General features: G+C 63.7%; 58 protein-coding genes and 2 pseudogenes (1 of these 60 running past the window's edge). 28 read left to right on the top strand and 32 right to left on the bottom strand.

From position 1 onward, the window contains the following. The 5 genes from KBZ13_RS13570 to KBZ13_RS15660 all read left to right on the top strand — a co-directional run. Window positions 1–59: the 3' end of a HEPN domain-containing protein gene (locus tag KBZ13_RS13570; RefSeq protein ID WP_255010093.1), read on the top strand. 286 nt of this gene lie to the left of the window's left edge; only the last 59 of its 345 coding nucleotides appear in the window; its start codon lies beyond the left edge, outside the window; the stop codon is at window positions 57–59. 474 nt (window positions 60–533) lie between these two features. Further along, a complete protein-coding gene (locus KBZ13_RS13565; RefSeq protein ID WP_255010003.1) occupies window positions 534–779 on the top strand; it encodes an HI0074 family nucleotidyltransferase substrate-binding subunit in 246 nt (81 codons plus the stop codon). Beyond that, complete coding sequence (locus KBZ13_RS13560) at window positions 776–1,087, top strand: nucleotidyltransferase domain-containing protein (protein ID WP_255010002.1); 312 nt, start codon at window positions 776–778, stop codon at window positions 1,085–1,087. The genes KBZ13_RS13565 and KBZ13_RS13560 overlap by 4 nt, the downstream gene beginning before the upstream one ends. 61 nt (window positions 1,088–1,148) lie before the next feature. Continuing rightward, on the top strand, window positions 1,149–2,030 hold the full coding sequence (locus KBZ13_RS13555; protein ID WP_255010000.1) for a class I SAM-dependent methyltransferase: 882 nt from the start codon (window positions 1,149–1,151) through the stop codon (window positions 2,028–2,030). A gap of 2 nt (window positions 2,031–2,032) precedes the next feature. Next, window positions 2,033–3,757, top strand: coding sequence for a glycosyltransferase family 2 protein (locus KBZ13_RS15660; protein WP_315859643.1), 1,725 nt, complete (start codon window positions 2,033–2,035; stop codon window positions 3,755–3,757). A 3-nt stretch (window positions 3,758–3,760) separates the two neighbouring features. Here the strand turns inward: KBZ13_RS15660 and KBZ13_RS13540 are convergent, their stop codons facing one another. Next, window positions 3,761–4,159 carry a hypothetical protein gene (locus tag KBZ13_RS13540; RefSeq protein WP_255009997.1) on the bottom strand — a complete coding sequence of 133 codons (399 nt, stop codon included), beginning with the start codon at window positions 4,157–4,159 and terminating at the stop codon, window positions 3,761–3,763. Window positions 4,160–4,426: 267 nt separating this feature from the next. Here KBZ13_RS13540 and KBZ13_RS13535 point away from each other — a divergent pair, with 267 nt between their 5' ends. From KBZ13_RS13535 to KBZ13_RS13520, 4 genes are all read left to right on the top strand, one after another. Continuing rightward, window positions 4,427–4,645, top strand: a complete 219-nt coding sequence (locus tag KBZ13_RS13535) for an AbrB/MazE/SpoVT family DNA-binding domain-containing protein (RefSeq protein WP_255009995.1) — start codon at window positions 4,427–4,429, stop codon at window positions 4,643–4,645. Next, the gene (locus KBZ13_RS13530) at window positions 4,642–4,992 is read left to right on the top strand and encodes a type II toxin-antitoxin system PemK/MazF family toxin (protein WP_255009993.1); all 351 of its coding nucleotides are present in this window, start codon (window positions 4,642–4,644) and stop codon (window positions 4,990–4,992) included. Before KBZ13_RS13535 ends, KBZ13_RS13530 begins: the two co-directional genes overlap by 4 nt. A gap of 302 nt (window positions 4,993–5,294) precedes the next feature. Next, entirely contained in the window at window positions 5,295–6,935 is a 1,641-nt protein-coding gene (locus KBZ13_RS13525) for a sulfotransferase family protein (RefSeq protein ID WP_255009991.1), read from the top strand. 38 nt (window positions 6,936–6,973) lie between these two features. Then, window positions 6,974–10,555: a glycoside hydrolase family 99-like domain-containing protein gene (locus KBZ13_RS13520; RefSeq protein ID WP_255009989.1), complete on the top strand. Its 3,582-nt coding sequence runs from the start codon at window positions 6,974–6,976 to the stop codon at window positions 10,553–10,555. Between the two features lie 253 nt (window positions 10,556–10,808). Here KBZ13_RS13520 and KBZ13_RS13515 read toward each other — a convergent pair whose 3' ends face one another. From KBZ13_RS13515 to KBZ13_RS15755, 9 genes are all read right to left on the bottom strand, one after another. Next, the gene (locus tag KBZ13_RS13515; RefSeq protein ID WP_255009987.1) at window positions 10,809–12,674 is read right to left on the bottom strand and encodes a methyltransferase domain-containing protein; all 1,866 of its coding nucleotides are present in this window, start codon (window positions 12,672–12,674) and stop codon (window positions 10,809–10,811) included. 608 nt (window positions 12,675–13,282) lie between these two features. Further along, entirely contained in the window at window positions 13,283–14,362 is a 1,080-nt protein-coding gene (locus KBZ13_RS13510) for a putative capsular polysaccharide synthesis family protein (RefSeq protein WP_255009984.1), read from the bottom strand. A 2-nt stretch (window positions 14,363–14,364) separates the two neighbouring features. Continuing rightward, window positions 14,365–15,201, bottom strand: coding sequence for a phytanoyl-CoA dioxygenase family protein (locus tag KBZ13_RS13505; protein ID WP_255009983.1), 837 nt, complete (start codon window positions 15,199–15,201; stop codon window positions 14,365–14,367). A gap of 27 nt (window positions 15,202–15,228) precedes the next feature. After that, window positions 15,229–16,080, bottom strand: a complete 852-nt coding sequence (locus tag KBZ13_RS13500) for a methyltransferase domain-containing protein (RefSeq protein WP_255009981.1) — start codon at window positions 16,078–16,080, stop codon at window positions 15,229–15,231. Window positions 16,081–16,162: 82 nt separating this feature from the next. Beyond that, complete coding sequence (locus tag KBZ13_RS13495; protein WP_255009979.1) at window positions 16,163–16,894, bottom strand: succinate dehydrogenase/fumarate reductase iron-sulfur subunit; 732 nt, start codon at window positions 16,892–16,894, stop codon at window positions 16,163–16,165. Further along, window positions 16,891–18,810, bottom strand: a complete 1,920-nt coding sequence (locus KBZ13_RS13490) for a fumarate reductase/succinate dehydrogenase flavoprotein subunit (protein ID WP_255009978.1) — start codon at window positions 18,808–18,810, stop codon at window positions 16,891–16,893. The genes KBZ13_RS13495 and KBZ13_RS13490 overlap by 4 nt, the downstream gene beginning before the upstream one ends. Next, entirely contained in the window at window positions 18,810–19,490 is a 681-nt protein-coding gene (locus tag KBZ13_RS13485; protein WP_255009976.1) for a succinate dehydrogenase, read from the bottom strand. The genes KBZ13_RS13490 and KBZ13_RS13485 overlap by 1 nt, the downstream gene beginning before the upstream one ends. A 162-nt stretch (window positions 19,491–19,652) precedes the next feature. Further along, complete coding sequence (locus tag KBZ13_RS13480; protein WP_315859642.1) at window positions 19,653–20,075, bottom strand: GDP-mannose 4,6-dehydratase; 423 nt, start codon at window positions 20,073–20,075, stop codon at window positions 19,653–19,655. A gap of 21 nt (window positions 20,076–20,096) precedes the next feature. Beyond that, window positions 20,097–20,228, bottom strand: a complete 132-nt coding sequence (locus tag KBZ13_RS15755) for a hypothetical protein (protein ID WP_315859641.1) — start codon at window positions 20,226–20,228, stop codon at window positions 20,097–20,099. Window positions 20,229–20,426: 198 nt separating this feature from the next. Between KBZ13_RS15755 and KBZ13_RS13475 the strand changes: the two genes are divergently transcribed. After that, window positions 20,427–20,783 (top strand): hypothetical protein, encoded by a 357-nt coding sequence (locus KBZ13_RS13475; RefSeq protein ID WP_255009974.1) that lies wholly within the window; start codon window positions 20,427–20,429, stop codon window positions 20,781–20,783. 215 nt (window positions 20,784–20,998) lie between these two features. On the opposite strand, the pseudogene KBZ13_RS13470 reads toward KBZ13_RS13475, so the two are convergent. From KBZ13_RS13470 to KBZ13_RS13460, 3 genes and pseudogenes are all read right to left on the bottom strand, one after another. Next, a pseudogene (locus KBZ13_RS13470) lies at window positions 20,999–21,139 on the bottom strand (sugar phosphate nucleotidyltransferase); the annotation flags it as partial. Between the two features lie 34 nt (window positions 21,140–21,173). Next, window positions 21,174–22,445: a type II toxin-antitoxin system HipA family toxin gene (locus KBZ13_RS13465; RefSeq protein ID WP_255009971.1), complete on the bottom strand. Its 1,272-nt coding sequence runs from the start codon at window positions 22,443–22,445 to the stop codon at window positions 21,174–21,176. A 41-nt stretch (window positions 22,446–22,486) separates the two neighbouring features. Beyond that, on the bottom strand, window positions 22,487–22,696 hold the full coding sequence (locus KBZ13_RS13460; RefSeq protein ID WP_409995663.1) for a helix-turn-helix domain-containing protein: 210 nt from the start codon (window positions 22,694–22,696) through the stop codon (window positions 22,487–22,489). A 199-nt stretch (window positions 22,697–22,895) separates the two neighbouring features. Here KBZ13_RS13460 and KBZ13_RS15830 point away from each other — a divergent pair, with 199 nt between their 5' ends. From KBZ13_RS15830 to rfbC, 7 genes are all read left to right on the top strand, one after another. Continuing rightward, the gene (locus KBZ13_RS15830; RefSeq protein WP_409995662.1) at window positions 22,896–23,006 is read left to right on the top strand and encodes a type II toxin-antitoxin system HicA family toxin; all 111 of its coding nucleotides are present in this window, start codon (window positions 22,896–22,898) and stop codon (window positions 23,004–23,006) included. 404 nt (window positions 23,007–23,410) lie between these two features. Next, on the top strand, window positions 23,411–25,231 hold the full coding sequence (locus KBZ13_RS13455; protein ID WP_255009967.1) for an SLC13 family permease: 1,821 nt from the start codon (window positions 23,411–23,413) through the stop codon (window positions 25,229–25,231). A 141-nt stretch (window positions 25,232–25,372) separates the two neighbouring features. After that, window positions 25,373–26,281 (top strand): glucose-1-phosphate thymidylyltransferase RfbA, encoded by a 909-nt coding sequence (gene rfbA / locus KBZ13_RS13450; protein WP_255009965.1) that lies wholly within the window; start codon window positions 25,373–25,375, stop codon window positions 26,279–26,281. Further along, complete coding sequence (rfbD, locus tag KBZ13_RS13445; protein ID WP_255009955.1) at window positions 26,278–27,207, top strand: dTDP-4-dehydrorhamnose reductase; 930 nt, start codon at window positions 26,278–26,280, stop codon at window positions 27,205–27,207. Before rfbA ends, rfbD begins: the two co-directional genes overlap by 4 nt. Then, window positions 27,204–27,521 carry a clan AA aspartic protease gene (locus KBZ13_RS13440; protein ID WP_255009952.1) on the top strand — a complete coding sequence of 106 codons (318 nt, stop codon included), beginning with the start codon at window positions 27,204–27,206 and terminating at the stop codon, window positions 27,519–27,521. Before rfbD ends, KBZ13_RS13440 begins: the two co-directional genes overlap by 4 nt. Beyond that, window positions 27,518–28,603 (top strand): dTDP-glucose 4,6-dehydratase, encoded by a 1,086-nt coding sequence (rfbB, locus tag KBZ13_RS13435; protein WP_255009950.1) that lies wholly within the window; start codon window positions 27,518–27,520, stop codon window positions 28,601–28,603. The genes KBZ13_RS13440 and rfbB overlap by 4 nt, the downstream gene beginning before the upstream one ends. Window positions 28,604–28,634: 31 nt before the next feature. After that, the gene (gene rfbC / locus KBZ13_RS13430) at window positions 28,635–29,198 is read left to right on the top strand and encodes a dTDP-4-dehydrorhamnose 3,5-epimerase (protein WP_255009948.1); all 564 of its coding nucleotides are present in this window, start codon (window positions 28,635–28,637) and stop codon (window positions 29,196–29,198) included. A 10-nt stretch (window positions 29,199–29,208) separates the two neighbouring features. Here the strand turns inward: rfbC and KBZ13_RS13425 are convergent, their stop codons facing one another. From KBZ13_RS13425 to KBZ13_RS13405, 5 genes are all read right to left on the bottom strand, one after another. Next, the gene (locus KBZ13_RS13425; protein ID WP_255009946.1) at window positions 29,209–31,752 is read right to left on the bottom strand and encodes a glycosyltransferase; all 2,544 of its coding nucleotides are present in this window, start codon (window positions 31,750–31,752) and stop codon (window positions 29,209–29,211) included. Between the two features lie 251 nt (window positions 31,753–32,003). Beyond that, window positions 32,004–33,662: an ATP-binding cassette domain-containing protein gene (locus KBZ13_RS13420; RefSeq protein WP_255009944.1), complete on the bottom strand. Its 1,659-nt coding sequence runs from the start codon at window positions 33,660–33,662 to the stop codon at window positions 32,004–32,006. Continuing rightward, the gene (locus KBZ13_RS13415) at window positions 33,662–34,525 is read right to left on the bottom strand and encodes a glycosyltransferase family 2 protein (RefSeq protein ID WP_255009942.1); all 864 of its coding nucleotides are present in this window, start codon (window positions 34,523–34,525) and stop codon (window positions 33,662–33,664) included. Before KBZ13_RS13415 ends, KBZ13_RS13420 begins: the two co-directional genes overlap by 1 nt. Then, window positions 34,525–35,295 carry a glycosyltransferase gene (locus KBZ13_RS13410; protein ID WP_255009941.1) on the bottom strand — a complete coding sequence of 257 codons (771 nt, stop codon included), beginning with the start codon at window positions 35,293–35,295 and terminating at the stop codon, window positions 34,525–34,527. The genes KBZ13_RS13415 and KBZ13_RS13410 overlap by 1 nt, the downstream gene beginning before the upstream one ends. A gap of 13 nt (window positions 35,296–35,308) precedes the next feature. Then, on the bottom strand, window positions 35,309–35,584 hold the full coding sequence (locus KBZ13_RS13405; protein ID WP_255010101.1) for a hypothetical protein: 276 nt from the start codon (window positions 35,582–35,584) through the stop codon (window positions 35,309–35,311). Here KBZ13_RS13405 and KBZ13_RS13400 point away from each other — a divergent pair. Next, window positions 35,468–36,523 (top strand): glycosyltransferase family 4 protein, encoded by a 1,056-nt coding sequence (locus tag KBZ13_RS13400; RefSeq protein WP_255010090.1) that lies wholly within the window; start codon window positions 35,468–35,470, stop codon window positions 36,521–36,523. The two genes, KBZ13_RS13405 and KBZ13_RS13400, sit on opposite strands and share 117 nt — an antisense overlap. Before the next feature lie 2 nt (window positions 36,524–36,525). On the opposite strand, the gene KBZ13_RS13395 is transcribed toward KBZ13_RS13400, so the two are convergent. Both KBZ13_RS13395 and KBZ13_RS13390 read right to left on the bottom strand, forming a co-directional pair. Then, window positions 36,526–37,446 (bottom strand): hypothetical protein, encoded by a 921-nt coding sequence (locus tag KBZ13_RS13395; protein ID WP_255009939.1) that lies wholly within the window; start codon window positions 37,444–37,446, stop codon window positions 36,526–36,528. After that, window positions 37,443–37,685 carry a hypothetical protein gene (locus KBZ13_RS13390; RefSeq protein ID WP_255010088.1) on the bottom strand — a complete coding sequence of 81 codons (243 nt, stop codon included), beginning with the start codon at window positions 37,683–37,685 and terminating at the stop codon, window positions 37,443–37,445. The genes KBZ13_RS13395 and KBZ13_RS13390 overlap by 4 nt, the downstream gene beginning before the upstream one ends. Before the next feature lie 55 nt (window positions 37,686–37,740). Here KBZ13_RS13390 and KBZ13_RS13385 point away from each other — a divergent pair, with 55 nt between their 5' ends. The 3 genes from KBZ13_RS13385 to KBZ13_RS13375 are packed head-to-tail and all read left to right on the top strand — an operon-like array spanning window position 37,741 to window position 39,633. Beyond that, entirely contained in the window at window positions 37,741–38,982 is a 1,242-nt protein-coding gene (locus KBZ13_RS13385) for a 1-deoxy-D-xylulose-5-phosphate reductoisomerase (protein WP_255009931.1), read from the top strand. Further along, window positions 38,982–39,368, top strand: coding sequence for a (2Fe-2S) ferredoxin domain-containing protein (locus tag KBZ13_RS13380; RefSeq protein WP_255009929.1), 387 nt, complete (start codon window positions 38,982–38,984; stop codon window positions 39,366–39,368). The genes KBZ13_RS13385 and KBZ13_RS13380 overlap by 1 nt, the downstream gene beginning before the upstream one ends. Window positions 39,369–39,399: 31 nt before the next feature. Then, the gene (locus KBZ13_RS13375) at window positions 39,400–39,633 is read left to right on the top strand and encodes a hypothetical protein (protein ID WP_255009927.1); all 234 of its coding nucleotides are present in this window, start codon (window positions 39,400–39,402) and stop codon (window positions 39,631–39,633) included. An 18-nt stretch (window positions 39,634–39,651) separates the two neighbouring features. On the opposite strand, the gene KBZ13_RS13370 is transcribed toward KBZ13_RS13375, so the two are convergent. The 5 genes from KBZ13_RS13370 to KBZ13_RS13350 all read right to left on the bottom strand — a co-directional run bounded on the left by KBZ13_RS13370 (window position 39,652) and on the right by KBZ13_RS13350 (window position 44,390). Further along, on the bottom strand, window positions 39,652–40,776 hold the full coding sequence (locus KBZ13_RS13370; protein ID WP_255009925.1) for a YheT family hydrolase: 1,125 nt from the start codon (window positions 40,774–40,776) through the stop codon (window positions 39,652–39,654). Beyond that, entirely contained in the window at window positions 40,742–42,142 is a 1,401-nt protein-coding gene (locus tag KBZ13_RS13365) for an NAD(P)(+) transhydrogenase (Re/Si-specific) subunit beta (protein ID WP_255009923.1), read from the bottom strand. The genes KBZ13_RS13370 and KBZ13_RS13365 overlap by 35 nt, the downstream gene beginning before the upstream one ends. Further along, window positions 42,139–42,438, bottom strand: coding sequence for an NAD(P) transhydrogenase subunit alpha (locus KBZ13_RS13360; protein ID WP_255009921.1), 300 nt, complete (start codon window positions 42,436–42,438; stop codon window positions 42,139–42,141). Before KBZ13_RS13360 ends, KBZ13_RS13365 begins: the two co-directional genes overlap by 4 nt. Then, window positions 42,435–43,604, bottom strand: coding sequence for an NAD(P) transhydrogenase subunit alpha (locus KBZ13_RS13355; RefSeq protein WP_255009919.1), 1,170 nt, complete (start codon window positions 43,602–43,604; stop codon window positions 42,435–42,437). Before KBZ13_RS13355 ends, KBZ13_RS13360 begins: the two co-directional genes overlap by 4 nt. A gap of 120 nt (window positions 43,605–43,724) precedes the next feature. After that, window positions 43,725–44,390, bottom strand: a complete 666-nt coding sequence (locus KBZ13_RS13350; protein WP_255009917.1) for an SDR family oxidoreductase — start codon at window positions 44,388–44,390, stop codon at window positions 43,725–43,727. A gap of 61 nt (window positions 44,391–44,451) precedes the next feature. On the opposite strand from KBZ13_RS13350, the gene KBZ13_RS13345 reads away from it, so the two are divergent. From KBZ13_RS13345 to trxB, 3 genes are all read left to right on the top strand, one after another. Then, window positions 44,452–45,921 carry a DEAD/DEAH box helicase gene (locus KBZ13_RS13345; protein ID WP_255009915.1) on the top strand — a complete coding sequence of 490 codons (1,470 nt, stop codon included), beginning with the start codon at window positions 44,452–44,454 and terminating at the stop codon, window positions 45,919–45,921. Between the two features lie 94 nt (window positions 45,922–46,015). After that, the gene (locus KBZ13_RS13340) at window positions 46,016–46,267 is read left to right on the top strand and encodes a hypothetical protein (protein WP_255009913.1); all 252 of its coding nucleotides are present in this window, start codon (window positions 46,016–46,018) and stop codon (window positions 46,265–46,267) included. Window positions 46,268–46,379: 112 nt separating this feature from the next. Next, entirely contained in the window at window positions 46,380–47,756 is a 1,377-nt protein-coding gene (trxB, locus tag KBZ13_RS13335) for a thioredoxin-disulfide reductase (RefSeq protein WP_255009911.1), read from the top strand. Between the two features lie 32 nt (window positions 47,757–47,788). Here trxB and infA read toward each other — a convergent pair whose 3' ends face one another. After that, window positions 47,789–48,058 carry a translation initiation factor IF-1 gene (gene infA / locus KBZ13_RS13330; RefSeq protein WP_254939401.1) on the bottom strand — a complete coding sequence of 90 codons (270 nt, stop codon included), beginning with the start codon at window positions 48,056–48,058 and terminating at the stop codon, window positions 47,789–47,791. Window positions 48,059–48,265: 207 nt separating this feature from the next. Here infA and KBZ13_RS13325 point away from each other — a divergent pair, with 207 nt between their 5' ends. Next, complete coding sequence (locus tag KBZ13_RS13325; protein ID WP_255009909.1) at window positions 48,266–48,937, top strand: pseudouridine synthase; 672 nt, start codon at window positions 48,266–48,268, stop codon at window positions 48,935–48,937. Here KBZ13_RS13325 and KBZ13_RS13320 read toward each other — a convergent pair. The 4 genes from KBZ13_RS13320 to KBZ13_RS13305 all read right to left on the bottom strand — a co-directional run bounded on the left by KBZ13_RS13320 (window position 48,934) and on the right by KBZ13_RS13305 (window position 51,699). After that, window positions 48,934–49,149: a hypothetical protein gene (locus KBZ13_RS13320; protein WP_255009907.1), complete on the bottom strand. Its 216-nt coding sequence runs from the start codon at window positions 49,147–49,149 to the stop codon at window positions 48,934–48,936. The two genes, KBZ13_RS13325 and KBZ13_RS13320, sit on opposite strands and share 4 nt — an antisense overlap. Window positions 49,150–49,213: 64 nt before the next feature. After that, the gene (locus KBZ13_RS13315; protein WP_255009905.1) at window positions 49,214–50,176 is read right to left on the bottom strand and encodes an NAD(P)H-binding protein; all 963 of its coding nucleotides are present in this window, start codon (window positions 50,174–50,176) and stop codon (window positions 49,214–49,216) included. 79 nt (window positions 50,177–50,255) lie between these two features. Continuing rightward, on the bottom strand, window positions 50,256–50,354 hold the full coding sequence (gene petM, locus KBZ13_RS13310; protein ID WP_255009903.1) for a cytochrome b6-f complex subunit PetM: 99 nt from the start codon (window positions 50,352–50,354) through the stop codon (window positions 50,256–50,258). Between the two features lie 28 nt (window positions 50,355–50,382). After that, on the bottom strand, window positions 50,383–51,699 hold the full coding sequence (locus KBZ13_RS13305; protein ID WP_255009901.1) for a N2,N2-dimethylguanosine tRNA methyltransferase: 1,317 nt from the start codon (window positions 51,697–51,699) through the stop codon (window positions 50,383–50,385). Between KBZ13_RS13305 and KBZ13_RS13300 the strand changes: the two genes are divergently transcribed. Together KBZ13_RS13300 and ilvN are read left to right on the top strand one after the other, a co-directional pair. Beyond that, entirely contained in the window at window positions 51,692–52,627 is a 936-nt protein-coding gene (locus tag KBZ13_RS13300) for an alpha/beta fold hydrolase (protein ID WP_255009899.1), read from the top strand. The genes KBZ13_RS13305 and KBZ13_RS13300 overlap by 8 nt on opposite strands. 24 nt (window positions 52,628–52,651) lie before the next feature. Next, on the top strand, window positions 52,652–53,182 hold the full coding sequence (gene ilvN / locus KBZ13_RS13295; RefSeq protein ID WP_255009898.1) for an acetolactate synthase small subunit: 531 nt from the start codon (window positions 52,652–52,654) through the stop codon (window positions 53,180–53,182). 30 nt (window positions 53,183–53,212) lie between these two features. Here ilvN and KBZ13_RS13290 read toward each other — a convergent pair whose 3' ends face one another. Continuing rightward, entirely contained in the window at window positions 53,213–53,917 is a 705-nt protein-coding gene (locus tag KBZ13_RS13290) for a peptidylprolyl isomerase (protein ID WP_255009891.1), read from the bottom strand. A gap of 1 nt (window position 53,918) precedes the next feature. Then, entirely contained in the window at window positions 53,919–54,497 is a 579-nt protein-coding gene (locus KBZ13_RS13285) for a photosystem I assembly protein Ycf4 (protein ID WP_255010086.1), read from the bottom strand. Between the two features lie 223 nt (window positions 54,498–54,720). Between KBZ13_RS13285 and KBZ13_RS13280 the strand changes: the two are divergent. Next, window positions 54,721–54,842 (top strand): annotated as a pseudogene (locus KBZ13_RS13280) (photosystem II D2 protein (photosystem q(a) protein)); the annotation flags it as partial.

Here is a 54,842-nt window from a genome sequence, read left to right as displayed (position 1 = left end):
GCCTCGAAGCTCTGCTGGCCCACTGCGAAGCCGCCGTGGCCCGCGCGGCGCGGCCCTGAGGCCATGGCGCAGGCTCAAGGCCAGGACCTCAAAACCCTGATGGGCCAGCAGGGCGGGCCGTTCCTCGATCCGAGTCCGCCAGCCACCAGAGCAGCGCATGGGTGTCGTGCAGCAGGGCACGGCTCAAGAAGGCTCAAGTAGCACCCCCTGACGCCGTTGGATGGCGGCCTGCTCAAGGGGCATCTCACCTGGATGGGCCGCATCCATCCATAGGGAGAAGTTGGTTTTGGACACGTGGACATTCACGGTGCGCTTAGGCCTCGTCAAGAATTCATCAAAATCAGTCCATCCCTGGACCAACGATAAGGAATAATCTGGCAACAGAGATCTCTAGGGCTTCCATCCAGGCCAATCCATGGTCGAACAAGATGTGCGCTGGCAGCAGCGCTACTCCAATTTCTGCCGGGCCCTAGAGCAGCTTGAATCGTTCTTCGAGCCGCCCGAGCTCAACGAACGGGAGCCTCAGGGATCTGTTGCGCAGCGAAGGCAATGCCGATCTACTTGGCTCCAGAGACACGCTGCGGGAAGCCTTCCGGCTTGGGCTGATCGGCGATGGGGAGGCCTGGATGTTGATGATTCAAGACCGCAACATCACGAGACATACCTACAACAGCAGCACCGCATTGGAGATCATCGGTCACATCCAAGGCTCCTACCTCCTTAGCTATCAGCAGCTGAGGGAGCGGCTCAAGCTCCGTCTTAAGGAAGCCCCCCCATGACCCTGATTCCTGGCTTGCCCGCAGCGGCGGAAGAGAAGCTGCTGGATGTGCTCCGCAACCAGCCAAGCGTGGATCAGGTGTGGCTGTATGGCTCAAGAGCGATGGAACGGCACCAACCTGGATCGGATGTGGATCTCTGCCTGGCCGGTGAATCGATCAGCCATGGCGATCTGCTCAGGGTGATGGACCGGGTAGAGGATTTGCTGCTGCCCTGGAGGGTGGATCTCGCTCTGCAGCGGGAGCTACCCGCCGATCTGCTGGCTCACATTGAACGGGTGGGGCGCTGCCTCTGGAGGCGGCAGGGTTGACTCCATGGACATCCCTCGCGCCTGAGCCCCGTTAAAGTGGACGGGCATAGCTCAGGAATTGATGGCACAGGCTCCTGAGCGCTCGACCCTGATGCCCAGCGAGGGGGTGCTGAGCCTGCATGAACTCCATCGCACCTACGCCAGCTTTGCGGAATTCCAGCCGAATCTGATGAGCCTCCTGCAGCAGGGGGGGCTGATCGAGGATTGCATCCAGGTGACCCAAGCCCTGGGGATCCTGGAGCCCTTGAGCGGTGAACACATCCCGCCGGAAGCGATCACAATCCAGGGCCCCAATTACCGGGAATCGCTGATCGCCAACGGGCTCCTGAGCCGCAACCGGGCTGTGCTGCGCGTACTGGAGCAGAGCTACGGTTCGCTGGAGGCTCTGGGCCAGTTGGATGTGTACCTGGTGGAGGCTCTCACCGGCTTTGCCCTCTGGATGAGACGCCACCTGGGGGATGAACATCTCACCTGCAGTGAGTTCCTCAACGACGCCGAAAACAACTTCGCTGACATCCACAACGAAGACCTCTGCGCCCTGAGTTATTCGGATGCCAGCTTCGATCTAATCCTTTGCAATGAACTGTTTGAGCATGTCAGGGATCTTGATCTGGCCTTCCGAGAGATGGCCCGGGTGTTGCGACCCGGCGGGCGGCTGATCGCCACCTGCCCCATGGCCTTTGGCCAGCAGGATTCGATTGTCAAGGCCCGCTTCAATGAGGCGAGCGGCCACGACGAACTGCTTACCGAGGCCGAGTTCCATGGAGATCCGATCCGACCCGAGGCTGGATCGCTGGTCTACCGCATCCCGGGCTGGGATTTAATCGATCAACTCCAAACGGCCGGATTCAGTGATGTCGTGATGCACCACCTGGCCAGCTGGAAACATGGAATTCTCGGTTCGGATCTGCCGGGGGTGCTGGTGATCGAAGCGCAGCGCTAGCGGTGGCCCGCGACCCGCTGGCCTGGCAACCGCTGCTGCGCCACTGGACCCACTGCATCGGAGAAGGCGGTGCAGCCGTGGCCGATCTGGGCCGCCTTGAGCACGTTGCCGATCTGGATCTGGCGGCCCTGCTGCCGGGTGGACCGGGCTGGGCCGATGCCCAGCGCTGCATGGCCCACGATCCGGAAGGGGCCTTCCGAGCGCTGTATTACGGCCTGGCCCTGCGGGGATTGGAGGCACTCCCTCCACCGGCAGATCTGGTGCCGGCAGACAGCGCAGAGCCCCCGGCCATCAGTGTGCTGATTCCTGTGCATAACCACTGGCCGATCACGCTGAATGGCCTCCGCAGCCTTGTGGTGGCGGCCAACACCACGCGCTTTGAGGTGATCGTGGCCGATGACGCCTCCAGCGATGCCACCACCCAGCTGGGGCGGCAACTGCCCTGGCTACGGATCTGGCGCAGCGAGCGGAACCAGGGCTTTCTCGACACCTGCAACGCAGCCGCCCAACAGGCCCGTGGCGAGGTGCTGCTGTTGCTGAACAACGACACGCTGGTGGGCGATCACGCCCTGGATCGGCTGATGGAGAGCTTCCAGCGCCATCCGGAAGCCGGGGTTGTGGGGGCTGCCTTCTGGGGAGCCGATGGCCTGCCTCAGGAGGTGGGGGGGATCGTGTGGGCGAGCGGCCAGGTGTGGAACCACGGCCGGGGCTTCGGGCCAGAGCAGTGGTTTGCCCTGGCCGATGAGCGTCAGACGGATTATGTGAGCGGCTGTGGGCTAGCGATCCGCCGCCGCCTCTGGAACGAGCTGGGCGGTTTCGATCAGCGCTACCGACCGGCCTACTGCGAAGACACCGACCTGTGCCTGCGGGCCTCGGAGGCCGGCCAGGCAGTGCTGGTGCAACCGCAGGCGAGGATCCTGCACCTGGAAGGGCTGAGCCATTCACGCCAAGCGGAACAAGGCCTCAAAAAGCACCAGACCCGCAACCTGGAGCAACTGAAGCAACGCTGGCAACAGCAACTGGATACGCAGCACCCCCCAGCGGGCCTGCCTTGGCTGCTGGCGGCAGATGTGGCATTGCGGGGGCGACCGCTGGCGTTGCTGCTGCAGCCCAATGCAGAGGCGATCGCCATCTGCCAACAACGGGGCTGGGCGCCGCTGGTGCTGGAGCCCCAGTGGCCGCTGGATTGGTTGGTGGCGCATCTGGTGGGGCCGCTGCTGAACGCGATCGCGCTGGTGGGGGAGCCGCCGGCGGGGGCGGCCCTCCCGCCGGGGTGGTTGCAGGTGGCGGAGGCCAGCCAGTTGCCGCAGCGACCGCTGGGCGAGATGCCCCGGTTGCCGGCGCTGCCGGGTTGGGATCGGGAGGATCTGCGGGTGTTGGCCAGCAGCAGCGGCCTGCATGCCGATGGCTGGCTGGAAACACCCTGCCGGCTGGTGCTGGAGCTGCTGGGGGAGGCGCGACAGGCTGAAGTCTTGCGCCTGCAGCTGTTTTTGCCAGAGGAGGGCTTGCTGGAGTCAGAAGCTGCCGTGCAGGTGCAGCTGGAGCCCGGAGGGGAGCCACAGCAGCTGGCTCTGCGGCCAGGCCTGAATGGTTGGGATCTGCAGCTAGGGATGGATCCGGCGCCCTGGCTGCTGCTCAGCATCGGTGGCCGGCCCCTGGTGAAGCCTGCGAACCCGCAAGATCAGCGAGAGCTGTTGGCGGTGCTGAATGATCTGTCGGTGAGCTGACGGTTATGACGCCAGTTCTGTGGCTATGTAGGCGAGGAATCGCCGGTAGAGGGAGTTGGGTTCGAGGAGGAAAAGAGCTCCTGCTCGAAGCGCGCGATTCTGGCGTTGCTCTCTTTCAGCAGCGCGTTCTCTTGCCTCAACCTCTCGGTTTCTTGCTCGATGTCGTAGACGGGTCGCCAGTTCAACGTCGCCAAACACCGCCGCCACAGCGGCAACGTGGAGACCCACTCCGATCTTGTCATTGATGGCGAGGGCGCCGAAATGGGGGAGATCGCCATAGGAGTCGTTGGTGAAAGACGGGATCAGGATCAGCAGGACAGCCGCGATCAGCGTCGCAAGGGCCTGGCGATCGAGGAGGGGCTGCTGCGCCGATAGTGATGCCGCAGATGCGCTTTCAATCAATTTAGCGACCCCAAGCCAAGCCCGATGAGCCGATAGCACGCCAGTACCATCAATCGCGCTTCCGTGTTTCCACGGGTGCTGGCGCGGGGGTGATGGGAGCCCACCCACTGGAGAGTCAGGATGCCTGGCCCTGGCTGGGCTACGGGAAGGGCCTGGGTTGCCGCAGGCGACTCCTTACCGTAAGGACGCCTTGCCCGTAGGATGCAAGGGGTTGCGACTGGTCAAGGTGTGGCAAAGATAGGGGGGGCAACCGGGCGATCTGTGGAGGTGGCCACGCTCACGGCCAAGGGCCAGGTGACCGTGCCCAAGGCCGTGAGAGAGGCCCTTGGGCTGCGGCAGGGTGATCAACTGAGCTGGATGCTGGAGGATGGCTCGGTGCGGGTGCGGGCGATCGCTCCGTTGGATCTGGCCTACCTGCGGGGGCTGGAGGACAATCTGCAGGAATGGTGCAGCGCGGCAGACGATGAGTGCTTTGGCGAGCTGTGATATCGATCGAACGCCATGGCGTGTTGCTGGTGCCCTTCCCGTTCACAGACCGCACATCTCAGAAACGACGGCCCGCAGTTGTCCTTTCGGATCCGAGCTTTCAACGCTCCACGGGCCATCTGTTGCTGGCCATGGTCACTTCGGCGAAACAATCACAGTGGCCTCTCGACTGGCCGATCAACGATCTTGAGGCGGCTGGCCTGCCCCAGCCCTGCCTAGTGCGGTTCAAGCTTTTCAGCCTGGATGAACGCTTCATCCTCAAGAGACTCGGCGCCTTGTCGACAGCCGACGGCAATGGTGTGACGACGCAGATGGGCGCCCTTCTGGGCTGGACAACGCAGCGCTGAGGCAGCGCTCTCCGATCCTGAGCTTGTGCCGCTGTGCACCGGCAGGGTGCGTCCGTGTCGCTGCTCCGCGGCCAGAACACATCATCAAAGCGGTGGATCACCGCTGCTGCTTCGCATGAGCCTTGCGGCTATGAGCTCCGGTGCCTCAAAGCGGCAAATCGCATCCCCAAGACAAATCACGGCTTAGTACGAAAATACTATTTAGGCAGCAAGCGTATTTCCGATGCGCCTGCAGGTTGGCCACCACAAGCTCAGCAGAGCCAATGCCTTTAGGCTGTTGCAACACAGCAGAGAAGCTGGCGATGACGCGGGACGCCTTCCAGCGCGGGAACTGGCAGGCGGTGATTGAAGCCCACCCACTGGAGAGTCCCGATGCTGGGGCCTGGCTGCGCTACGGGCAGGCCTTGCTGCACACAATGGAGCCGGGGCCGGAGCAGGGCAAACAGCAGCAGCAGGCTGCGTTGGCGTTTCTGCAGGCGCAGAAGCGGGGGGCCAGTGGCGGTGCCCTGGTCGCTGCCAAACGCCAGGTGGTGATGGTGAGCCTCAGGGAAGCCCTGGCGCTGGCTGGCCTGGCAGAAACCGCTGCGCGATTGGATCTGAGCCACTTTGCAGCCAATGGCGGGATGCCTCTGCCGGGGGCTGACGGGCCCCGCCGGCTGCTGTTAGTGCTTGGGATGCATCGCTCCGGCACGTCGGCGCTTGCGGGTCTGCTAGGGCAGGCGGGTTTTGTCGCCCCGGCCAACCCGGATCCTGGGGATGTCAACAACCCAACCGGGTTTTGGGAACCGCGCCATGTTCGCCGCTTTCATGATGGGTTGATCGCCTCCTGTGAGAGCAGCTGGGAGGATCCGCTGCTGCCGCTACTGTCCTGGCTGCCAGATCCGATCGAGCCTGCGATCGATAAGCTGGAGGAGGCGTTGGCTGAGGATTTCGCCGGCATCCCCGCCGATGGGGTGGCCGTGGTGAAGGATCCCCGCCAATGCAGGCTGATGCCGCTGTGGAGCGAGCTGTTGCAGCGCCGTGCCCTGGTGGTGCAGGTGCTGCTGGTGGTGCGGCGGCCGGAAGCCGTGGCGGCGTCTTTGTGGCGAAGGGATCAGTTGCCGCTGGATCGGGCCCTGTTGCTGTGGGTTAGCCACACCCTCGAGGCGGAACTGCACAGCCGTGAGCAGCCACGGCTGGTGGTGAGCTACGAGGCCCTGTTGAAGGATCCGGCGGCTGTGGTGAGCAGCTGCCAGCGATTGGCAGGATTGCCAGAGCAACCACTATTGGCTGGGCTGCAGGGCGCCTGGATCCGGCCAGAGCTCAACCACGCCAACAAGCCGCTGGATGTGGCTGCGGACGTGGGAACCCGGGGCCTGCTGCAGTTGGCTACTGCTGTGTATCGGGCGCTAAGCGATGGGTCGATGGATGCTATGGAAAGGCAGGAGCTGCTGGATCGGGCCAGGCTGGAGCTGCAGGAGCGGATGCAGGCGCTACTACGTCTGGGATCGCAGCGGGCGATGCTGCAATTGTTCTGGGAGCCGAGGGCCGGCGGTGGCTTCTGCGAAGAGCATTCCCAAAGGCGCGCGGTGGTGATGGAGCGCAGCAAAGCTGAGGTGGTGTTTGTGCTGCCGAACACAGCGGCCCAACCCAAGGCTCTGCGGCTGGATCTGGCCGAGCAGCCTGGCTTGATCAGCTTGCAACAGCTGGAGCTGCGCGACATAGCAGGGAAGAGCCTCTGGCAATGGGGTGTTGGAGCTGCTGATCTACCGGGGCATGGTGCTAATCCCCATACCCGGGTGCTAGCTGAGGGGCTGGTGCTTGCTGGGGATGGTGATCCAGGGCTGCTGCTGGCGATCCCAGCCGAGAGCCTGGAGCGATTGGGCTCAGGCAGTTCTTTGCGGGTTGTGGCTCGCTGGCAGGCGTTGCCAGTAGAAGTGGCGCGACAGGTGCTGGAGATGTAGGGGCACTCAGAATTTTCAAGCTAACCTTGCTTATACGTATGAAGTTGAACGTGGCATCAGCGAATCAGGCTGTTCTCTCTAACCCGGCAGATCTGAGCCTTTGGGTGGCAGAGGTGAAGCAGTTGATTGAGGGCTCTGATCTTCATGCTGCCCAGGCTCTGGTGAGTGCTTTCGGCTTATGCCATCCCACGGAAGTATGGCCCCATATTCTCAAGGCATGGCTTGCAGTCGAAACTGGCTCACCACGAACGGCCAAAGCTGAAACTGATATAGCGCTGGAATCTCACCACTATCCCCGCCTCAGTGCCGTCGAAAAACAGTTCATCCAAGCCTTGCGCCTACGCAGTGAGGAGGGAATAAGTGCAAAGGAATTTACGCCCGTAGACAAGCCCTCTACCGAACCGGCTTCCATCGCCGATGTGCCTTCCACGGCAGGGGATGTCTACGACAAGGGGATCCTGCCAAGACGGCCAATCACTGTGAAGAAGCTGGCATTTTATCTGCCACAGTTTCACCCGATTCCTGAAAACGATGAGTGGTGGGGAGAGGGCTTTACCGAATGGACCAACGTGTCGCGCGCCAAGCCCTTTTTCCCGGGGCACTGGCAACCGAGGCGTCCGGGACCGATGGGTTTTTACGACCTTCGGGTGCCAGCCACGATGAATAAGCAGTTTGAGTTAGCACGGCGATATGGCATTGATGGTTTTTGTTTCTACTATTACTGGTTCAACGGCAAGAAGCTGCTGGAGAAGCCCCTTGAGATGCTGATGGACGGGCAGACGGATCCTTTCCCGTTTTGCATCTGCTGGGTGAACGAAACCTGGACGAGAAGCTGGGATGGGATGTCTGGAGAGGTGCTGGTAGAGGCCAACCAGAGCTTGGAAGGAACCAAGGCATTTATTCGTGATCTTGAGCCAGCGCTTAAGAATGAGAACTACATTCGTGTGGACGGACGGCCTTTACTATTAATCTACTGTGCTCAAAAACTAGAGAGCCCAGAGGAAACTGTTCAAGACTGGCGTGAATTTGCACGAACATCCGGCATAGGAGAACTTCACGTCTGCGCCGTACAGAGTTTCGGATTTGATGATCCCACGCCCTGGGGGTTCGATGCCGCTGTTGAGTTCCCACCCCATTGTGTTCCCCATAAGCACCAAGGTTTGACCTACTGCCGAGAGCTCAGCGAAGAGGAGAGGCAACAGCTTGGTGTAGATCCTAGCTTCTCAGGTGAAATCCGTGATTATCAATTCTACTCACAATGTGGCTCAATCAGGCCGAAAGAACCATATCTACTTTACAAGGGCTGCATGCTCGCCTGGGATAATACCGCAAGGCGCATGGAAACTGCGCACATCTACGCCAATTTTTCAGTTAAGGCATACCAAGATTGGCTTATATCATGCATCGACTATTGTTCACGAGACGATCTGAACCCATACAGTGAAAGCTTCGTCTTTATTAATGCCTGGAATGAGTGGGCAGAAGGTTGCACACTTGAGCCAGATCAGCATTTTGGCTATGCTCTGCTCAATGCGACTCTTGAGGCTAGCCAACAAGCTAAATGGATTGAGCCGTTCACGTCTTATAAAAACGGACTCCCCATGGGAGGAATTGGCCAGCGCGGGCAGCACAATATTGTTGTATTTGGCCATGATGCACACATGCATGGCGCACAAATCAACCTTCTAAGCATGGTCAGAAATCTGACCAAGAAGATGGGAAATAAAGTCTATGTAGTCCTCTTGAATGGCGGTGAATTGGTCGATGCGTATAAGAAGCTAGCACCAACAACAGTGCTTAGCGAAGGCTTTTCAAAAGATCAAGCACAGCTGTCAGCTCTTCTTCAAGAACTCAGGGCTAGAGGCTATGGCCATGCAATTCTCAATACTATAGTTACGGGCTTACACACCAAGTTTCTTAAAGATAATGGGTTTAAAGTTTCGAATTTGATTCATGAGCTTCCAAGCCTGATTCGGTCCTATCAGCTAGAAGAGAACCTCTACGAAATTGCGTCGCATTCCGATGATATTGTTTTTTCTACTAATTATGTAAGGGATAAAATAAAAAAAGAATTCAAGCTTGCTCTATCATATTCAAGAGTATTGCCACAGGGAATTAATTTCAACGAGAGCTATCAAAACAAACATACGGTGCGGCGCGAGCTTCGAACAAAGCTTGGATTTGGAAATGACGATCTTGTTGTTATGGCCTGTGGATTTGCCGATTTCCGCAAAGGTATAGATGTGTTTATTCGTGTTGCGCAGAATATTATTTCTCAAATTGGTCAAGCAAGGTTTGTTTGGGTGGGCAGGCTCGACCCATCGATCGAATCTTATATTCGCTCGGATATCACAAATATGGGACTGGAAGAAAGAATCATTATCACCGGCAATCTTCCACTCCCATTTGAGCACTATCTATCCAGTGATATCTTTCTCCTTACGAGTCGAGAAGATCCGCTGCCAAGCGTCGTAATGGAAGCATTCGATGCAGGCCTACCTGTGATCGGATTTGAGGGGGCGGGTGGATTTGTAGAGCTACTCGATAATGAAGAAAGAGGATTGCTTGTGCCGTATATGAATGAGAGGTTGATGAGTGAAGCAATTCTGTATATCAAGAGGCGACTTGATGATGGATTAGCCTTTGAAGATAACCACAAATTTGCACGCTCTAATTTTGACTATGTTTTTTATCTTGAAAACCTTCTAAACTATTCGCACTCATTTAGCGCCAAGCCCTTATCTGTTACTGGGAATCCCATCACAGTATCGGCTATCATACCAAATTATAATTATAAAAGGTATTTAGGTGGCAGGCTTTCTTCTGTTCTTGCACAGACTAAGGCCGTTGATGAAATTATCTTCCTGGATGACTGCTCGCGAGACGGTAGCTTAGACTATGCAACAAGCATATTAATCGATGCTGATATTGCCGTTAAAATACTTGCGAATGAGGCCAATACAGGCTCAGTTGCTGCCCAGTGGAAGAAAGGTATCGATTCGGCCAGCTACCAGTATGTTTGGCTTGCCGAAGCAGATGATTATTGCGAACCAATCTTAGTTCAAGAGTTGGCAAGTGCGGCATCCTTGAATAGCGCCTTAAACCTTTCAATTATCTATTGCCAAAGCTATATGTCTGATGCGTTGGGGAGGGTTGGCTCCACGTATTTTGATTACTTTGCTGGCATTGCTGGCATAGATGGCCAAATATTTAAATCTGACTTTGTGCTTGGCGGTAATGATTTTATTTTAAATCTCTTGGGTGTTACAAATGTGATTCCAAACTCAAGTGCCTGCCTGCTCTCGAGAGAGAAGCTAATCGATATTGATTGGCCAGAGTTGCTTTCATATAGGTATTCAGCAGACTGGATAACATATATTCGGCTGGCACAACTTGGAACAATTGCGTTTCACTCAAGGCCTTTAAATTATCATAGGAGACACGATAAAAGTGTTATTAATCGCAATCTTTCTAGGCCCAAGTCTATTTATCAAGAAGCGCAGCAAATTCATAAATTAGTGTATTCGCTTAGCGGCGATCCGGACAAGCTTTCCGCTCTTGAATTGGCGTGTCGCCAATGGCTTCGTGCCTCATTCTCTTCTGAAATCAGTGCATCATGATAATCCTTCGATCAGAATAAATCTGTTTTAGACGACAACTGCACCTATTATAAAAGCAAAGGCAAAATTAAGAAGCCTCCCAAGATAGTCAATCAAGTCAATACCTGGACCTACGAGAAAGAGATCAATTCAGACAGCTTGTTATCATAGTCTATCGTTAGATAGTAATATCAAACGCTGAAGGTGCCGGAACGCTTAGCGAGAACAAGGGCATACTCTAGATAGCACCAAGATGGCTCATCTCTACTTAATACTAATGAGTCAACACTGCAATATGCTGATGCCCGGAAACCACTGAGTACTCTATTCCCAACAAATTGAAGTACTTCTGAAAAAGATTAACCCAAAAAGCATCGTTTACAAATGAGGCCCTGTAGTAGCTGCTATCCGGTATATATCCATCAAGCTCTTTGCAAGTATCACCATCGAAGAAGCCTGAATCTTGAATTACATTCAAAAACTCTTCTGGCCGTTTAGAGAGATATGAAGCCGTATTAGAAGTCCCATTAAATGAAAGCAAAGCAATTCCGCCGTTCCGAAGAATCCGCTTTAACTCATGCATCCAAGCGTCCGCAGCTGATTGCGTTAGATGCGACAAAACAGAACAAGAATAAATCAAGTCTATTGACTGACTCTCTAAGACAGTTGGCGGGAAAGGATCTACAAACGAATAGATACCGGCTAGTAAGTTATTGGAACACCATTCAATATTATCCTTATCGATATCAATACCCTGTAGAGTCAAGTTTTTATGCTGGGCCATATGCATTGCTACTCTACCACAACCAACACCCCAGTCAAGGATTGATGTTTTATCTGTTTCGATGTCCTTCCCGTATTTTTTTGCTATATATTTTAGTCGATCATAGCTAGTTCGTCCACTATTCAGGAACATACATGCGTTCGCGTTAGGGCCAGCTACCCTGCGAATTCTCGCTAAATCCGGCAAGCAGTCAAGCATAGCAGAATTTGTATGAATGGTTATGGGCATATAATCAATTATATCACCCGAGGAAGCATCCTCAACTTGCAATGTAAATGACAGATATGGATCCATTGGCATATTCTCAAAATTATATGTTGCACCAACTACATTATTTTCAGGCATAAACCAATGAGCTTGACCTAGGTTCTCGTCATGATAGTAGAATTGATCGACTGGTAAACGGCCATCACACTTTAGAATCAATTTAAAATCTTTTGATGACGAAGGAATGACTACGCCTACAGCAAGCTCAAATGCTTGGTTAGAACGTGGATAAAAGCTATATATCTCCCATTTACCTGGGCTCACTGAGCTTCGCAACAGCTCTATGATACCATTATCTATATACTTCTGCGTGAAATGACATATATCTATGCGCTGAAACTGTCTCGACTCCAAGCAAACACAATGAATTTCATTAGAACTAGGCATCTCCCATTTATTGAGCTGTGCAAGGCTAAAAAGACAAAATGGATTTTTAGGCCCATAATTCCCAAGACAGATCGACTTAAGATAAATTTTACAATCAAATGTTGGAGCTATTAAGTAATCACTAGACTCAGGAACAAGAGTGGGATGTATCATCATGGTAGGCTGCTTGATTTGAAAAAAGGTACGATTAAGGCTTTGACTATTCATAACGATATGAGGGTAATGACCATATGGTTTCTTGCCCGGAGCTCTCTGTAAGAAACGCTCACAAGTCTGAAAAATAACAATATCAGGTTTAAAGTCTTCGACTAGTTCAGGGTAAAATGCTGATTCCCAGCAAAAACGAACCTTCCGAAATATTCTACAGAAATATGGCGCAAGACCCCATCCATGCGGCCTATCAATGAACGAGTTTCCAAAAATGCATAGACTCTTGTCAACTAATGCTTCATTATTCACTACGTCATATGCAAGGCCTGTATGTGATCCAATAGGCTCCGATAAGATATCCAATGATATGCTGAGCTCATTTCTTATCTGGATTCGTTTTACCAATTCGAATGTGCTACTTAAATTAAAATGAGCGCCTAGATCACCACTATTAGCGACTTCAACGACCTGAGCATCAAACTCAAATTCGTTGCTAATATCTAGAAATTTCAATATTCTGTTAAAAATTACAGTATTACCAAACTCGGACAAGTGGCTGTCAAGTAGTCGATAAACTGAGCATCTTCTGTTCAACAGCCTCATGTCATCTATGGGACACACAATTAACTTATTAGCAGAATCAAGCAGTCTCTTAAGGACTGGTGTTATGTGAGTTGGCAGAGAACAAGGATATGCATATGGAATAATAGTTGCTTTATTAGGAACTACTAGAGATGCAAATAAGATGCCGTGAGATCTGCAAAACTTATTCCAGTTCTCAATTGCATAGACCCAATAATCAGCCTTAGTCGTAGCTAAAATAGGATCATCGTCGTAAGATTTAAAGTAATTATTCGAGCCACCATAGAGAAATAACTGATCTCCGCTTGAGATAGCGACGTCATTGGGTGAACGAACTCCTCTCTGCGGGAGAGACCCTACTACTCTAGATTGCAAAAGGAATGAATCTGAGGCTTCAAATTTCGATAACGAATTCATTGATCTTTTGCCTGAGTTTGCAATACTTATTTTAAAGTGATCAATAACTTTGGCAAGGCTTGATAAAAATGATCACTGATGAAGGAATCACGAGCTACTATCGACACGAGGAAACTAGAAAGCATAGTCACCTACACTGTATGGATATTATCCTATTGACTTTAGTCTAGATCTGCATACAGTCCCTTGAATTTTATAATATCTTCAGTGCTCCAGAAATGCCTGACATATTTACTATCAAATGCTTTATCTATGATTTTCTGTGATAACTTAACCATCCTTATCCTGCTCTGAAGCTCTTGTTCTCTAGATCCCTTAAGCCTCGTTTCATTAATCCTCGTACATTTAAGGTCAAGCCCCAAAAATTCTGACAGGTCGCCCCAAAGGCCATCAAGTTTATCAATTGTATATACAAGAACCTTGTGACGCGCCCCTGATACAATCGCAAATCCTCTTTCTTGATTGAATGGCTTTGAGTAAACATCAAGTCCACAGTAAAAATTGTGTTTAAACCAATCGGCTATTGTACCTAACTCTCTTTCCAAGCTCATCTCAAGACTGATGGGGTCATCTAGTAAATCCTCTAGATAACTTAGGCTCATTGACGATGCATGGCTTTTGATTGACTCTATCCATCCACTGAGAATACGACTAATTGGCTCGCGAACTCCTGTGATAAAAAAAATATCACTAGACGAATCCCTTATAATCTCTGGATATGAATAATAGCAGTCGGGATATGTAGTAATCATCTCATTTGCAAAATGAAGATGCATTACTTGCTTGGTATGACCCGCCATCCTCAATGACTCTTCAATAGACTTAGATCCAACCTTTCCCATTTGAAAAAGGTGTATGTATGACTCCATTATCTGCTTCGTGACTGAATTAGGAGCTCTCATCTGAAAAGCTCCATCATAAAGCCAATGTTTCCGTGCATGAGCATTATCCATAAGATCAAGCTCTGGGTAGGCTGAACGATAAAAACCTGAATCTAGGTATTGCAGAATTCGTGGATTGTAGACTCTTCCCTCTAATCTTCCTCGTCGGATATTATGAAGCAGCAGCTCTTGCCTGCTTAGGTGAAGCAAGTCTGGCTTGTCGCCACAATGGGTAGCTGTTCTGTAATATTCAAAATCAATTAAGCGTATGCGTTCAGGCAAGTAGTTGTCAACCTCTAGGTCCCTAAGCTCTCCATTGTCGATTAACAATGATATATCAGTGGGCATACCGTGTGGCATCTCTATGCATCTTTTCCAAAGTGAACACACTCAGTCTTCATCTTTCTTTCTGAGCTTCCAATGCTTATAAACTCCATTCGCCTTGGGGCAAAAGTCTTGTATGGGCTAAAGAAAAGATACGATCCATGTACGTCAACTTCCTCTGGGATCACATGCATGACAATCGACTTGCGGGTTGCATCTGAAGTATGCGGAAGCCCCCCATGCACGAACAGTGGATGCCATACCACCACGTCACATGCATCTACTTCAATTGGCTCACAAGCAAGTCCAATCTTGCTACAAGAATCGTAAACGTAGTTTTGATATTGATTCCAAGAAACATTATCGCTGTAAGGGATGTCAGGCAAATCTTTAAGTCTATCTACTCCGATTTCATATCTCTTTTTCAGCTCGTCGTAAAATATCTTGTGCGATGCGGGAATCCCCATTAAGGCGCCATTAGAGATGCGTGAATCTTCTAGCGCAAACCAGCATCCAAGGAACAAATTTTCTGGGAATGTGCAGAATACTGGCGCATCTCTGTGAAGCGGTTGCTTGGTCCCCTCCTCAAAGAATAAAGATGTATAAATAGCGCTTCTACGGCCCCCAAAAAACGTGTCGCATGTGTCAAGAAGACTCTTGGATAAGAATAGTGAGGAAATCTTCTCTGATTCGAGGTGTGAGTTGACAAGGCGGGAGTTTCTGCCGTTGGCTTTAGATGTAGCTAGTGCTTCTGCAGCCCGTTCAGCGCAGATATAGTCATATGCTGCTAAGGCATCTTTCCTTGCATCTTCGCTGATGCACTTTCGTAGAACGGTGAATCCTTTTTCGTGAAGCTCTTGGATGTGCTTGTTCATTTGAGATGAATAGGTTTTGGTTTTAGCCTAGGCTTTTCTAAGTATAAAGCATAGATTCCACGAGTGATATATATCATATGGATTGCAATCCGGGAAGTATCCCTTGGCAATGTCAAGGCCAAGAAACAACTCTATAGCAAAGCCTGAGGACTCACATGTTTCAAAAAAATCAATGCCTGGATCTGTAAAAACAAGTGATCCATCGGGTGAGAGGGGGTTGCCATGGTAAGCCTCTGGTAAGTGATGCCTGAGCGTTCCATCTATGATCTCGCATCTTGACACTGTCTGTTGTCTATCATATAGAGGCATAGTGAATATCATGTACCCATTCGATGCTAGAATCCTGTGCGCTTCCTTTAGGGCTGATTTTATATTTGGGATGTGCTCATAGACGTCTCTGTGTATTATAATCTGAATCGACGAGTCTTCGTGGCTTGTGTTGGTGATATCTTGATGTATGCACTCTGCGCGCAGTACTTCTATTATTTGAATTGATCCCGGCTTGGCATTCTGGTCTATAAACTCGGACATGTGGGCGCCTGGATAGAGCTTCCTAATTACATCTGCAAACTGCGTTATGCTTTCAAAACATGCAATCGATATATTGCTGCTTCGCATATTCTTTGATAGTGACTTTAAATTATCTAGCAAGTGTCGCTCTCTGCCTGACAGGCCGCATTGGGGGCATAATATGCAGTTTCTCAGATTCCAGTCTGTTGTTGGCTTTGCCTTGACTAAGGCTCTGCAACTAGTGCAGTAGAATTCAAATTCGCCGATGCTGATTATTTCTCTGTAGGCTGAGCACGCGGCCCTTGTTGCGGCAAGCATTCTTTGAGAATAGACTTCGAATTCTCTCCATGTGAGCAGGGTCTCGTTCATTTTGGGTGCCAAGGAGTGCATGTCTGTGAATTTAGGCTTTTGGATCATTGTATACGAAAGTACTCTCTAGAGTGTAAAACTTTTATTCTGCGTGCATCCAACTGATCCAGTCGGCCGAGATCTGCTGCGGGCACACCGCTTCGCACTCCAGGTGGCTGCTGCAACCTCCGAAGCCCTCGGCCGCTATCGCCACCTGCATGGCGGCGATGCGGCGCGCCCGTTCCGGCTGCCCCTGCGGCAACTGGCCCAAATGGACCAGCTTGGCAGCCACAAACAGGCTGGCCGAAGCGTTGCGGCAGCTGGCCACACAAGCACCGCAGCCGATGCAGGTGGCCGTTTCGAAGGCCGAGCGGGCCTGCTCCTGGCCCACCAGGATGGCATTGGCTTCCGGCGCCTGGCCCGTGTTCACCGAGCAGTAGCCACCGGCGATCAGCAGCCGGTCGAGGGCGGCGCGCTCCACCGCCAGGTCTTGGATCAATGGGAAAGCCCGGGCCCGCCAGGGCTCCAGGGTGAGGCTGGCGCCATCGGCGAACTCGCGCAGGTAAAGCTGGCAGACACTGGTGGCGGCCTGGGGGCCATGGGCCTGGCCATTCACAAGGAAACCACAGCTGCCGCAGATGCCCTCGCGGCAGTCGTGCTCAAACTGCACCGGTCGCTCGCCGGCAGCGACCAGTTGCTCGTTGAGCTGGTCGAGTGTCTCCAGCAGGGAGAGATCGGTGCTCACGGCCTCTAGCCGGTAGCTCTGGAAGGCACCGGCGACCTCGCTTGCCTCCTGGCGCCAAATGCGCAGTGTGAGTGAGATGGAGGTGGTCATCGGTAGCTACGGGCGCTGGGCTGCAGAACGGTGAAGGTGAGCGCTTCGCTGTGGCGGATCGGCTCGCTGTCATCGCCCCGGTGCTCCCAGGCGGCGATGTGGGCGAAGCGGGCGTCGTCGCGGCGGGCTTCGCCGTCGGCGCTCTGGTGCTCCTCGCGGAAGTGGGCGCCGCAGGATTCCTCCCGGGCCAGGGCGTCGCGCAGCATCAGCTGGGCGAGCCCGAAGAAATCCGCCACCCGCAGTGCCTTCTCCAGTTCCGGATTGGGGCCCTCCGCTGCCCCGGGCACCCGCACGTCGCCGTGGAAGCACTGCTCGATCGCGGCCAATTCCGCCAGTCCCTTCTGCAGCCCCTCGGCCGTGCGGCTCATGCCGCATCGCTCGATCATCAGCGCCCCCAGCTCCCGGTGAAGGCGGTCCACCGGAAGCTGGCCTTGAACCGCCAGCACGCTGTTAATACGGGCCTGGGCTCGAACCACCGCCTCGCGGCAGGAGGGGTGCTCGGCTCCGATTGCAGGGGTGGGATGGCCAGACATCCAGGCCGTCACCGTGGCGGGCGCGATGAAGTAGCCGTCGGCCAGGCCCTGCATCAGGGCGCTTGCGCCAAGGCGGTTAGCGCCGTGTTCGGAGAAGTTGGCTTCCCCCAGCACGAACAGACCCGGGATCGAGCTCATCAGCTGGTAGTCCACCCAAAGCCCGCCCATGGTGTAGTGCGGCGCCGGATAGATGCGCAGAGGGGTGGCGTAGGGGTCGGCGCCACTGATGCGCTCATACATTTCCAAGAGGTTGCCGTAGCGCTCTTCGATCACGCCGCGCCCCTGCTCGTTGATGGCATCACGAAGATCCAGATACATCGAGCGGCCGCCAGGCCCTACGCCATGGCCAGCGTTGCAGAGTTCAAGGGCCCGGCGGGAGGCCAGGTCACGTGGGGCCATGTTGGCGTAGCGGGGGTAGAGGCGCTCCAGGAAGTAGTCGCGCTCGGCCTCGGGGATCTGCTCCGGCGGGCGGCTGTCGCCTGCGATGGCGGGCAACCAGATGCGCCCATCGTTGCGCAGGCTTTCGCTCATCAGCGTGAGCTTGCTCTGGCCGGGATCGCCGCTTGGGATGCAGGTGGGGTGGATCTGGGTGAAGCAGGGATTGGCGAGCAAGGCTCCCTGGCGGTGGGCCCGCCAGATCGCCGTGGCGTTCGATTTGAGCGCGTTCGTCGACAGGAAAAACACATTGCTATAGCCGCCGGTGGCCAGCACCACCGCCTGGGCCGTGTGAACTTCCAGCTCACCGCTGAGCAGGTGGCGGGCCACCACCCCCCGGGCCACCCCATCCACCGTGATCAGCTCGAGCACATCGCGGCGAGGCAGCAGGGTGATGCGGCCGGCTGCCACCTGGCGCAGCAGCGCCCCGATAGCCCCATAGAGCAGCTGCTGGCCGGTTTGCCCACGGGCGTAGAACGTGCGACTCACCAGAGCCCCACCAAAGCTGCGAGTTGCCAGGGTGCCGCCGTAGTCGCGGGCGAACGGCACACCCTGGGCCACGGCCTGATCAATGATGCCGCCGCTCAGTTCGGCCAGGCGCATGCAGCCGGCCTCACGTGCGCGGAAGTCGCCGCCGCGCAGGGTGTCGGCAAACAGGCGCTCCACGCTGTCGCCATCGCCAGCGTAGTTTTTGGCCGCATTGATACCCCCCTGGGCGGCGACCGAATGGGCCCGACGCGGGCTGTCGTGATAAGTGAGCACCGTGACCCGGTAGCCCTGCTCGGCCAGGGTGGCTGCCGCCGAAGCACCGGCCAGACCCGAGCCCACCACCAAAACATGCAGCTGCCGCTTGCGCAGCGGGCTGATCAAGGGGAGGTTTTCGCGGGTGCGGCTCCAGGCACCGGCCAGCGGGCCGGCGGGAAGGCGCGGATCGGGCAGACCTCCCATCAGGCCCCTCCACCCGCTAGCGCCGGCACAGCTAGGAGAATGGTGATCACGATGAAACCGCCGCCAACAAGTAGTGCCAGCAGGCGTGCTGCCGAGCGGATGAGGGAGCCATTGGCAGCCTGGAGCAGCCCCAAGCTGCGGTGAGCCGCTTCGCCGCCATGGAACAGGTGCAGGGCAACCGCTACAGCCCCTGCCAGATAAAGCGCCAAGCTCCATGGGCTCGCCAGCACGGACTGCAGGGCTGCCAGTTCAGAACCAGCCATTGGCCGTGGCCAGCGCAGCTGGGCGAGGTGCACAGCCATGAAAACCAACAGGGCCATGCCACCTGCTGCCTGGCTGCGGGCCGCGAACGCTGCCACTGGGGCCAAAGGTCCGACGCGGCGGCTGCGCAGCACAGCGGTGTTACCAGCACGGCGGTTGATCAGCCAACGGGCCACACTCAGGCCCAGATGAAGCAGGGCTACCGCGAGCAACACAACTTCCGCCAGTGGCAGCCAGCCGCTGCTATGCAGGCTGGTTGCGTAGCTCTCAAACCGTGCAGGAGCCCATGGTGCCAGGGCAACCCCCGCCAGGTGCAGCAGCAGAAACAACACCAGCAACAGGCCGCTGGTGGCCGATCCTCGACGCAGGAATTCAGGATTGATTCCCGCAAGGGCTTGGCTCGGAAGAGGTGACTGCATCAGTCCATCAGCTGCTGATTGCGTGCTGCTTGTTGGCCCATAGAAGTCAACCCCAGCCGGTCGCCTTGGTCACCCCCAAGTTCACGCATCGCGGAACATCACTTGGGGAGTGCCTCACTCATCTCAGCTCTCACCCGCCAGTACCCCCAGGCGATAGCCACTTTAGCGACCCCAATCACGCACTTGGCTGCACCACCCCTTGTGCTCCAGAGACAGGCGCACTTTGGCCGCCAGGCCCGTTTCAAAGCTGTGGCGCGGCTGCCAGCCAGGCTCATCCTTGATGCGCGTCGGGTCAATGGCAGAGCGGCACTCGTGGCCGGGGCGATTCTTCACCAGTGTGATCAGGTGGCTGCGGGGTGCATCTTCCGGCACCAGCTGATCGAGATCAGCGCAGATGGCCTCCAACACCTGCTTGTTGGTTCGCTCCTCATGGCCTCCCACGAAGTAAGCCCGTCCGAGAGTGCCTTGCGTGGCCGTCAGCAGCAGGGCATTCACGTGGTCGGCCACATTCAGCCTGTCGCGCACGTTCTGGCCGTCGCCATAGAGCTGGATCAACTCACCGGCCGCCGCCTTGAGGATCACCACCGGAAGGCCGTCGTTGTGGAGTCAGGCGTTTACGAGGTAACCGCTGCCGGCCTTGCTGGCGGAGTAGCGGCTGGCGGTGCCGCTGCAATGGGGCAAGTCGTTCTCCACCTCCGTGCGGGAGAACACCAGCACGCAACGGCTTCGCCATCCCATGCGGACGCTGGAGGATCCGATACCGGTAGCGCAGCTCGCACAACCCCATGGATTCACCGCCGCGGAAAGACGTCGACGCCACCTGATCCGCACGCGCACGCACACCCGTGCCGTTCGTGCCGCACGATGAGGAAAGCGAGCCTGGTGTCTGGATCGTGCGCATCGCGACTGTGATTCCTGACAATGAACGCTGGCTGCATGGGGCAGCAGCGGCAGCAGACCTGGAAACCGCGATCGCATGGTCAGCCAGCCATCAGCCAGAAGACACCACCTGAGGCAAAGGTCAGGCTGGATCTGAACAATCCGGTGTTTCAAGAGCATCTGTTGACACTGCAGCATTTGAAACGGCAGAAGCCTGAACGCCAGGCCGCACTGGACATCCTGAACAAGATTCGCCAGTTGACGTGGAATCAGCCGTACCTCACCCTGGCATCAGGTGGGAGAGGATCACGAGCATCCAAACGCCCCATGACATCAACGCCGTGTATTCCCTACGCATCAGCCCATGACGCCGCGCTACGGCCCATCGCGATGGTGACGTCCTGGGCCTGCTGACGATGTCCCCAGATCACGTCGCCACCTATGGCAAAAACTGACGGCATCCACGGGTTGTGAACCAGCTGCCGCCCCCAGCGACACGCCACTCCCCCATCCACGCTCAGCAGCCGTTCGGCAGAGAGATCTCATGGTCATGAAGCCGCCTTCGCGTTGGCGGCCTGGTCTCCGCCAGAGGATGGAGGTCAGATCCAGCGCCCCGTTGGGCGGGCAAGGGCACTTCGTTCCAGTTCCGCCAGGATCGCGCTGGCACGGAACAGAAACATGCCGCTGTTCCAGGTGAAGCGTCCCGCCGCCAGGAACGGCTCGGACGTGGCGAGATCGGGCTTCTCCACGAAGCGGGCGATCGGCACCGGCACCCGCCAGTGGCCGGAGTCGCGGTGCTCCCGGTTACGTATCAGGCGTGCTGCTGAGGCTCTCCTCCGTCTTTGTGCCTAAGTCCAGGGCCTTGGAGAGTCGCTGGGCGGCATCCTCCAGACCGCCCAGAATCGGATCAGCCACCGAACTCGGAAAGCCGGCGGGGATGGTGCTGGTCACTTCAGCCATCACATCGGTCGTGGCGGTCACCATCTCAACCATCGCCTGCGTCGCTGCCTGAGGGTCGATGCCCCACTGTCTTGCCATGGTCACCCTCTGGGGAGCCAGCTGGTTGGCGCCTCTGCCGATCACTGGGTAGGCCGAAATCACGTCGTAGAGAGGTGTGAGCCGAAACGCTCCGCCAGCACCCAGCATCAGGGAAAAGTTCTTGGCATGCCCATCAATGGCGGCCAGCAGCCAGAACAGCAGCAGAGAACGGAACAGCTGCATCCGATCCTCTTGGGGGGCCAGGCTGCCGCGCAGCAGCGTCATCAGATCAGCGATGCCTGGCCCCCCATCACTCTGATACTTGAGTCCTGGTGGTATCCCCAGCGCCTGGCAGCAGTCCTCCTGCGGCAGACGTAACCACCAGCTGCCATCGCGGGCCAGGCGACGGTCGAAGCGCTCGACCACCAGCACCTTCTGGTCCTCGAAACAGGCGATCCTGCTCGCGGCCACCGGCAATCCAAAGGCTGCGGCAATCCGGCCGCACAGCCACTCATTCTCAATCGAAAGGGAACGATCAAGCCCCTCCACTCCCACCCGGCCCAGAGGCAGCTTGAAGATGTGGGTGGATGGCGTTGCACGCAGTGGTACACACCACTGGTCGCCATGGCGGAGGAACGCTGTTTTCTCCTGGGCTCCAGCCAGCGACAGCCGAAACGCCTCCCCATCGTTCTGGCCCAGGGGCTTGCCCTGCACCGCGAGCCGGCATTGCCTGGCTACCCCGGCCTCATCGAGGGGCTCGGCCTCGATCACACGCACCTTCAGCGCTGGCGAACCTTCCGGTAGAAGTTGAAGGGCGCCCACGCAGTCGCGCCCAACCGCCGCCAGCAGCGCCATGGCACCGCCGTTGCTGGTGGAGAATCGCTCTTGCAGGCGCAGGCGGATCTCGCGGCTGTCGGGCAGCAGATTCTCGAAGTAGTTCTCCACCACGGCCCCGTGATGGGCCTGGCCCTCAGGCAGCAAGGGCAACGAGAGCGAAATCGGGCGGCAACGGGGTGAACTCAGCCAGCTGGCGGCGTAGTGGAGACGGTGCCCGCCGGTGGACGTCACCTGCCAGTGCCCCACCAGCTCGCCGTTCATCCACAGGTCAAGACCATGGCCCAACCGAGGACGTGCCATGGCTACCAGTCGTCTCCTGCGCTCCGCACCGGGGCTTCACGGGGCTGGAGCACAAGCTCCACCGTCAACGCGGCCATCAGGCGGTAGAGGCTGTCGATCGTGCAGCGCTGTGGGTCGTTCTCCAGGGACGACACCGTCTTCTGCTGCAAGCCGCCTCGAACTGCGGCCTCCTGCTGGGACAGCCCCAGCTCCTTGCGGCGACTGCGCAGCAAGACGCCCAGCTGTGATGGAAGGCGGGCCACATGGGACAAAGCTCATCCCCTGAAAGGAATAGATCCAGCTTATCCCCTACGGGACATAAAACCAAGTTAACCCCCGCAGGGGTTCATAGCAGCCGGGCTGCTTCGTTGCCGGCCCGGGGCCACAGGCGGGTGCTGCCGGCCGTTCAAGCCTTCCAGCCAGCCTGGGCGCATGACGGTTGCTGGAAAGCCAAGCGACGACCTCGCTCCAGGCACGCTCAAAAGCATGGTCAAGCCATCCGGAGTGCCCCTGCGCTCGAGCCTGGCCACCGTTCAGGTGTAGCGATTCGGCCTTGCTCCAGGTGCCGCTGGCTTTGTAAGGCACCTCGGCAGTGGTGCTCATGGTTTGCAAGGCCAGCTCACAACCTTCAAGCCCTCAAAGGCACTGAAGTCGCCCCCGTTGCGTGTGGCCAGCACCAGTTCCTGAGTGGCCGCAATCGCCGCGATCTGCCCATCGGCAAACAGGGGAGTGCGGCCCTCGTGTCCATGGGTTCAATGTCGGCACCCCTGGGGGCGTGAAAAGCCGGAGGTTGCGCGTCACCACCGTGCTGCGACGATCAGGTGCGTCGGGATCTTCCCCTCCCCTGGAAGAATCAGCTCCGAGCGGTACGTTGTTCCTCGGCCTCCAGGGGCGGTCCATGAGAAGCCTCAAGACTCAACAACAGCCGCATTGGAGTGTCCTGGCCCATGAGCGCCTTCCTGGAAGCGGCCTCCCAGCCGGCGGGCCTGATCACGTTGGGCGTGTTCGCCGGCGCGATCGTGCTGTTCGTCACCGGCTGGCTGGCGCCGGAGGTGACGGGCCTGCTGGCCATGGCCCTGCTGGTGGCCTTCAAGGTGCTCAAACCCGATGAGGCGGTGCAGGGCTTCGGCAGTCCGGCGCTGATCACCTTGATCGGTCTGTTCGCCGTCTCGGCCGGGCTGTTCCGCAGCGGCGGCCTCGATCGGCTGCGCGCCCTGATCGGCTCCGATGCTGTGCGCACCCCCCAGCGGATGATCACCCTGATGGTGGGCGTCGTCGCGCCGCTCTCGGGCTTCATCCCCAACACCCCGATCGTCGCCACCCTGCTGCCGGTGATCGAGAGCTGGTGCCACCGCCGCGGCGTCTCCCCCTCGAAGGTGCTGCTGCCGCTCTCCTTCGCCACGGTGCTGGGGGGCACCATTTCCCTGCTGGGCACCTCCACCAACCTGCTTGCCAGTGATGTGAGCCGTCAGCTGGGCTACGGCTCGCTGGAACTGTTCAGCTTCTCCGCCATCGGCATCCCGATCTGGCTGCTGGGATCCCTCTACATGCTCTGGGCCTCTGATCGCCTGCTGCCCGACCGCGGCCTCGACCATGACGACCTGCTCGGCGACCTGGCCCGTGCCGGCTACTTCACTGATGTGCTCGTTCCAGAAGGATCCGAGCTGGTGGGCCAGTCGCTGCACAACAGCCGCCTGCAGCGGCGCTTCGATGTCGATGTGCTCGAGCTCCATCGCGGCGAGGAGAGCTTCACAGCTCCCCTGGCTGATCTCACCCTTGAGGCCGGCGATCGGCTGATGCTGCGCTGCAACCGCGAGAACCTGCTGCGCCTGCAGCAGGAGCACACCGTGACCCTCGCCCCGATCAAGGCGGGCGCTGGGGAGCCTGGCCCAACCGGCAACCAGCCGATCGCCTCCCAGAGAGTGGTCGAGGTGCTGCTCCCCAATGGCTCCACCATCACCGGCACCAGCGTGCGTGACCTGCGCTTTCGCCAGACCTACAACGCCACCCTGCTGGCGGTGCGCAGAGGCAACCAGGTGCTGCGCGAGCGTCTGGGGCGGGTGGTGCTCCAGGCCGGGGATGTGCTGCTGCTCCAGGCCCCCATCGACGCCATCCGCGGCATGCAGGCCAACAACGATCTTGTGCTGCTCGATGAACTCGAAAAGGACCTGCCCACCACCGATCGCAAGTGGGTGGCGGTGATCGTGGCCTCATTGGTGATCCTGCTGCCGTTGTTCAAGCTGCTCAACCTGATGGCCGCCGTCACCCTGGCGGTGGTGATCATGGTGGCCACCGGCTGCCTGAAACCCGGTGAGCTGCAACGCTCCGTGCGTTGGGATGTGATTCTGCTGCTGGGGTCGCTTTCCTCCTTCAGCGTCGCGATGCAGAAGACTGGCCTGGCCGAAGCGATGGCCACTGATCTGCTCCATTCCCTGCAGGGTTGGCCCACCTACGGCGTGCTGCTGGTGGTGTTCATCCTCGCGCAGCTGTTCACAGAAGCGCTCAGCAACGGCACCACGGTGGTGCTGCTGATGCCGATCGCCACTGAGATCGCCAAGGGGCTGCAGCTGCCGCCCATGGCCTTCATCTTCGCCATCCTGTTCGCCGCCAGCCAAAGCTTCCTTACCCCCATCGGCTACCAGACCAACCTGATGGTCTTCGGCCCGGGCCGCTACCGCTTCCTCGACATGACCCGCTACGGGGCGCCACTCACGGTCGGCCTGGCGCTGATCGTTCCCTGGTTGATCTGCCGGCACTTCGGGCTTTGAAGCGATGATCCAGCGGGGGAACTGAAGCGTTACGGCGTGGGTGTCGGGTCAGCTGCGATGGTCCGGAAGGGCAAGAAGCACACCCAAACGCGCTGCAGGACCACGTCACTCGACAATGGCCCGGTTGCCCTGTCACTCTCGATGCCCTCCCCCCAGGCCAACCCCAGTGGGCGCCGCGGCATCATCCTGGCCGGCGGCACCGGGAGCCGTCTGCATCCGATCACCCAGGCGGTGAGCAAGCAGCTGCTGCCCGTGTATGACAAGCCGATGATCTACTACCCGCTCAGCACCCTGATGCTGGCGGGGATTCGCGAGATCCTGATCATCTCCACGCCCGTGGATCTGCCCCGCTTTCGCGATCTGCTCGGCGACGGAGCGGCCTGGGGCCTGGAGCTCAGCTACGCCGAACAACCCAGCCCCGATGGCCTCGCCCAGGCCTTCTTGATCGGTGAAGCCTTCCTTTCCGGCAGGCCCGCCGCCCTGGTGCTCGGTGACAACCTCTTCTATGGCCACGACTTCTCCGGTGGCCTGCAAACCGCCAGCGCCCGCTGTGATGGGGCCACCGTGTTTGCCTACCGCGTCGCCGATCCTGAGCGCTATGGCGTGGTGGGCTTCGACGGGGATCTGCGCGTCACTTCGCTCGTGGAGAAACCCGCCAAACCAACCTCCAACTACGCCGTCACCGGCCTCTACTTCTATGACTCCCGCGTGGTGGAGCTGGCCAAGCAGGTGAAACCCTCCGCCAGAGGCGAGCTGGAGATCACCGACCTCAACCGCCTCTATCTCGACGCCGGCCAGCTGCAGGTGGAGCTGCTCGGACGCGGCATGGCCTGGCTGGATACGGGCACCTGCGATTCCTTGCATGAGGCCGGCAGTTACATCCGCACCCTCGAAAAACGCCAGGGCCTCAAGATCGGCTGCCCCGAAGAGGTGGCCTGGCGCCAGGGCTGGATCGATGGCGAAGCCCTCTCCGCCCTGGCGGCCCCCTTGCGCAAATCCGGCTATGGGGCCTACCTGGAGAGCTTGCTGATCGAGGAGAGTCAGCCTTGAGCGCCCCCCTGCTGCTGATCGGCCGCTCCGGCCAGGTGGCTTCGGCCGTCCAACGCCTGGCGCCCCAGTTGTTGCCGGATCGGCCGTTGGTGATGGCCGGGCGGCCCGAGCTCGATCTGGCCGCCCCCGCTCCTGTGCTGGCCCCCCAGCTGGAGGCCCTGCTGGAGCAGCACCAGCCCGCCCTGGTGCTCAACGCCGCCGCCTACACCGCCGTCGATCGGGCCGAAAGCGAACCGGAGCTGGCCGAGGCCATCAACGCCACCGCCGTGGGCCTGCTGGCGGCCGCCTGCGCCCAGCGCAACCTCCCCCTGCTGCACCTCTCCACCGACTACATCTTCGACGGCAGTGGCGAGCGCCCCTGGCAGGAGGACGACCCCACCGGGCCCCTGGGGGTCTACGGGGCCAGCAAGCTGGCCGGCGAGCAGGCCCTGCGGGCCGCCGGAGGGCCGCACCTGCTGCTGCGAGTCAGCTGGGTGTTTGGCCTCGAGGGCGCCAACTTCGTGCGCACCATGCTGCGGCTGGGCGCCGAGCGCCCGGCGCTGTCGGTGGTGGCCGATCAGATCGGCGGCCCCACCAGCGCCGACGCGATCGCTAGCACCCTGCTGACCCTGGCTGAAGCCGCCAGCGCCGGGGTTCTCGCCGATGGCCGCCCCTTCCCCTGGGGCACCTACCACTACAGCGGCCAGCCGGCCGTGAGCTGGCACGGCTTCGCCGCTGAGATCTTCAGGCAAGCGCTGGAGCTGGGCCTGCTGGAGCGCTCCCCCGAACTCAGCGCCATCCCCACCAGCTCCTACCCCACCCCGGCGGCCCGTCCCGCCAATTCCCGCCTCGATGGCACCCGCTTCCAGACCACCTTTGGGCTTCCCTTGCCCGATTGGCGCGAGGATCTGCGCCAATGCCTGAGCGCCTGGGCCGGGGAACCATGAACCCATCCACCACCCCTGCTTCGATGGGTCTGATTCGCGCCGACCTTCAACTGGCCAACCCCACAAGACCCGAACTCCAGCCCGTGGCGGTCTCCGCCCTGGGGGACACGGGCGCGGTGCATCTCTGCATCCCCGAGCACCTGGTGATCCAGCTCCAGCTCGAAACCCTTGAGCAGCGGGAAGTGGTGCTGGCCGATGAGGTGTTGCTGGGGGCGATCCCGATGGAGGCCATGGATCTGGTGCTCAGGCCCCAGCTGCAGTCGGTTGATGTGAACCCCGCCAGCCCCAACCTTCCACTCTCCGTCGCCCAATGACGCGTCACCTCCTGATCACCGGCGGCGCCGGCTTCATCGCCGGCAACCTCGTGCACCACTGGGCCGCCGCCCATCCACACGACAAGTTAGTGGTGCTCGATGCACTCACCTACGCCGGCAACCGGGCCACGATCGAACCGCTGATTGCCAACGGCGCCGTCCACTTCGTGGAGGGCGACATCGGCAATCGCGCCCTGGTGGACGCGCTCCTGGCCGAGCACGCCATCACCCACATCGCCCACCTGGCGGCCGAATCGCACGTGGATCGCTCGATCAGCGGCCCCGGGGCGTTCCTCTCCACCAACGTGAATGGCACGTTCACGCTGCTGGAGGCGTTCCGCGCCCATTGGCTCGCCGCCGGCTCGCCCGCGGCCTGGCGCTTCCTGCACGTCAGCACCGACGAGGTGTTCGGCAGCCTCGGACCCAGCGATCCGCCCTTCTGCGAAACCACCGCCTATGCCCCCCGCTCCCCCTACGCCGCCAGCAAGGCCGCCAGCGATCACCTCGCCCTGGCCTGGCAGCACACCTACGGCCTGCCGGTGCTGCTGAGCAACTGCTCCAACAACTACGGGCCCTTCCACTTCCCCGAAAAACTGATCCCGCTCACCCTGATCAACATCCTCCTGGGCCGTCCGATTCCGGTCTACGGCGATGGCTCCAACGTGCGCGACTGGCTGTTCGTCGAAGACCACTGCCGCGCCCTCGAGCGCATCCTGCTCTCGGGTGAACTAGGCCGCACCTACTGCATCGGCGGCAACAACGAGGTGAGCAACCTCGATCTGGTGCACCAGCTCTGCGACCTCGTCGATGAGCAGGCGCCTGAGCAAGGCATGGCGCTGCCCGTTTCCCCCAGCCGCAAGCTGATCCGTTTCGTCGCCGATCGCCCCGGCCACGATCGCCGTTACGCCATCGACGCCTCCCGCATCCGTGATGAATTGGGCTGGGAGCCCCAGGTCACCGTGGCCGAAGGCCTGCGCCGCACGGTCGCCTGGTATCTGGCCAACCGCTCCTGGTGGGAGCCGTTGCTCTCTGCCGAATACGGCACCTACCTCGCGGGCCAGTACGCCGGCCAGCTCGGCTGAGACCACCAGCAGATCCCACAGCGCACCCCCCATGGAGATCATTCCCCAGTCCATTCCCGAGGTGCTGCTGCTCAAGCCCAAGGTGTTCGGCGACGAACGCGGCTTCTTCGTCGAAACGGCGCGCCAATCGGAGCTGGAAGCGGCCGGCATCCCGCCCCTGTTGCAGCACAACCAGAGCCGCTCCGGCCGCGGCGTGCTGCGCGGCCTCCACTACCAACTGGTGCAGACCCAGGGCAAGCTTGTGCGCTGCGCCAGGGGCAGCGTCTTCGATGTGGCCGTCGACGTGCGCCACGGCTCCCCCAGCTTCGGTATGTGGGTGGGGGCCGTGCTTGATGACCTGCAGCACCACCAGCTCTGGGTGCCGCCCGGCTTTGCCCACGGCTTTCTGGTGCTCAGCGCGCTGGCCGATTTCTGCTACCTCTGCAGCGACTACTACCACCCCCCTTCGGAACAGGGCATCGCCTGGGATGACCCGGATCTGGCGATCGCCTGGCCAACCCTGGAGGCCGGCGCGCCGCTGCAGCTCTCGGCCAAGGACCGGGCCAACCCCCGGCTGAAGGATCAACCCGCCGACCGGCTGCCCCTTCTGCCCTGACCCATCAACCTCAGGCCAGTTGCCGGAGGTTGTAACAGGCCACAAGCTCATCGCCCCCCAGACGCCGCACCAGCTCCGGCCTGTAGGTCAGCGCCTCCCCCAGCTGGGCGTCGTCCGCGGGGGCCGGCAGGCCCACATCAGCGCAGATCCGCCAGAGCGCCTCCCGGCAAGCCACGCCGCCCCAGCCCTTGCGCCCATGGCCCAGGGCCGCCTCCCGCACTTCCTCCCAGAGGGTCTGGGAGCCATACAGCTCCAGCACCGCCGCAGCCAGGGCCCCGGCGTCGTCGCCCTTGAGGAAGGTGATCCCATGGCGCAGCGCCAGCCCCTCGGCGGCAATGGTGGTGGCCACGATCGGCAGTCCCGCCGCCATGGCGGTGAGCATCTTGCCCTTCACTCCCGCCCCGTAACGCAAGGGCGCCACCGCCAGCCGCCGGTCCCCCAGGAACGGCTCCAGGTCGGCCAGATAGCCGTGGATTTCCACATCGGGGCCGGCCAGATCGATCACCTCCTGGGGCGGATTGGAGCCCACCACGTGGAAGCTGATGCCCGCCCCGGCAGCCCGCAGCAGCGGCATCACCTCCGACACGAACCACAGCACCGCATCGGTGTTCGGCGGGTGGCCAAAGCCGCCGATGAACACCACGCCAGAGCGCTGCGCGAAGCCCTTGGGCCCCGGTTCAGACTCCACAACCGGCGGCAGCACATAACCCCTCCCACGGGGCTCGAGCCGCGTCTCCGCCTCCCGCTGCTCCGTCTCGCTGAGGTAGAGCACCCCGTCCACCACATCCACGATCTCCTTCTCGAGGGCCCGCATCGCCGCCATCGCGGCCTCGCTCACCGAAGACGGATCGAGCGCCCGCTGGCGCTCCATGCGCAGGTGGTGCAGGTCATGGGTGTAATACATCAACCGCGCATGGGGGGCGTGGCGCTTGATCGCCTCCAGGCAGCGCTCCGCCACCTCCGGCCGCGCCAGCAGCAGCCCGTCGTAGCTGCTGCCCTCCACCTCCAGGTGCTCGGCCACCGAGCTCAGATGGGGATGCACCAGCACCCGCACGCCAAGGCGCTCCAGGGCGCTGCTGTACTCCGGCATGAATTGCAGGTTGTCGACGGCGATGAAGCTGACGTCGTAGCCCAGCTGCACCAACGCCATCAGGATGTTGAACATGTAGAGCGAGCCGGCGTCCTGATCGGGCGTGGGCGTGGTCATCTCCAGCACCAGCAACCGGCCGATGCGGCCTCGGTTGCGCTCGATCAGCGGGTTCTCGCCGTTGGGGGCATGGCCCGCCAGCCGCTCGGCCCACTTGCGCCGGAACAGTTGGCCGTTGCGTGCCTGGTGCCGCTTGGCGCCGGATTCCTCATCACGGCCGCCGCTCACCCCCTCGAAATGGATCACCCGCGAGCTGGGCTGCACGATCACCCGCAGACCGCGTTCGCGAATCTGAAGGGCCAGATCGGTGTCCTCGTAGTACGCGGGCACATAGCGGTTGTCGAAGCCCCCCAACTCCCGGAACAGGGCCGTGGGTACCACGATCGAGGCCCCTGACACGTAATCCACATCGCGGGCGAAGCGCACCTCGGGTGAGCGCGGATCGCTGCCGCGGCCATAGTTCCAGGCGCTGCCGTCACGCCACACAATCCCCCCCGCCTCCTGCAGGCGCCCATCGGGGTAAAGCAGCATCGAGCCCACCAGGCCGGTGCCGGGGAACAGGCGGAAGCTGTCCACCAGCTCCTCCAGCCAACCGTGGGTGACGACGGTGTCGTTGTTGAGAAAGCAGAGGTAATCGCCCTCCGCTACGGCGGCGCCTCGGTTGCAGGTGCGCAGAAAGCCGAGGTTTTCGGCATTGCGCAGCACCCGAATCGGGCCGAGGCCATCGAGGGCGGCCAGCTGGGCACCTGAGCCGTCGGGGGAGGCGTCATCGAGCACCACCAGCTCCACCCGGCAGAGCGAGTGGCGCTGATACGTGCGCTCCGCCAGCAGGCTCTCCAGGCAGCGCAGGGTGACCGGCAACTTGCCGTAGCAGGGCACGATCACGCTCACCAGAGGCACCTCGGCCACGGCCCCTTGGTTCGCCAATGGCGCCAACCAGCGGATCATCTCCAGCGCCTCGCCTTCCGGCCGCACCCCCTGGGGGTAGTGGCGGCTGCTGAGCGGATGGGCGGCGAACAGGGGCCGCTCGCGATCCTGCAGGAAACGGCGATAGCGGTTCCAGATCCGCTCGGTGGCCTCCACGCCGCTTTGCTCCAGCTCACGCTGCAGCACCAGCGGATCGTCGTAGAGGGTGAAGGGGTCGTCGGCGCTGAGCTGGCGCACCATCCCCAGCCGGGCCGTGCGCTCCCCCACCTCCCGGAACGTCAGCTCCATCGGCGAGGCCGCCTCGGGCGCCTCGATCACGCTCGGGCTGGCCTCCAGTTTCCAGAAGAAACGCTCGGTGGCCACCACGTCGCAGATGGCCAGCCGCTGCTCATCGATCTGGCCGTCGGTGAACCGGAACCTCACCGGGGTGGAGCAGCCGTAGACCGGGAGCTGGGCGCGGGCCGTGACCTCGATCCACACCGGCGTTAACTTCCGCTGAGGCCTAACGCTAGCGATTGGGGTCAGCCCGCCCACGCTCAGGGGCCCGTAGGGTCTCCCCGAGACGCGGCTGTCGTTCCGGCGAAGGCGGGGACGGCATGAGCGTGAACGAGCCCGAAAACACCTGGACCATCCCGTAGAGGAACCAACCTCCTGCGAACGCCGACACCAGGAACAGAAGCAACAGCGAGGCTGCCCGCAGCGCCAGCTGAACCCGGGAGGGCGGCTCCAGTTCAGCCATGGCTTGCCCTCAGGTCCAGGACCCTGTCGCAGAGTTCAAGGCTGGCGCGGCGGTGGCTGACCAGCAACAGTGTCAGGTGGGGGCGCGCCACCCGCAGGCGGGTCAAGAGCTGCCGTTCCGCCTCCAGGTCGAGGGCGCTGGTGGCCTCATCCAGCACCAGAAGCGACAACGGTGCCGCCAGGGCTCGGGCCAGACCCACCCGCTGGCGCTGGCCCCCGCTCAAGCTCCGCCCCGCTTCACCCACCTCCCGCCCCAGCAGCTCCGTCAGACCCGTGAGCTCGGCCAGCGCCGCCAGCTGAGCGAGCTCCAGCCCTGATTCACCGGCGCCGAGGGCCACATTGGCCGCCACCGTTCCAGCCACCAGGGGCACCGCCTGACCCACATGGGCCAGGCCCGCCTGCCAACGCCGCAGGGGCAGCGACTCGGGCTCGAGGATCGCCCCATCCAGGCGCAGGTGCCCCCGATCAGCGGGCAACAGTCCCAGGAGCAGATCCAGCACCGTGCTCTTGCCCGCCCCCGACGGACCCCACAGCCCCAGCCACTCCCCACGATCCAACTGGAGCTCGAAACCAAGGAGCACTGGACCAGCCTCGGGGGCATAGGCGAAGCTCACGCCCTCCAGGGCCACGCGCCGCCAGTCCTCCAGCGCTGTCAGCGGCGGCCGCGGCAGGATCTCCGGCCGTTCCAACAGGCCCAGGAGATCCTCCAGCAGGGCCGTGCCGGAGGTGAGCGAGGCCCAGCCCACCCAGATCTGCTGGCTCAGGGGCAGCAATCGCTGGGCCGCAAACGCCAGTAGCCCCAGGGTGGGCAAAACCTGGAGCGGTGTCTGGCCCCGCGCCAGCAGCACCAGACCGGTGAAGGCGATGCCCACCATCCCCAGAGGCTCCAGCAGGTAGCGCGGCAGGGCGGTAAGAACGGAATTGGCAGCCTCAAGACGGCGCATGCGTCGCTCGATCGCCCCATACCCCGCCGCCACCGTCTCGGCACCGCCCCGCAGCAGCAGCGAACGAATCGCCGCCAGGTTGTCCTGAATCAATCGGATCAGCTGCCGCTGCAAGCCCACGGCCTCACGCCCCTGGCGGCGCAAGCGGGCCCGGCTGGCGAGGGTGAGAAGGCTGTAACTGACGGCCACGACCAGCGCCACCGGCAGCAACACCTGCCAGGCCAGGGCTGCCAGCACCCCCACAATCGCGACCGCCAACAGGGTGGCGCTCACCAGCTGCAGGCCCTGCTGGAGCACCTGGGTGATCAGCTGCCGCTGCTGCGGCGCCAGGATCGCCACCACCCGGCTTCCATCCAGCAGCAGATGCTCGCCGTAGGGCCGCCCGAGGGTGCGGCGGAAAGCCGCCTCCCCCAGGTCAGCGCCAATGGCTGCCGCCAGCTGGGCCGTCACCTGAAGGTTGGCTAGGCGCACCAGGGCCGCAGCCACCACCGCCCCACAGAACAGCCAGGCCACCCAGATCCGCGCCCCCTGGCCCCACTGCATCAGCCCCACCAGCAACGGCGCCACCGCTGCCACCGAGACCATCTCCAGGGCGCCGCTCAACAGCATCAGGCCGGAGGCCAGGGCCAGCTGCCTCCGGCGGCGGCGGCCCAGCTGACGCCAGAGCCGCCCCCAGAGCGGGCCTGCGGAGCGGTCTGGGAGCCCCATCAGACCTGGGCAAACAGAGAGGCCACCAGGGGTGCCCCCCCCAGCAAGGCATTGAGGGGCGAGGTGATCGAGACAGGGGGAGGCACCAGACGGCGCTCAGACACCACCTGCAGGGCATGCCTGGATCCCCAGAGCATCAACTGACGCAAGGCGGCGGCGTGGTCCAGCCCGTGGTGGCGGAAGACCCCATAGGTCCAGGCGGTGACCTGAAAAAGATGGCGAGAATGGTTGGCGTCGTGGAGCCTGTAAAAAGCCAGCAACGACGGCAAGACCCCATAGCGCAGATCCGGATGGTCGCGCCGGAGGTTCAGCCAGAGCAGGTAGTCCTCATGGGGGACCAGTGGGAACCCCCCCTCCAGCAGCTCAGCGCGGACCAGGACCGTGAGCATGGGAATCGGATTGGACTGGCGCATCTGCTCCAAGACCAACCGCTCCGGTGGACAGCGCACCGCCAGCAGGGGCTGTCCCAAAGTCCGGAAGCGCCCGTAGGCGGTCACAGAAAGATCTAGCCCCCCGGCCTGGTGGAAGGCCAACTGATGCTCCAGCTTGCGGGGGTGCCAGAGGTCGTCACAGTCGAGGAAGGCCACCAGTGGACTGCCCACATGCGCCAGCCCATGGTTGCGGGGCCGGGCAGGCAAGCGTTGGCCAACTCTCCTGGAAGCGTCTGCAGGCATGGGCAGTTGCCGAAAGCGGCGATCGCCAGCAATGCAGCGGGTCAACACCTCGGCGCTGCGGTCCTCGGAATCGTCATCGACCAACAGGCACTCCCAGTCGCGAAAGGTCTGCTGCTGAAGGGTGCGCACCAGGTCCGGAAGGAACACCTCGGCGTTGCGGAACGGGGTGACGATCGAGAGGCGTGGCATCAGTAGCGCCACCCCATCCAGGCGGCCCTGGCGCGCATCAGGTGGGGATACCCCCCAGCGAGGGGGCGCACCAAGGCCTTGATGGCCTCATTGACACGGCCGCTACGCCCCAGAGCTGGATCCCGCCAGCGGCGCAGGAGTTCGCGGCCACCGGGCAGTCCACTGGAGACCCCCCCAAGCCTGAAGCGGCAGACGGGCTCCGCCAGGTAGGCCTCAGAGCCGCTGGCGGCCAGGGCGGCCCGCATCACCGGCCGATCGCCATAGATCGAACTGTCGGCGGGGTAGGGATGGGCCCGGGCCCAGTCGCCATCGAACAAAAAAGCTTGATGGCAGGGCACCATCCGCCCCAACCAGGCGGTCATCGAACGAACGCGTGAATCGGGCGTCAGCCAGCGCAGGGGGCGGCCCGGCACCTCCACCCAAGCCTGACCGAACACCGCCGCCGGGGGGCGTCCGGCATCCAACCGCCGCCGGCCATGGGCCAGCAGTCGTTCAAGACTCCGATCATCGGCGTAAAGATCACCCGCAGGCAGCACCTGCAACCATCGGCCCCTGGCAAGGGTTAAAGCCGCATTGAGGGCGTCATAAATGCCGCGGGCGGGCCGCTCCATCCAGCGCATCTGCCACCCCTGTTGGGCCAGCTGCGGCCGGTGCCGCTCTGTCTCATGGAAACAGCCAAGGGACTCGGAGCCGTCAACCACGATCACCTCCAACCCAAGCTCTCCACTCTGAAACCGCTGGCTCGCTATCGAATCCAGCGTTTCGCTCAAGGCTTCAGAGTTGTCACGACAGATCGTCAAAACACTCATCAAGACCTGTGGCTTCAAGGTCATTGCCCCCTCCAGCACCCCCGCTGGACTTAACATAGATTTGACATTGAGCACCAGTAAGAAAGGGTCTGATCCAACAGAAATTGTGATGCGGATCGGATTCGATCATCAGATCTTCCGACTCCTGAGGCAGGGAGGGATCAGCCGCTGTTTCGCCGATCTGATCGCCGGCCTCCCCAACGCTGAACTTGACGTCCGACTGACGTTTCGTCTCCACGGTAACCAGCACCTTCGGGCTCCAGGCCTGCTCCGGCTGCCGATCCAGGTCTTTCAGCTGCTGGGCCGTCTAGGGCTCGACCCAGCGCCAAGCGAAGCCTGGGCGCCAACGGTGGCCCTGGGCGGCTTGGACCTGCTCCATGCCACCTATTACCTGGGTGCGGCCCCTCCGCGGGGGCTCCCCTTCCCCCTGGTGTCGACCCTCCACGACATGACCCCCGAACGCCTGCCGCAGCTGGCCCCCCTGGGGCGCGGGGGCCACCGGGTGCAGAAGCGGGCCTGGCTCGAAGCCAGCGATGCGATCGTTGCCGTCAGCGCCAGCAGCGCCGCCGACCTGGCCACCCTCGCCCCAGCCCTGGCCGGCAGAACCCGGGTGATCCACCACGGGACCCGCTTTTTCGATCTCACCCCACGACCCTGCCCCGGGGTCCCCGCTCAGCCGTTCCACCTTTTCGTCGGTCGTCGGGGCGGCTTCAAGAACACCACGGCGCTGTTCGAGGTGTTGGCCGCATTGCCCCAGCACCTGGTGCTGGTGGGCGGCGGCCCCTTGAGCCGGCGGGAGCGGCACCAGATGCGCCAGCGGGGCCTCCAGGGGCGCGTGCGCACCCTCAACCCCGACGATGCCCAGCTGGCCTGGCTCTACCGCCACTGCAGGGCGGTGCTGGTGCCCAGCCTGGCGGAGGGATTCTCCCTGCCTTTGATCGAAGCCCTGGCCTGCGATGCCCCCGTGCTGGCCTCGGATCTGGCCGTTCACCGGGAAATCGGCGGGTCCTTCGTGGAGCTGCTGGACCCCCAGAACCCCGACCAGTGGAGATCAGCCCTTTCCTCTGCGGGCCCACTCCCCCGGCCGAGTGAGCGCCTGTCCCGCACCCAGGCCGCTGAGCTAAGTCACCATTTCAGCCTGGAGCGAATGGTGGCGGATTACCGCAGCTTCTACCGCTCCTTGAGGTGAGGTCAGGCCAGCAGCCGACGCAATCGACCGAGCGCCCGCAGCGCCAGGGGCGGCTGGAATTGGGTGAGGAAGGTATGACGATCAGCCCGTCCATCTGGCAAGCACTGGGCGGGATGGCGCAGGGGCGCCTCCAGATCGCCGATCGACCCATGGGGCGTGGATCCCGTGTTGGTGTGGGTCGCCTGGGGGTGGCCGAAGCCCACATTGGTCACCAGGTTCACGGCCGGCAGACAGGTGAGCAGGCCCTGGCGCCAGCAGCTGTAGGTCCAGATGTAGTCCCAGGTATCGCACTCTCCGCCATGCACCCGCTCCAGGCAGCGGCTCCAGTACCGGGCGAAACGCTTCCCACCCAAGTCCTCCAGCCAACCCTGATCGCGGAAGGCAGGCCAGCCCTCCAGCTCGGCGTCATAGGTCGCCCAGGCCCGTCGCCAACTGGCCCAGCCCCAGCCGTGGTTGTAGAGGGAGAAGTAGTAACTGGCCCCGTCGCGGGGGCGCTGGGGTTGGAAATTGCTGCCGCTGATCACCCCAATCCGCGTGTCGTTCCGGTAGTGCTCCAGCAGCTCCGAGCAGAACGAAAAAAAGCGCGGTGAAGCCACGATGTCGTCCTCCAGGATGATGCCCTCCTCTACCTGCTCGAAGAACCAGCTGATCGCTTCGCTCACCCCGCGGCGGCAGCCCAAGTGCTCGTTGCGCAGATGCCAATGACACGCGCAGGGCCAGTCCACCTCGCTTTCAATCAGAGCTCGGGTGGCGGCGCAGGCCTGGGCTTCGGCCGGATCCCCGGGGCGAGGCCCATCGCAGGCCACGAAAAGGCGCGGGGGGCGCACCTGACGCAGGGCCTCAAGCACCAGGGCCGTGGTGTCAGGGCGCCGATAGGCCAGCAACAACACCGCCGGCAACGGTCGCTGCTCCTGATCGCTCATCGAGAAACGTTCGGGTCCTCGGCGGCGGCTCCGGCAGAGGTGGGCCCTTTCCCAGCCATCAGCGCCTCGATCCGGCGGATGCGCACCACCGTGGTGCTCCAGACCTCTCGGCGGAACAGATCGTCGGCGGGGCAGGCCTCCAGCAGCGCCTCGATCGACTCCCCCCGCTCAAAGGCCTCCCAGAGCTCCCGTTCCAGCTTGGCCCGTTCGATGAAGTTCCAGCGCTTCAGCCAGAGCATGGTCCAGGGCACCATCAACGGTGGGACACTAGGCGCCAACCGCGCGCTCGATCCCGTGAAAGCCATCAGCGTGCTGGGCTCCACCGGTTCGATCGGCACCCAGACCCTGGAGCTGGCCTCGGAGTTTCCCGAGCGCTTCAAGGTGGTGGCGCTCACGGCCGGCCGCAACCTCGATCTCCTGATCGAGCAGATCCTCCAGCACCGCCCCGAGGTGGTGGCCCTGGCCGACGCCGAGCTGGTGGCGGCCCTGCGCCAGCGGCTGCAGGATCTCGAGCCCGGCCAGCGCCCCGAGCCGCTGCCGGAGCTGCTCGGGGGGCCCGAGGGCCTGTGCGCCGCGGCCGCCTGGCCTTCGGCCGATCTGGTGGTGACCGGCATCGTCGGCTGCGCCGGCCTGCTGCCCACCCTTGGGGCGATCCGCGCCGGCAAGGATCTGGCCCTGGCCAACAAGGAAACCCTGATCGCCGCCGGCCCGGTGGTGCTGCCCGAACTCAAAAAGAGCGGCAGCCGCCTACTACCGGCCGATTCCGAGCACTCCGCCATCTTCCAGTGCCTGCAGGGCACCCCCTGGGCCGACACGGCCCGCCTCTCCACGGGTGTGCCCACCCCGGGCCTGCGCCGCATCCAGCTCACCGCCTCCGGCGGTGCCTTCCGCGACTGGCCCGCCGCCGATCTGGCCAAGGCCACCGTGGCCGACGCCACCAGCCACCCCAACTGGTCGATGGGGCGCAAGATCACCGTGGATTCCGCCACCTTGATGAACAAGGGGCTGGAGGTGATCGAGGCCCATTACCTCTTCGGCCTCGGCTACGACCAGATCGAGATCGTGGTCCACCCCCAGAGCATCATTCACTCGATGGTGGAGCTGAGCGATTCCTCGGTGCTGGCGCAGCTGGGCTGGCCCGACATGAAGCTGCCGCTCCTCTACTGCCTCAGCTGGCCCGAGCGCCTGGAAACCCCCTGGCGTCGCCTTGACCTCACGGAAGTGGGCACCCTGAGCTTCCGCGCCCCCGACCGGGCCAAGTACCCCTGCATGCAGCTCGCCTACGCCGCCGGCCGCGCCGGCGGCACGATGCCGGCGGTGCTCAACGCCGCCAACGAACAGGCCGTGGCCCTGTTCCTCGAGGAGCAGATCCATTTCCTCGACATCCCGCGACTGATCGAGCACACCTGCGAACGCCACGGCCCCGATCTGCGCAGCGACCCCAGCCTGGAGGAGGTGCTCGCCGTTGACGCCTGGGCCCGCGCCGCCGTGCGCGAGACCGCCGGAACTGCCCCCGCCAAGCTGATCACCGCCTGATGGCCTTGCCCGGTGAAACGGCCAAGGGCCCCATGGTCATCCAGCACCACCTGCTGCTCTGCGCCACCCCCAGCCGCCCCACCTGCTGCGACCCCGCCGTGGGGGCCGCCAGCTGGGAGCGGCTCAAGGCCCTGGTGCGCGAGCTGGATCTGGAGAATCCCGCGCGCGCCGGGGGGATCGTGCTGCGCACCAAGGCAGATTGTCTTCGCCATTGCAGCGGCGGGCCGATCCTGCTGGTCTGGCCCGAGGGCATCTGGTACGGCGAAGCGACCGCCCAGCGGCTGGAGCGCATCGTGCGCGAGCACCTGATCGGCGGCCGGGTGGTGGAGGAATGGGTGCTGCGCCGCACCCCCTTCGCCGCCTTCCCTGCCGTCGAATCGCCGTAGGCTCCGACATGGCCTCGATCCAGCTCCGCGCGTGAACTTCCCGGGAACCCTGCAGGAGCTCAAGGAACTGGTGGCCGTGCTCGGGGAACCGGGCCACTGGCTGCACGAGGGTCCCTTCGAAGAATTCGTCTTCGACAGCGGCGAGCGGCTCAACTGGTGGGCCAGCAATGGCCAGCTCACGGTGTCGGGGCATCCCGAAACCAGGGCTCTGCTGATCGGGCGGCTGGTGGAGGCCGATGGGCGCCTCGAGCCCCCCAGCGACTGAGCGTTCATCAGGGGAAGCTCAGGCGTCCCCAAGGGCCAGGTGCTCCAACCAGCGGGTCGCCAGCCGGTCGCTCCAGCAGCCGCCCGGGGCGTGAAAACCGTTGTGCCCCCCGCCCCGGGTGAGTACCACCTGAAGCGGTCCCTCCGGGCGGGCGGTGGCCGCCTGCTCCAGGGCCCGGGCTGGGGCCGCCGGCACCCAGGGGTCGTCGTCGGCGTGGATCACCAGGGTCGGGGGGAGCCGCCCGGCGTCGGCGCCGGCCTCCGAGCCCATCGCTGCGGTCGCCTCAAGCTCTTCGGTGAGGCGCCGCAACGGGCTGGCCTCGGCGTAGTAGTGCTCCACCGAGTCGTAGCCCCAGCGGGGGGCGGTGATCGCCGCATCGAACTGGCGAATCGTGCGCACATGGGCCAGGGCCGAGCGCTCCTGCTCGGTCACCCCATGGGGATCAGCCAGGGTCTGGCGGCGCAGGCCGCGCAACAGCCAGTTGATGTAGAGGCGGTTGCGCGGGCGATCGATGAACCGGGAGCAGGCGATCAGATCCAGGGGGCTGCTGATCGTCACCAGGCCATCGAGCACAGGCTGGGCGGTGGCAAGGGATTGGGGCCGCAACTCCGGATCCAGCACGGCATTGAGCAGCAGGGTTCCGCCCATGGAGATACCCGCCCCCAGCAGCGGCAACGGACGGGAGGGGGAGGGGCCCAGCCGGCTGGCGAGCTGGCGGGCCCAGACCAGCACCGGCGCCAGGTCGCGGTTGACCTGGGCGGCGTAGGTTCCCCGGGCCAGGGGCCGCCCTCGCCCGGCCCCCCGCAGGTTGAGCCGCACCACCGCCAGACCCGCCCCCTGCAGGCTCAGGGCCAGCCGTCCCACCCCCTGCCCTTCGCTGCAGCCGCCCAGGCCCGGGGTGAGCAGCACCAGCGCCCGCGGTGCCGTGGCGGGCCGATCGAGCAGGGCCAGCAGGCGGTCGCCGCCGCCGATCGGCAGCTCAAAGGGTTCACCATGCTCGGGCTGCAGGGTCGGCTGACGCAGGCTGTCGCGCAGGGTCTGCAGATCGGCGCCCCACCAGGGGGCCCGCTGGCGGAACTCCCCCAGGCCCAGACGGGCCGCAATCCCCTCAGGAGGAGGCTCCCACCGCCTGTTTGCCGACACCCAACGCCCGCAGCTCCTGGGTCAGAGCTAGCAGAACCTGCTTGGCATCGCCAAACACCATCGAGGTCTGGGGCAGCTCGAACAGAGAATTGCGGATCCCGGAATAGCCCGAGCCCAGGCTGCGCTTGACGACGAACACCGAACGGGCCTGATCCACCTCCAGCACGGGCATCCCGTAAAGGGGGCTGCTGGGATCGTTCTTGGCCTGGGGGTTCACCACGTCATTGGCCCCCAGCACGATCACCACATCCGTGCGCGGGAAATCGGGGTTGATCACATCCATCTCGATCAGCTGCTCGTAGGGCACATCCGCCTCCGCCAGCAGCACATTCATGTGGCCGGGCATGCGCCCCGCCACCGGGTGGATCGCGTAGCTCACCTCGATCCCGTGCTGCTCCAGCAGCCGGGCCAGTTCCTTGAGCCCGTGCTGGGCCTGGGCCACCGCCAGGCCGTAGCCCGGCACGAACACCACCCGCTCCGCCTGCTCCAGGGTCAGGGCACACTCCTCGGCGCTGCAGGAGGTGACCGAGGTGTAGCCCTGGCCGTCGTCGCCGCTGGCCGTGGCGCCGCCGCCGAGGGCACCGCCGAACAGCACCGAGGTGAGCGAGCGGTTCATGCCCGTGCACATCACCTGGGTCAGGATCAGCCCGGCCGCCCCGACCATGGCGCCGGCGACGATCAGCAGCTGGCTGCCGACCACGAAGCCCGCCGCCGCCGCCGCCACGCCGGAATAGGAGTTGAGCAGCGAGATCACCACAGGCATGTCGGCGCCGCCCACGGGCAGGGTGAGCCCGACCCCGAGCAGCAGGGAGAAGACCGTGAGCGCCGGCAGACCAGCCGGCAGACCGTTGAGCACCAGAACGGAACTGGCCAGAGCGAGCAGGGCCAGGGTGATGTTGACCCCATGGCGCTGGGGCAGGAGCATCCAGCCGGGGGTCGGCAGCCATCCCTGCAACTTGCCCATCGCCACGATCGAACCGCTGAAGGTGATCGAGCCCACCAGAACCGACACCAGCACCGACAACACCGCCAGCAGGCCCAGGGGCGTGGGCAGGGCCGAAGCGCCGAGCGCCACCAGCAGCGAGGCCACACCGCCACAGCCGTTGAACAGGGCCACCACCTCCGGCATCGAGGTCATCGGCACCTTGTAGGCCACCACGGCACCCACGCTGCTGCCCAGCACCAGCCCCAACAGCATCCACGGCCAGCCGGCCAGGCCCTGGTCGAGCAACAGACCCACCACCGCCAGGCCCATCGCCGCCGCCGCCAGGCCATTGGCCCAGCGGGCCGTGCGGATCCGCGAGAGTCCCTTGAGCCCCAGGGCCAGCAGCAGCACCGCCCCCAGATCGATCGCGAGGTGGCTCATGAGGCCGGCCCCCGACGGCGGAACATCGCCAGCATCCGATCGGTCACCAGGAAACCTCCCACCACGTTGAACAGGGCAAAGCCCAGCGCCACCGCCCCCACCAGGCGCAGGGCCGGGGTCGTGGCCTGACCGATCAGGGCCAGGGCCGCCAAAAGAGTGATGCCGCTGATCGCGTTGGCCCCCGACATCAAGGGCGTGTGCAGGGTGGGCGGCACCTTGCCGATCAGCTCGAAGCCCAGGAGGCTGCCCAGCAGCAGCACCCAGAGGGCCTCGGAAAGGGAAAACGTTTCGCTCATGCTGTGGCCTCCGTGCGGGCGGGACGTAGATCGGGGCGCCGGCAGGCCCCCCCATGGGTGAGCAGGCAGGGGTCCAGCAAGGGATCCTCCGGATCGATGTGGATCGTGCCCTCCTTGAGCACCACCTCCAGCAGGGCGGCCAGGTTGCGGGCGTAGAGCGCGCTGGCGTGCTGGGGCACCGTGGCCGCCAGATTGCCCGCCCCGATCACCAGCACTCCGCCCACCCACTCCTCGGCGTCGGCCCGGCTGGAGGCGCAGTTGCCCCCCTGGGCCACCGCCAGGTCGACCACCACCGACCCCGGGCGCATCCCCGCCAGCATCTCCTCGGTGATCAGCAACGGTGCCGGCCGACCGGGCACCTGGGCCGTGCAGATCACCACATCGGCGTCCTCGAGCTGCTTGGCGAGGATCTGGCGCTGGGCCTCCTGGAACACGGCTCCGGCCTCACGGGCATAGCCCCCCGCCTCACCAGGAGCCTCCTCCAGCTGGGGTGGCTCGATGAACCGGGCCCCAAGCGATTCCACCTGTTCGCGGGCGGCGGGGCGCACATCACTCACCCGGACCACCGCTCCGAGCCGGCGGGCCGTGGCCACCGCCTGCAGGCCCGCCACGCCGGCGCCCAGCACCACCACCTTGGCGGGCTGCACCGTGCCTGCCGCTGTCATCAGCATCGGGAAGAAGCGATCCAGGGCTGCGGCGGCCAGCAGCACGGCCTTGTAGCCGGCGATGTTGGCCTGGGACGAGAGCACATCCATCGCCTGGGCCCGGCTGATCCGCGGCAGCAGCTCCAGCGCCAGGGACGACACCCGGCCCAGTTCCAGCTGGTCGATCAGGGCCTGGTTGCGGTAGGGATCCAACAGGCCCAGCACCAGGCTGCCCGCCGGCAGGGCCTCCAGCCGACCATCACCCCCCTCCGAGCTCAGCAGCGGTGCCTGCACCGACAGAACCACATCGGCCTGGCGCCAGCGCTCGAGGCTCTCGGAGGTGGGGAACACCTCCGCCCCCGCTTCGTTGAAGGCCGCATCGCTGTAGCCGGCCGCCCGGCCGGCTTCGGCTTCGATCCAGACCCGTGCCCCCCGGGCCAGCAGGCGCTTCACGGTCTCAGGGGTGGCCGCCACCCGGGTCTCCCCGGAGCGCCGCTCCCGCGGAACCAACACAGTCGTCAAGGCGGCTTCGCTGATGGGTCTTGCCTCAGTGATCGACAATCCCAGCGCCCCGTGCCACGACCCGGTCGGCTTTGTGCGCAGTCCGGCACACAATCCGGCCTCCATTGGGCCCGGGCGGCCTCAGGCGGCCTGGAGCCAGCGGCTCAGCTCCTGCCGCGGCACCGCCTCACCGCTGGTGATCTCGATGATCCGCCCGATCGCCGCCGGATCGTCCAGGGCATCAAGCGTCACCCGGGCCACCAGGCGCCGGGGGATGCTGTTGCTCTCCTGCTGGTCCGGACCGGAGAAGCGGATGCCCTGGGCCTCCAGGTTCTCCTCGTTCTCGTTGAGGCCACCGGGACGAATCACCGTCCAATCCAGGCCGCTGCCTGCCAACCAGCGCTCCCCCAGCCCCTTCCAGAGCAGGATCAGGCCAAACAGATTCAGCGGGTGCAGCCACCTGCCGCTGCAGAGCGAGCTCACCAGCACCAGCCGGCGCACCCCCGCCGCCTGGCAGGCCTCGGCCTGGGCCCGCACCAGCAGGGCATCCACCCGCAGCGGGCCCGTGAGGTCGATCGAAGGGCGGGCGCCGGTGGCGATCACCAGGGCGTCGACCCCCTCAAGGGCCGCGCGCAGGGCCGGGCCATCGCCCAGCTCCAGCCGCACCACCTCGGCCCCCTCGAGACCCTCGGGCAGCTCGGAGTCGGGGCGCACGATCGCCCGAACGCTCCAGCCGCGCCCCAGGGCCTCCTGCACCACCCGCCAGCCGGTCTTGCCGGAAGCCCCGCTCACCGCCAACAAACCCATCGCAACGCCTGGCTTACGGCACCCGTTCTAGGGAGGTTGGCGCTGCCGACACAATGGCGCCATGTCGGCCCCCTCCTTTGACTTGGGCGCGGCGCGGCCCGCCCCCGGGGCCCCGCCTTCCCTGCGGCCCCGCCAGTGGCAGAGCCAGCTGATCGGGCTCCTGCGCCGGCGCCTGGAGCGCCCCGAGCCCAGCGGCCACGATGTGCTGATCCACGCCGGCCCCGGCGCCGGCAAGACCCTGGGCGCCCTGCTGGGTTTCCAGCGCCTGCACCACGAGGGGCGCCTGAGCCATTTCCTGGTGTTCTGCCACCGCAGCTCGATCGCCTCCCAGTGGCGCGGCGCCGCCGAGCGCCTCGGCCTGCGGCTGCGGGACTGGGATCCCGACCAACCCCAGGATCTGGCACCCAGGGAGGAGCGCGAACCCTGGCAGGGGCTGCTGCTCACCTACCAGGGGGCGGGCCGCCACCGGCTGGCCCTGAAGCAGGCCCTCGCCGGGGCCGGGATCGGGCGGCTGCTGGCGATCGCCGATGAGGTGCACCACCTGGGGGTCGATCCCGAGGAACCGGACGCCGCCGCCTGGGGCCATGCCTTCACCAGCCTCAGCGAGCCTGCCGCCCTGCGCCTGGGGCTCACCGGCACACCGTTTCGCGCCGACAACCTGGCCTTCTGCGCCGCCCGCCGGGTGCCGGTGCTGGAGCAGGGCCAGACCGCCTGGCGCATCGAGCCCGACCTGAGCGTCGAGCCGCGGCAGCTGATCGTGGCCGGCGACGTGCGTCCGCTCGAATTCCGCTTCCAGGACGGCTGGGTGGACCACGGACGGGCGGGGGCGGCCAGCGGCGAACTGGAAGGCTCTCCGCTCTCGGTTGAAACCCGCGAGAGCTGGCGCGCCCGCAACCTGCGCCGGGCGATCCGCCTTGGAGACGCCAGCAGCATCGCCCTGCGGCTTCTGCTCAATGCCAGGCGCCGTCTGGAACGCGTGCGCCGGGAGCACCCCCAGGCCGGCGGACTGGTGATCGCCCGCGACATTGCCCACGCCCGCCGCATCACAGGACTGCTGGAGGAGGAAGGGGACCGGGTGCTGCTGGTGCACTCCCAGGACCCGGAGGCCCCCCAGCGACTGGCGGCCTTCCAGGCGGGGGAGGCTCATTGGCTGGTGAGCATCGACATGTGCGCCGAGGGCTTCGATGCCCCGCGGCTGCGGGTGGTGGCCTACCTGACCACCGTGGTGACCCGCAGCCGCTTCGTGCAGGCGATCACCCGGGCGGTGCGCATGGACGGCAGCCGCTCGTCGCTCGAGCCGATTCCGCGTCAGCCTTCGTTCGTTTATGCCCCGGCCGATCCGCTGCTGATCGGCTACGCCCGCAGCTGGTCACTGGTGGAGCCCTACCTGGTGCGCAGCCGTCCGCTGCCGGAGGAGCCCTGCGCCGGAGGCAGCTCGGCCCAGGGCCTGCCGCTGCAGGCCCTGGCGGACCGGGCAGGGGCGGAATTGCGGCTGGGGGGGCCCCACTTACCGGCGTTCCTGCAGTCCTGATTACATTCCAATAGCGAAAAAAATGCGACGTTCTGCGTAGCAACGCCTCAATCGCCCCATGGACGACCAGCGTGGTGCCAGCTCAGAGGGATCCATGAACGGCTCCGCCTACCGACGGCTCACCGTGGCGGTGAACTGGGCGATGGCCCGAATCGGCACCCTCGACGCCAGCGAGCGGTTCGAGGACAGCTACGCCATCACCCAAGAGTTCGCCGAATGGCTGCTGTGCCTGGAGGAGCAACCGGAGCACCTGGCCTCTACGGTGCAGATGGTGCCCCGCAACCCTGGAAAATTCGGCCCTTCCCCAACCGACCCGCGTCAGCAGGACGGCCTGCTGGAGATCTGATCGCTGCCATGGGTGGCTCGGGACCCCCGACATCGGGCCATGGGGGCGGCGAGCAGGACAGCGCTCCGAACGGATCCCCTAAGCTCAACTCATAGTCAGTTCACATAAGCCCATGGCCCCCGACGCGATCAGCAACGGGACCGAGAACCTCGTGATCGTCGGCTCCGGCCCCGCCGGCTACACCGCCGCCATCTATGCCGCCCGGGCCAACCTTTCCCCGATCGTGATCACCGGCTTCCAGGCCGGCGGCATCGCCGGTGGCCAGCTGATGACCACCACCCATGTGGAGAACTTCCCCGGCTTCCCCGACGGCATCCTTGGGCCCGATCTGATGGACCGGATCAAGGCCCAGGCCGTGCGCTGGGGCTCGCGCCTCATCGAGGCGGACGCCGACGCCATCGACCTCTCCGAGCGCCCCTTCCGCCTGCTGGTGGACGGCCAGGAGATCCGCACCCAGTCCCTGATTCTCGCCACAGGCGCCAGCGCCAACCGCCTGCACCTGCCCAGCGAAGCCCGCCTCTGGAGCGCCGGCATCAGCGCCTGCGCCATCTGTGACGGGGCCACCCCCCAGTTCCGCGACGCTGAACTGGCGGTTGTGGGGGGCGGTGATTCCGCCTGCGAGGAGGCCGTCTACCTCACCAAATACGGCAGCCACGTGCATCTGATCGTGCGCTCCGATCGGCTGCGGGCCAGCGCCGCCATGGCCGATCGGGTGCTGGCCAACCCGGCGATCACCGTGCACTGGCACAGCGAACCGGTGGATGCCCTCGGGGAGCAATGGCTCACCGGTCTCAGCCTGCGGGACCGCCTGAGCGGCGAAACCCGCGTCCTGGCCGTGCGCGGCCTCTTCTACGCCATCGGCCACACCCCCAACACCGCCCTGGTTCAAGACCAGCTGGAGCTGGACGAGCGGGGCTATGTGGTGGTCCAGCCCGGACAACCCACCACCAGTGTCGAAGGCGTCTATGCCGCCGGAGACGTGGCCGATGCCGAGTGGCGCCAGGGCGTCACCGCCGCCGGCAGCGGCTGCCAGGCGGCCCTGGCGGCCGAGCGCTGGCTCAGCCACCACGAGCTGGCCGTCACCGTGAGTCGGGCGGCGGTGGACCCCGCCCCCGCCGATCAGCCGGCACCCACCGCCACCAGCGACACCGAGAACTTCGATCCAGCCGCCCGCTGGCAGAAAGGCAGCTTCGCCCTGCGCAAGCTCTACCACGACAGCGCCAGGCCGCTTCTGGTGGTCTACACCTCCCCGAGCTGTGGCCCCTGCCACGTGCTCAAGCCCCAGCTCAAGCGGGTGCTCGAAGAGCTGGGCGATGCCGCCCAGGGGGTGGAGATCGACATCGAAGCAGAACCGGCCATCGCCCAGCAGGCCGGGGTCAGCGGCACCCCCACGGTGCAGCTGTTTGCCGGCAAGGAACTCAAGCAGCAGTGGAAAGGGGTCAAGCAGCGCAGCGAATTCCGCAGCGCCATCGAGGCCTGCCTGGCCTGAGCGCTCGGAAGTTCAGCTCGGCCTGAGCTTGCTCAGCGGCGCCTGGGTCCACCGGGGCGGTTACCGCCCGGACGGGGCCCACCGGCGCCGACATTGCGCTCCCGGTAGGTGATGCGGCCGCGGGTGAGGTCGTAGGGGCTGATCTCCACCAGCACCTTGTCGCCGGCCAGCAGCTTGATGCGGAACTTGGTGAGCTTGCCGGCAGCGCGGCACAGGCACTGGTGACCTGCCGGCTGCTCCAACGTGACCAGGTAGAACCCGTTCCCCTGTTCCTTCTCGATCACGCCGGAAGTCTCGATCATGCGGTGGTGCGACGGAAAGTTCGTGAGTGGTTTCAGCTTAGTTGTCGCCCCTGCGGGCCTAGGGTCCGGCCACCCGCACCTCCACGCCCGTGATCGTTCCGCCCCTGAGCATGGATCTGGGCCTGCTGCTGATTTCGATCGGGGCTGTGAACCTCTGGAAGGCACGGGGCGGCACGGTCAAGCGGGGCTGAACCCTGCTTTGGTTCCATGTCCCGCGTCTGCCGGCCTGCCTTCTCGGCCCAGCGGGCCAGCACCCTGCTGTTCCACAAGCCCTACGGGGTGCTCAGCCAGTTCACCCCCGAGCCCGGCAGCGCCTGGGGTGCCCTGGCGGAGCACATCCCAGTGGCCGGGGTCTATGCCGCCGGCCGCCTCGATGCCGACAGTGAGGGGCTGCTGCTGCTCACCTCCGGGGGGCGGCTACAGCAGCGGCTCACCGACCCCCGCTGGGGCCACTGGCGCCGCTACTGGGTACAGGTGGAGGGCACACCCGATCACGATGCGCTGGAGCAGCTGCGGCAGGGGCTGCTGGTGCAGGGCCGCCGGACCCTGCCGGCCCGGGCCGAGCGGCTGGAGGAGCCCCAGTGGCCAGCACGCACCCCAGCGATTCGCCATCGCCTGCAGGTGCCCACGAGCTGGCTGCAGATCGAGCTGCGGGAGGGGCGCAATCGCCAGGTGAGGCGCATGACCGCCGCCGTGGGCCTGCCCACCCTGCGGTTGATCCGGGTGGGCCTCGATCTGATGGATGGCGGCCCCGTGCTGGATCTCACCGGCCTCGGCCCCGGCCAGTGGCGGAACGTGACGGCGGAAGAGGCCGAGCGGCTGGATCGCCTGTGCGGCGGAGCGCCTTTCCCGGGCGCCGTAAAGAAGCGGCAGCCCTAGACCAGCACCTGCTGCAGCTCGCGGGCGGTCTGCAGCTGGCCGTAGTAGTAATTCGCCCGGGCCCGGCGGTCCGGATCCTCCAGGCTGTCGAGGGCATCGAAGCCCAGGCTCACCCAGAGCTCATGGCCGCAGGCGCGGTTGATCTCATCGATCGCCTCCTGCTCCAGGTTGAGCAAACGGCGCTGCAGATTCTTCACCTGGGAGATCGACATCGGCGGGGCGGACAACCGCGGCCATCGTACAGATGTACTGGCGGCCATGGGCGGCCCGCGCCGCTCAGAAGGGAAGCTTCTTCTTGGCGGACTTGTCCAGGTCGGCGTCCATTTCCTTCAGCCGTTTGAGGATGCGATCGAAGTATTCCTTGAGGTAGTCCTCCAGCCGGGTGGTTTCAGCCGCATCGAGGCCGAAGGCGGCATAGCTCTCCTCCATCGGCGCATCGAGGGGCTCCCCGCCGCCGGTGACCTCCGCAAACGCCAGCCGCTCGGCCACGTTCACCCCCGGCTCGAAGAACGACGCCAGGGCCTGCATCAGCTGGATCAGGACCGGCCGCACCCGGAACACCCGCGCCGAGCGACCACTGAGCTGCTCGCAGAGCTGCACGATCTCACCGGTGTTCCAGGCCTTCGGCCCCACCACCGGGAACGCGCGACGCACGGTTTCGCTGCGCCCCAGGGCGGCCACGGCGAAGCGGGCCACGTCCTGGGTGTTCATGTAGGCGATCGGTGTGGGCGTGCCGCTCACCCAGACGGTCTGGCTTTCGAGCACCGGGATCGCGAACTGGCCGATCACCCCCTGCATGAAGGCGGCGCCGCGCAGGATCGTGTAGTCGAAATCGGACTGCTCCAGGAGCTGCTCGGTGCAGGCCTTGATCTCCATCAGCGGCACGGCCGGGTGCTGCGCGGCCCCCAGCAGCGAAAGGAACACAAAGCGCTTGACGCCGGCCCGGTCGCAGGCGCGCAGCAGGTTGAGCTTGCCCTCCCAGTCGATCGTCTGGTTCGAGGCGGTGTCGGTGGGGCGGGCCGTGGCGGCGTCGATCACCGCCTCCTGGCCCTCGAGGGCGTAGTCGAGGCTGGCGGGTTCGAGCAGGTCGCCGCGGGTCAGTTCGCAGCCCCACTCCTGCAGGAAGTGAGCCTTGCGGGGCGCGCGCACAACGCAGCGCACCTGGTGGCCCTGATCAATGGCATGGCGGGCGATCTGGCGGCCGAGGGTGCCCGTTCCACCGACTACCAGAACCTTCATGAAGGCGATCCGCCGCACGGGGGCCGAGCCTAGGGCTCAAGGGTCCGGGGCGCGTTCGAAGCCCCGGGCACCCCGGCGCTCAGTCCTTCTGGAGCTTGAGCAGCAGGGCGCCGCCCGCCAGCCCAACGGGAATCAGCACGAAGAAGACCGCCACGATGCCGAAGATTTCAGAGGCCATGGCCAAGGAACCGGTGAGGATTACCTATCTAGCGTCCCGACGGCTCGCCAGGCGCCCCTGAATCGCCCGTAAGGGGCTTTGTCACGGGCTTGCGAGCCAGCTCCAACGAGCGAGCCAGCTCCAACGAGCGAGCCAGCTCCAACAGCCGTGGCCAGGGGGCGTCGCTGCGGATCTGGGCCGCCATCACGGCGCTGGCCCGGGCCTCCCAGCCGTCGCCCCGGAGGGCCGCCACCAGCTCCGCCAGCCGCGGGGGGCCGCTGCCCAGCCGCCGGGCGATCAGCGCCAGGGGCCAGCAGCGGGCCGGCAGGCCAGGGTCGGCGCTCAGGGCGCGCAGCAACCGGGCGCCCTCGCTCCCCAGGCTGGCCTCCCCTCCAGCGGCGATCACCGCCTGTTCGCCCGCCTCCATCGCCCCCAGGGTGGGGAGATCCTGCAGGGGGCCGATCCAGAGCGGTCCACTGATGGCCCAGCGGGTCTGCTCCAAAGGGGTCTGGGTCGCCTGCGCGCTCCCGCAGTCGCAGGCCCCCCAGCCCCGCAGGCTCAGCAGGCTCTGCACCTGTTGATCGCCGCAGCCATGGCAGTGGGCCACCAGGCCCAGGTTCGCCTCCTCTCCCGGCGCTGGCCGTCGCCTGAGCTGCACGGCGGTGCGAAAGGTGCGGCCCTCACTGAACGAGAACAACGGCCGCACCCCCCGGCCCATGGCCCAGGCGGTGCGGGCGATCACCCCCAGCTGCAGGCGCAGGGCCAGCTCCCAGCTGGCGGGATGGGCCCGGGCCGCCGCCCCGAGCGAACGGATCGCCGCCGGCCGGTCGTGGCCGGTGGGGGAGCGGCCATCGGTGCTGGCCACATACAGCGCCCCATCGAAGGCCACCGCCTCCAGGGCCAGGGGCAACAGGACCGTGGGGCAGCCGAACCCATCGAGATCCACCAGCTCGAAGCGGCGCCGCTCCAGCAGGCAACCCGCCAGCAGCTGCTGGGCGGTGAGGGCCGAGCAGCGGACCGGCTCCCGATCGGCCGTGGCGCCGGCTCCTTCACCGGCGCCTTCACCGCTGCCCAACGGGGCCAGGTTGGCCTCCAGCAGCGGCAGGCGATCGCCGTCGGCGTCGTTGGCCCAGACCACCTCTGCCCCGGCTTCGATCCCGTAGCGCAGGGCGCGAATGCCGCAGCCCGCCATCAGATCGAGCACCCGGAGGCGCCCCCGCTCGGCCCGCAGTTGCCGGGCCAGGAGCACGCCCAGATCCCGCGACGGACGCGACTCGGGCCGGAAGAAGCCGCCTCCGGTACGCACCCGCACGGCGGCTTCGCAATAGTGAGAGCTTCCGATCGCGATGGCCGACCAAGTGACCACGAGCCTGGCTCAGCCTGTCGCCACCGCGGGAAGTGGCTGGGGCCGCCACGGCACCTGGCGCTGGCGCGACCAGGCCTGCCACTGGCGGGTGCTGGGGGAAGAGAGTCACCCTGCGGTGCTGTTGATCCACGGCTTCGGGGCCGCCAGCGGCCACTGGCGCCACACGGCGGCCCCCCTGGTGGCGGCCGGCTGGTGCGTCTATGCCATTGATCTGATCGGCTTCGGCGCCTCCGATCAGCCCGGCCTGCGCCTCGACAACCGCCTCTGGGCGCGCCAATGCGCGGCCTTCCTCGCCCAGGTGGTGGGCCGGCCGGCGGTGCTGGTGGGCAATTCCCTCGGCGGCCTTGTGGCGGTCACCACCGCCGTGCTCGCTCCGGTCTGGGTGCGGGCGGTGGCGGTGGCCCCGCTGCCGGATCCCACCCTGCTGATGCCGATTCCCAGGCGGCGGCCCCCCTGGCGGCGCCGGCTGCGGAGTTCCCTGGCGGTCCTGCTCTGCACCGCCCTGCCTCTGGAGCTGCTGCTGCCCCTGATCGCCCGCACCCCGCTGCTGGATCTGGCCCTCTCGGCCGCCTACCCCAACCGCGGCGCCATCGACGGCGAGCTGCGCCGCCTGATTGCCCGGCCGGCCCTGCGGCCCACCGCCGCCTGGGCCCTGCGGGGCATGAGCATCGCCATGGCCCTGCGCCCCCGGGGGGCCACCGCCGCCGCGCTGCTGGAGCGCATGGCCCAGCCGCTGCTGGTGCTCTGGGGCCGCAAGGATCAGCTGGTGCCCGTGGCCATGGCCGATCGGCTGGTGCGCCACAAACCCGATCTGGAGTTGCAGCTGCTCGATGGACTCGGGCACTGCCCCCACGACGAAGCTCCGCAGCACTTCAACCCAAGGCTGCTGGGCTGGCTGGAGAACCTGAGCTCGCCGGTCAGCACGTAGTTTGGGGCTCGATCCGCTCTGGGCATGAAGCACACCCTTTCGGTGCTGGTGGAGGACGAGTCCGGAGCCCTCAGCCGCATCTCCGGCCTGTTCGCCCGCCGCGGCTTCAACATCGAGAGCCTGGCCGTGGGCCCCGCGGAGCAGTCCGGCAAATCCCGGCTGACCATGGTGGTCGAGGGGGACGACCGCACCCTCGAGCAGATGACCAAGCAGCTCAACAAGCTTGTCAATGTGCTGAGCGTGCTGGATCTCTCCCGCATCCCAGTCGTGGAAAGGGAACTGATGCTGCTCAAGGTCTCCGCCCCGCCGGAGAACCGGGCCGCGATCCTCGATCTGGTGCAGGTCTTTCGCGCCAACGTGGTCGATGTGGCCGAAAACGCCCTCACCCTCGAAGTGGTGGGGGACCCCGGCAAGCTGGTGGCCCTCGAGCAGGTGCTCGAAAGCTTCGGCATCCTCGAGATCGCCCGCACTGGCAAGGTGGCCCTGGAGCGGGCCTCCGGCGTGAACACGGCCTATCTCAAGGTGATCGCCTCAGACAAGCGCGTGCCCACCTGAACCGGCGATCCACAGAGAGCCTCAGGGGTCTCAGGGCTTGCCCTTGACCAGAGTGCCCCCCTCCAGCAGCCGTGCCCTGGTGATCTTGTCCCCCTGCTGGATGCGGTCCACCACATCCATCCCCTTGATCACCCGGCCGAAGACGGCGTAGCGGCCATCCAACTCCGGCAGACCCCGCAGGGCGATGTAGAACTGCGCGCTGGCGGAGTTGGGGTCCTGGGAGCGGGCCATGGCCAGGGCACCGCGCTCGTGCACGAGCTTCAGTTTGCTGCTCTCACCCGGACCGGCCGCCTCCTGGCCGTAGCGGGGCTCCCCTTCCCCCTCGAGGGAGAGCTCCAGGGGGATCAGCCGAGGCTGCCCCTGGGCCGGATCGATGAAGCTGCCCAGGCCGTACTGGCTGGGATTCACCTTGGGATCGGCGCTCTGGGGATCACCCCCCTGGACCACGAAGGGCACGGGCTCGCGCACCACCCGGTGGAACACGGTGTTGTTGTAGGCCCCACGGCCCACCAAATCGACGAAGTTGCCAGCCGTGAGCGGGGCGGCCTTGCCATCGAGCTGCACCTGCACCTCCCCTTTGCTGGTCTCGAGGGCCACCACGGCGGTGCCGCTCAGGCAGGGCACCGCCCCGGTGGCGCAGCCCAGTTCACTGTGACGTTGCTCAGCCCCGCAGGCCGAGAGGGTCAGGGGAGAAAACGCCAGCACCAGGGCCAGCAGAACACGCAGGGGGCCCATCTCAAACCCCCTCCAGAGGCACCTTGAGGAAGCGGGCCAATTCGGCGCCGCCCTGCTCCAGGTCGCTGAGGCCGATGGGCTCACCCACCCGGGTCAGGGGCAGGTCGCGGCGCCCTTGAACGCGCAGGGACAGGCGCCGGCGTGGGCTGAGACCCTCGCGCACCTCCACCTTCACGGCCTGGATCTCACGCAGGGGGATGTCCAGTTGAATCCACTGGCGGAAGCCCCGACGGGTGATCGTGCACTGGCCGGCGGCCCGATCAAAGCGGTTGACGCCGGAGCCCACATCGAGAGCAATCACAACCCAGAGATAGGTGGCGAGCAGCACGGCCGCCAGGCTGTAGGCCCCCATCACCAGGCCCTGGGGAACCCAGAGCAGCTCGGCGGGGTGCCCCACCGGCAGCAGATCCACACCCAGGTAGCTGGAGAGGCTGGTGAGCAGGAAGCCGACTCCACCGGTGCTGACCAGGACCGCCACCAGCACGTTGGAGAGCCGGCGGGAGCCGAGCACCGACTGCTCCAGCAGTTGCGGAGCCGAGGCCGGAGCCCCGGGGGAGGCGGAGGGGGAAACCGAAGGCATGACGTGGGGCGTGCGGCGGCTGGAGATGGCCATCTTCGCGCCGCGGGGGGCACGCCGTCCGCTGTGGGGCCGATGGACATCAGAAGAAATACCTAAAACACCCTGCGCGACGGGCGGTGTCAGCCCATTGCAACCTGCCTCGCGATCGCCAATGGGGTTGTTACCATCCCCCCTGTAACCCAAAGCTCGCGGGTGTTTTCTCCCGCACGGCTCCTTCGCACCCATGACGATCGCTCTAGGGGGCGCGCCTTCAGCCCGGGGATGGTTCGACGTCCTCGATGACTGGCTCAAGCGCGACCGCTTCGTTTTTGTGGGCTGGTCGGGTCTGCTGCTGTTCCCCACGGC

It is taken from the genome of Cyanobium sp. ATX 6F1, from assembly GCF_024346315.1.
GTDB lineage: Bacteria > Cyanobacteriota > Cyanobacteriia > PCC-6307 > Cyanobiaceae > ATX-6F1.
Note: the sequence above shows the minus strand (reverse complement) of the source record. Positions and strands in the feature narration are given on the sequence as shown.

Excerpts from the sequence above, each read along its gene's own strand:
- KBZ13_RS13490 (WP_255009978.1), bottom strand. The coding sequence starts at position 18,810 with ATGGGAGGTCTGCCCGATCCGCGCCTTCCCGCCGGCCCGCTGGCCGGT.
- KBZ13_RS13380 (WP_255009929.1), top strand. The coding sequence starts at position 38,982 with ATGGCCTTGCCCGGTGAAACGGCCAAGGGCCCCATGGTCATCCAGCAC.
- KBZ13_RS13475 (WP_255009974.1), top strand. The coding sequence starts at position 20,427 with ATGGGGCAGCAGCGGCAGCAGACCTGGAAACCGCGATCGCATGGTCAG.
- KBZ13_RS13390 (WP_255010088.1), bottom strand. The coding sequence starts at position 37,685 with ATGCTCTGGCTGAAGCGCTGGAACTTCATCGAACGGGCCAAGCTGGAA.
- KBZ13_RS13350 (WP_255009917.1), bottom strand. The coding sequence starts at position 44,390 with ATGGGTTTGTTGGCGGTGAGCGGGGCTTCCGGCAAGACCGGCTGGCGG.
- ilvN (WP_255009898.1), top strand. The coding sequence starts at position 52,652 with ATGAAGCACACCCTTTCGGTGCTGGTGGAGGACGAGTCCGGAGCCCTC.
- KBZ13_RS13395 (WP_255009939.1), bottom strand. The coding sequence starts at position 37,446 with ATGAGCGATCAGGAGCAGCGACCGTTGCCGGCGGTGTTGTTGCTGGCC.
- KBZ13_RS13345 (WP_255009915.1), top strand. The coding sequence starts at position 44,452 with ATGTCGGCCCCCTCCTTTGACTTGGGCGCGGCGCGGCCCGCCCCCGGG.
- KBZ13_RS15830 (WP_409995662.1), top strand. The coding sequence starts at position 22,896 with ATGACGGTTGCTGGAAAGCCAAGCGACGACCTCGCTCCAGGCACGCTC.
- KBZ13_RS13325 (WP_255009909.1), top strand. The coding sequence starts at position 48,266 with ATGTCCCGCGTCTGCCGGCCTGCCTTCTCGGCCCAGCGGGCCAGCACC.
- KBZ13_RS13340 (WP_255009913.1), top strand. The coding sequence starts at position 46,016 with ATGAACGGCTCCGCCTACCGACGGCTCACCGTGGCGGTGAACTGGGCG.
- KBZ13_RS13320 (WP_255009907.1), bottom strand. The coding sequence starts at position 49,149 with ATGTCGATCTCCCAGGTGAAGAATCTGCAGCGCCGTTTGCTCAACCTG.
- KBZ13_RS13500 (WP_255009981.1), bottom strand. The coding sequence starts at position 16,080 with ATGAACGAGACCCTGCTCACATGGAGAGAATTCGAAGTCTATTCTCAA.
- KBZ13_RS13360 (WP_255009921.1), bottom strand. The coding sequence starts at position 42,438 with ATGAGCGAAACGTTTTCCCTTTCCGAGGCCCTCTGGGTGCTGCTGCTG.
- KBZ13_RS13510 (WP_255009984.1), bottom strand. The coding sequence starts at position 14,362 with ATGCCACACGGTATGCCCACTGATATATCATTGTTAATCGACAATGGA.
- KBZ13_RS13495 (WP_255009979.1), bottom strand. The coding sequence starts at position 16,894 with ATGACCACCTCCATCTCACTCACACTGCGCATTTGGCGCCAGGAGGCA.
- KBZ13_RS13560 (WP_255010002.1), top strand. The coding sequence starts at position 776 with ATGACCCTGATTCCTGGCTTGCCCGCAGCGGCGGAAGAGAAGCTGCTG.
- KBZ13_RS13525 (WP_255009991.1), top strand. The coding sequence starts at position 5,295 with ATGACGCGGGACGCCTTCCAGCGCGGGAACTGGCAGGCGGTGATTGAA.
- KBZ13_RS13315 (WP_255009905.1), bottom strand. The coding sequence starts at position 50,176 with ATGAAGGTTCTGGTAGTCGGTGGAACGGGCACCCTCGGCCGCCAGATC.
- KBZ13_RS15755 (WP_315859641.1), bottom strand. The coding sequence starts at position 20,228 with ATGGGATGGCGAAGCCGTTGCGTGCTGGTGTTCTCCCGCACGGAGGTG.
- petM (WP_255009903.1), bottom strand. The coding sequence starts at position 50,354 with ATGGCCTCTGAAATCTTCGGCATCGTGGCGGTCTTCTTCGTGCTGATT.
- KBZ13_RS13285 (WP_255010086.1), bottom strand. The coding sequence starts at position 54,497 with ATGCCTTCGGTTTCCCCCTCCGCCTCCCCCGGGGCTCCGGCCTCGGCT.
- KBZ13_RS13290 (WP_255009891.1), bottom strand. The coding sequence starts at position 53,917 with ATGGGCCCCCTGCGTGTTCTGCTGGCCCTGGTGCTGGCGTTTTCTCCC.
- KBZ13_RS13365 (WP_255009923.1), bottom strand. The coding sequence starts at position 42,142 with ATGAGCCACCTCGCGATCGATCTGGGGGCGGTGCTGCTGCTGGCCCTG.
- KBZ13_RS13420 (WP_255009944.1), bottom strand. The coding sequence starts at position 33,662 with ATGGGGCTCCCAGACCGCTCCGCAGGCCCGCTCTGGGGGCGGCTCTGG.
- rfbA (WP_255009965.1), top strand. The coding sequence starts at position 25,373 with ATGCCCTCCCCCCAGGCCAACCCCAGTGGGCGCCGCGGCATCATCCTG.
- KBZ13_RS13520 (WP_255009989.1), top strand. The coding sequence starts at position 6,974 with ATGAAGTTGAACGTGGCATCAGCGAATCAGGCTGTTCTCTCTAACCCG.
- KBZ13_RS13465 (WP_255009971.1), bottom strand. The coding sequence starts at position 22,445 with ATGAACGGCGAGCTGGTGGGGCACTGGCAGGTGACGTCCACCGGCGGG.
- KBZ13_RS13485 (WP_255009976.1), bottom strand. The coding sequence starts at position 19,490 with ATGCAGTCACCTCTTCCGAGCCAAGCCCTTGCGGGAATCAATCCTGAA.
- KBZ13_RS13455 (WP_255009967.1), top strand. The coding sequence starts at position 23,411 with ATGAGCGCCTTCCTGGAAGCGGCCTCCCAGCCGGCGGGCCTGATCACG.
- rfbB (WP_255009950.1), top strand. The coding sequence starts at position 27,518 with ATGACGCGTCACCTCCTGATCACCGGCGGCGCCGGCTTCATCGCCGGC.
- infA (WP_254939401.1), bottom strand. The coding sequence starts at position 48,058 with ATGATCGAGACTTCCGGCGTGATCGAGAAGGAACAGGGGAACGGGTTC.
- KBZ13_RS13440 (WP_255009952.1), top strand. The coding sequence starts at position 27,204 with ATGAACCCATCCACCACCCCTGCTTCGATGGGTCTGATTCGCGCCGAC.
- KBZ13_RS13415 (WP_255009942.1), bottom strand. The coding sequence starts at position 34,525 with ATGCCACGCCTCTCGATCGTCACCCCGTTCCGCAACGCCGAGGTGTTC.
- trxB (WP_255009911.1), top strand. The coding sequence starts at position 46,380 with ATGGCCCCCGACGCGATCAGCAACGGGACCGAGAACCTCGTGATCGTC.
- KBZ13_RS13555 (WP_255010000.1), top strand. The coding sequence starts at position 1,149 with ATGGCACAGGCTCCTGAGCGCTCGACCCTGATGCCCAGCGAGGGGGTG.
- rfbC (WP_255009948.1), top strand. The coding sequence starts at position 28,635 with ATGGAGATCATTCCCCAGTCCATTCCCGAGGTGCTGCTGCTCAAGCCC.
- KBZ13_RS13505 (WP_255009983.1), bottom strand. The coding sequence starts at position 15,201 with ATGAACAAGCACATCCAAGAGCTTCACGAAAAAGGATTCACCGTTCTA.